This window comes from Telluria sp. LT1R51-2 (genome assembly GCF_059685775.1).
In genome coordinates, this window is the sequence record NZ_JCASIM010000001.1 from 2061689 (window position 1) to 2119359 (window position 57671).

Below are 57671 nucleotides of genomic sequence, written 5' to 3' on the forward strand. Positions count from 1 at the left end.
CGAGCAGTGCTTCATGGATGCGGGACTTGAGCTGGTGGTAGGCGCGGTTGTCGATCGGCCCGCCGCGCACGGCGCCAACGCGCGGCGCCGGTGCGCCGGTGGTCACGCGCGTCGGTGCGCCCGCGATCGTGCTGGTGCTGCTGGCCAATGCCGCGCTGCCGAGGCGTTCGCGCAGCGAAGCGGATGGGATCATGTTCATGTCGTTGGACTCCTTAAGCAATTCGCGGGTCATACGTCAGTCTTGCGGCGCTTGAACAGGCGCGCCATCACGCCGGCTGCCGCTTGCGGCGCCGCCTCGCCCGTCTGGCTGCGCGCCATCGTCATCAAGGCTGCACTGAGCGGGCTTTCGGGCGCCAGGCGCGTGATCGGCACGCCCTGATTGACCGATTTGGCGGCCGCATCGTAGTGGTTCGGCATCGTGCGCAGGTGCGTCGTGTCGAACGCCTGCTCGAGGTCCTTGAGCTTGATGTCGCTGTTGTTGTCGTGGCGGTTCACGACGATTTCGACCTTGTCGCTGCCGTACTCCAGATTGCGGAACACGTCGAGCAGGCGCTTGCCGTCGCGGATGTACGGCAGCGTCGTTTGCAGCACCGGGTAGATCGTGTCGGCATGGTCGAGCGCGCGGATCGTCACCGGATCCAGGCTGCGCGCCACGTCGAGCACGATGAAATCGTACTGGCGGCGCGCCAGCTTGATGATTGCGTCGATGTGTTCGGGCTTGACGTCGCTGGCGTGCGCCGGGTCGGACGGCGCGGCCAGCACGCTGAAGTTGGGCGTGACGGCGACCATGCTCGACGACAGGAACGACGGATCGAGCCGGTGGATCTGGGTGGCGACATCCGACAACGTGGCCAGCGGCTTGCTGTCCGAGACGAACAGCGACGCGTCGCCGAACTGCAGATTCATGTCGATCATCGCCACGCGCTTCGTGCCACCCGCCGACAACGCGTAAGCCAGGTTGGTGGCCAGGAAGGTCGCGCCGCTGCCGCCCTTGCACGAGATGAAAGCCAGCACCTTGCCCTGCACGGCGCCCTGGCTGCCGAACTTCTCGGCGATGTGATCGACGGCCTTGATCAGGTCGGTGGCAGCGGGCGCGGCCGGCAGCACTTCGCGCACGCCGGCGCGTATCGCGCGCAGCAGAAAATCCTGCGACAGGTCGGCCGACAGCACGATGAAGGCCATGCGCGGGAACAGGTGACCGAGCCGCTCGAGCTGGTCGAGGTCACCCTCGTCGGCGCGCGGCTGGTCGATCACCAGCAGGTCGGGGATGGCGTCGTCGCTCATCGTCGACAGGCGCGCCGGCGTACCGGCGATCATGTCGACTTCGTCGCTGCCCGGGCGCGCGCGCAATTGGCGCGACAGCTCGATCAGGTGGCGCTCGTCGCGCGAAAGGATTGCGATTTTCATGATGGCCTCTACTTCTTCCCGCCGAACACCGTGATCTCGACCTGCGGTGCGGGCGCAGCAAACGAGCCCTGGTAATTCTTGTAGGCGAGGATCGCGGTGCGCGCATCGCTGCCCGGCACCGAGCGCTTGCCCTGCGGCGCGATGATCTGGCTGGCCATGATGTTGCGTACGGTATGGCCGGTGCCGGCGGGCGTGTCGGTCGCGCAGCCGCTCAGCAGGAGCATGCAGGATGCGGCGAGGATGGCGGTGATGGTCGTCTTCATGATCAATTCTCTTGTGCGACAGGAGCGGCGCGGCCTTCGAGCTGGCCGCCGAGCAGGAATTCGGCGCGGGTCGGCTGCACGTACTCGTCGGTTGGCAATGCGGGCTGCGACTGCATCGGCTTGGCCAGGCGTGGCGTCACGATGAACACCAGTTCGGTGCGGTCATTCTGGAAGTCGCTGCTGCGAAACAGCGCGCCGAGTACCGGGACGTCGCCCAGGAGCGGAAAGCGCTTGATGGTGCTGGTCACGTTATTGCGGATCAGGCCACCGATCGCGAAGCTCTGGCCATCCTGCAGCTGCACCGTGGTCGCCGCGCGCCGCGTGGTAAACGATGGCAGGATCGCGGTCGCGCTGTTGTTGGTCGCACCGGGCGTGGTGATGCCGATGCCTTCGCGATTGAGTTCCGACACTTCCGGCGCCACGCGCAGGTTGATGCGGCCACCCGCCAGCACGGTCGGCGTGAATTTCACCGCCACGCCATACTCTTTTTCTTCGAGCGTGATCAGGCCCGCGCCACTGGAGGAATTCTGCGCAACGGGAATGAAAATCTTGCCACCGGCAAGAAAACTCGCCTCCTGCCCGCTGATGGCCATGACGTTCGGCTCGGCCAGGATCTTGATCAGGCCATCGCGCTTTTCGCCGTCGATGGTCAATTCCTTGATGCCGGTGCCCACGGCAGTCACGGCGCCGGCGCCGCCACTGAGCAGGCTCGATACGGCAGCATAGGTCCAGTTGCCGTTGGTCTTGGAGAAGCCCGCCTTGGCGCCCAGCTGGTCGACAAGCGACTTCGAGATTTCGGCGATCTTCACTTCCAGCATGACCTGCTGCGGCGCGGCGATCGACAGCATGTTGAGCACCTTCGCGGCGCTCGCCGAGCCTGCGGCCGGCGCCGCCGGGGCGCCGACCGACAGCGGCGACGGGCTGCCGGCGCCGCTGTCGGCCTGGCCACCAGCGGCAGGCGCAGCGCTTTCCTGGAACGCCGTGGCCAGATCCACCAGCTGGCTGGCCACGCCGACATCGCTGACCATCCCCGACAGCACCACGGCGTTGCCGCTGGCGCCGATGCGGATACCGCGCTCGCGCGGGAACAGCGCATCGAACTGCGCGCGCAGCGCCGATGTGTCGATCGCCACGTCCAGGTCGATCACGGTGGAACGCTTGTCGCGCCCGGACACGATCAGATTCGTGCTGCCGACGCTGCGCGCGACGATCACGACTTCGCTGGCGCCCGGGACCACGACGTTGGCCACTTTCGGGTCGCCCACCATGACGGCGCCGGCCGGCGTGCAGAACCGCTTGAGGACGGATTTGCCGCGCATCAGCTGGAGCCGTCCATTGGCGCCGCCGCGCAGGTCGATGCAGTCAGCCGCTGCGGCAGCCGGGACGGCGGCGTCCACCTTGCCGGCGGGGGCAGCAGGGGCAGCATGAGCGTCGAGCGTCAACGCGACGGCGCAGGCCAGCAGGGTCTTGTGAGTCAATGTGGTCATGACGGATTCTTCAATCAAAAGCTTTGCGAAGCGGCGTCCAGGCCGCGGATCACCAGAACACCGTCGCGCGGCGCGCTGGGCTGACGTGGGGTAACAGGAGCAATGCGTGGCGCCGGGTCACGTACCGGCGCCGGGGCCTGCGCCGACAGTGCCGGCAGGCCGAGCACCGATTCACGCGTCGCACCGGTGGTGTTGGCCGGCTGCGCTTCGATCTGGTTGCGCAGCACCAGCGACAGTGAACCGATCGAGCGGGCCAGATCGAGCTTTTCGACCTCGTTTGGTGTGAGCTCGAGCGTCACGGCATTGACGACGCGCGGCTTGGTGTCGTCCACGGCCGATTCCTGCGCCACGGCCAGCACCAGGATGCGCTCGAGGACGATCTTCGAGATCGAGCCGGCGTTCTGCGCCAGGTCGCTGTTGGTCGGCGCCAGGTTCACGAGGATGTCGACGTAGTTGCCTGGCAGCGCAAAACCGGCGACACCGACGACATCGTTGACACGCACGGTCATCGCGCGCTTGCCGCTGGCCACCACCGCCGACAGGCCACCCAGCGTGCCGGCCGGCGCCAGCTTCGATTCGAGCACCGGCTCGCCGCGGGCGATGTCGCCACGGGCGATGCGTCCTTCGAGCAGCTTCATGTCGGTGATGGCGCCAGGCGGCATCGAGCCGGCGGGCCAGTCGGTCAGTTGCAGGCTGGCCGGCAGGATGCGCGCGCCCTGCCCGATTTCGGTGGCGGCAACCACCACGCGGGTGCCCGCCGGGCCCTGCTCGCCCATCCACTTGGCCGCCAGGACCACGGCGCCCAGCGCCAGCAGCAGCGCCACGCCGATGATCAGGATCGCTCTCGAATTACGCATGTTCATACTCCGTCGTGCCGCGTTCGCGGCGTTCTTGTGATGCGGGCCGGCCCGGGGAGCCCGCGGCAAAATAGTTGTCCCAGGCCCAGTCCAGGGTGCGGCGCGACAGTTCGGGCGCGCAGTCTTCATAGCGCGCGAGGTCGCGCAACTGGCGCATCAGGTCGCGCGGGTAGCAGGCCAGCAGCGGCACGCCGCGCTCGCGGTGGCAGGCCAGCAGGTAATCGAACGACGCTGCGTCGAACGCCACGCCGACGGACTCGCACGCCTGGCGGAACAGGCGCGTGTATTCATCGGTCGATGCTGCCGGCACCTCGATCTTGTAGCCGAGGCGGCGCAGGAAGGCGCCATCGGACAGCCGCTGCGGCACGAAATTCGACGAGAACACAACGATCACGTCGAACGGCACCTGGAACGTGTGGCCGGTATGCAGCGTCAGGTAGTCGACATTGCGGTCCATCGGCACGATCCAGCGGTTCATCAATGCTTCCGGCGTGCAGCGCTGGCGCCCCAGGTCGTCGATGATGAAGATGCCGTTGTTCGACCTGAGATGCGGCGGCGCCTGGTACAGGCGGGTGTGCGGGTCGAACCGCAGGTCGAGCATGTCGAGCGTCAGTTCGCCGCCGGCCAGCGCGGCCGGGCGGCGCACGCCGCGGATCCAGCGCAGGTCGGGCGCGCTGCCGCGGTCCAGGCCCGGTGCTTCGGTGAGCGCCGCGTCGGTCACCGCCGCTTCGGTCACGCAGTGCTGCACATTGTCGAAGAACGGAATCACTTCGCCGTCGACCATCAGCGCGTGCGGTACGGCAATTGTGCCAACCAGCAGATCGCGCAGGCGCTCGGCCAGATAGGTCTTGCCGCTGCCGGCCACACCGTGCAGGAACAGTGCGCGGCCCGAATTCATGCCGGCGCCGATCTGGTCGAGCACGACCGGATTGACGACGACGCCATCGAACACGGCGGCCATTGCGCTGCGCGTGACCTGCATGTTCGCCACGCTCTGCGCGTTGACCTGGGCGACATAGGCGGCCAGCGTGACGGGCGCCGGGCCAGCGTAGGCATTGCGGCCCAGCGCGGCCTGGGCACGCGCGCGGCCAGCCTCGGTGAGGATGTAGCACAGGTCGGCATCAGTGCCGCTGCTGCCGATGCGCGCGACTTCACACAGTTTTTCGCTGCGCAGGAATGCGATCAAGGGATCGATGACGCTGACATTGAGCTTGGTGTGCGCGGCCAGTTCGGCCAGCCTCATCTGGCCGCGCTGGAACAGGATCTTGCCCAGCAATTCGGCCAGGAACAGGAATGGCAGGCCGGTCTCGTCGACCGTGCGCGGCGCCCTGGCGTCGGCTGGCGCGTTCGCGGGAGAAAGCGGGGCAAGGCTCACAGCGGCATCTCCCCGTGCACGCGCAGCCACAGCACGCAGCCCACGGTGGCGGTGGCAATCGCGATCGCGTACGGCAGGCGACCGCTGGCGGCTTCGGGTGGCACCGTCGGCGCGGCAACCGCGCCGGCCAGTGCCGAGTAGGTCGTGTGCAGCGCCATGTGATACGCGTTGGCGACCAGGCGGCGCAGATTGCGCTGCCAGGCCGCAAACACCAGCGCCAGCACACCGCCGGCCACCAGCGTGACGAGGCCAACGACGAGGATCTGCCCGGCGCCGACAAAGGCGCCCACCATCGCCAGCAGCTTGACGTCGCCCGCGCCCATCAGGCGCAGTGCGTACATCGGCAGCAGCAGGGCCAGGCCCAGGGCGAAGCCGCCGAGCGCCGAGAGCAGGCCAAGCCCGCCGACCGGCGTGCTGAACAACCCTGCCCCTGCCGGCAGCAGCGCATGCAGCGCGAACGCAGCGAGCATGCCCGGAAACACGACGGCATTCGGGATGCGGCGCGCGCGCACATCGGTGATGACGGCGGCGCCAAGCAAAACGAACAGCAGCAGGAGTGGCAGAGTTGACAATGAATTCTCCGGGTAAAAAAAATCCGGCCGCGGGACAGCCCGTGCCGGATCGGGTCCACCAAGTGGCGGACGGAACGTCAATTACTTTGGCGTCTGGTTGATCTTGCCTGCCAGGTTCGTGAACATGGTGCTGATGTTGCCGCCCAGCAGACTCACGGCGGTGATGATGACGCCGGCGATCAGCGATGCGATCAGTGCGTATTCGATGGCGGTAACGCCGTCTTCTTCTTTGATCAGGTTTTTGATGAAGTTCATGGTGGATCCTTTCAAGGGTCGGTAATTAAGCATTAGAAGGTTGGCTTTTATGCGCTCGTCCATGCAGCCATTGCCGCGATGAAGCAGACAACTGCGAGCAGAACCGAGAGAACGACATACGACATGGCCGGGTTGTTGCTGCTTTCATACTGCTGTTCCGGATTGTCTTCTCTGTCGTGCACCGTTCGCTCCTGTTCGCCTGCCGTCGTACCGCATGTCACGATACGCAGCGCATGAGTTGAATCATACGGAGCACGAACTTTGTTGCCATCCGTCAAAACTACCTTTTTAAAAGGTACGTTGCGCCACGGCAACCCGGTACATTTGTCCCAGGTTGCCCAGCGGTGCATTCCCACCAGAGAAAAAGGTGCGGCGCAGTCAACGTTAAATAGAGCCGGGCTTTGAACTGATGAGCGGCCCCACCGTCCAACGCCTGCCCCCAACGCCATGAGCCGAACTTGCTGCCCAGGCTCGATCCGCAGGCACTGCTGGTCACTGATAGCCATGCTGGCTATCGGGCGTTCGCACGCAAGTGCGGGATTGCCCACGATGTAGTCAATCTGCGTGCCGGCGTGCGCACCAGGCACCGGGGCGGCCGCGCCATTCACGTTCAGAACGTGAACGCGTACCACGGGCGTTTCAAGTCCTGGCTACCGGGCTTTCGCGGGGTGCCGTCACGCTATCTGCGCAATGATCCGGGTTGGCGCTGGGCCCTGGATGGCGGGCGGGTCAGTTATGCAGAACAATTGTTCTGCATCGCAATCGGCGTCATCAATAGACAACGCTGACTGCGCCAAAGGTTAGGCCTCAGGTGAGGCCTCAGGCGAGGCCGTGCTTGATGGCGTAGACGTACAACTCGAGGCGGTTGGCCACGTCCAGCTTCTGGTAGATGGTGGTGAGGTGATTGCGCAGCGTGCGCTCCGAGATGAACGCGCGTTCGGCCAGTTCCTTGTTCAGCGCGCCCTTGCCCTGCACGATCATGCCGATCACGTCGCGCTCGCGCGCCGTCAGTGTGCCGATGCGTTCAGCCTCCGGATCGGCCTTGGGCGCGGGCGCCACCAGCTGGCCCAGCAGCGCCTGCATCAGCGACTGGTCGAGCCACAGTTCGCCGCCATGCACCTTGCGCACGGCCAGCAACACGTCGTCGGTCGGCGCTTCCTTGCTGACCACGCCGCGCGCCCCGGCTTTCACGGCAGCCGCCAGCGTGCCCTGGTCGCGGTTCGCGCTCAGGATCACGACGCGCGTGCTGCCATTGGCCACCAGCGCCGGTAAAAAGTCGATCGAACTGCTGCCCTTCAGGTCGAGGTCGAGCAGCACGATGTCCGGGCGCAGCGCGGCGCACAGGGCCGTGGCTTCGGCGCCATCGCTGGCGCTGCCCACCAGTGTGAACGACGGGCCCTCGGCCTGGATCAAACGTTCCAGGCCCCACAGCATGGTCTTGTGGTCATCCACGAGCAGGATGCGGATGGTCATGGTTTCTCCATTACGTTGTATCGGTGCCAATCAGACCGGAATGCGGATGCGCAGCAGCGTCTGGCGCGCGTCGGCTTCGACGCCCAGCGTGCCGCCCACCGCCGCCACCCGCTCGGCGATCGAGCGCGGCACGAACGGTTTCGGCGCCACAGCACCATCGGTCACCGGGTTGAAGATGTCGATCGCGAGCTGGCCGGCGTCGTCCTCGATCACGACGCCCGCCGTGCGCGCACGCGTGTGCTTGCAGATATTGCTGATGCCTTCGGTGACGATCTGGAACACCTCGGCCGCCATACGGTCATTGGCCACGCCCTCACCCTGCACCTCGAGCATCACGTCCACGCCATAGAAATTCTGCACCTGGCGCAACTGGCGACGCAGCGCCACCAGCAGTTCGGGCTCTTCCTGGCGTCCGCTGCGAAAACGCTGCGCGAAGTCGCGCATGTCACCGATCACGTCCGAGCACATGGCCAGCAGGCGGTCGAGTTCGGGCGCAATCGGACTGTCCTCACCGGCGCCGTTGCGGATCGCCGCCACCGCGTGGCGCAGGCCGATATACGGCTGAATGGTGCTGTCGTGCAGATCGCGCGCGATGGTCTGGCGTTCACGGAACGCCGCCTCGGACGCCAGCCGGTCGAGCAGATCGATGGTCTCGATGACGGGAAACGCCTGCTGCACGATGTGCTTCAGGAACGTCGCATCACCACGGCGCAGGCGGCTGCCGGTCACGAAAATACGCCCGCTGCCCTTGCGCAGCGGCAGCGACGCGCTGACGAAACCATCGGTATCGAGCAGATCCGCCACGTGGCCGCAGGCATCCATGTCCGTTTTGGACCACTCTTTTTCACCGGTGGCCAGGCGCACCGCGCACACCCCGCCCGGCAGCAGGCGCAGCAGTCCGGCGCCGGGGCCGCGGTATAGGGTGGCGCCCGATGCCAGCGCAAGCAACGGCTGTACGTCCGCCGCATCGGGCCGGCTGCGGCTGATCGGGCGCCCTGCCCTCGGGTGGTGGGCCGTATTCAGGATCCAGCGCTGGTGGCTGTCCTGCATCAGCAAGGTACAGGTGCTGGCGCCGTAGTAGCGCAGGATCTTGTCCATCAGCGAATCGAGCGTGTGCTGCACGCCAAAGCGCGGGTTGGACAGCCGGCTGACGTCACGCAGCAGCGCCAGCCGGCGCCGCTGGTCAACGGACAGGCCGCCCCAGAACGCAATCATGTAGCCCAGTGCAAGCAGGAAGGTCGCGCGCAGCAGCAGGATGTGAAACGACTGGAACCCCTGCACCAGCACGACGGACAGGCTCACGATGCCCACCGCGCCCAGCGTCAGCTTGGCGCCGGCGTCGAAGCCGTGGCGGAACGACGTGGCCAGGATCGCAAACAGGAAGAACGAAAAGAACGGGCTGGTGCCTCCGCCGGTGGCAAGGACGATCAGCCCGTACCAGAAAATGTCGATCCAGTAGATATTGGGACCGTGCCAGAAACCCGCGCGATAGCTCGCGATCACGAGCAAGGTCAGGCTGTGCAGCACGTAAGCGCCGAGCACCGGCCAGGTCCAGGCGCTGGAAGCGACCACGCCACCGGGGCCGATATACAGGGTCAGCAGCGCTGACACCGACAGCAGCACGCGCATGCCGAACACCATCCAGGCTTCAGCTTCAGGCGCGGCGGCCGATGGCGCCGTGGCGCCGGGCGTGCGCCGTGCGGCGGCGATCAAACGACGGATATCAGGGTACCAACTCATGTTGTTGCGCGCCGACAAACGCGTGGACTCCTCGCTAAAACGGTTACAGGGCGTGATTATTGCCCTGTAGAATCCCTGCAGTTTATCGCATACAACCAACGCACACGCTCACAGTTGCCCGAATATGTTGTTTAAGAGACTCCACCGTCAATCTGGCGCCACACTCGTCGAGATGGCCATCATCGCGCCTGTGCTCATGCTGGTCCTCGTGGGGATCATCGAAATGAGCATGATGTTCTTCGCCACGCTGACCATGCAGTACGCGGTGCGTGAAGGCGCGCGCTTTGCCATTACGGGCCGCGCCAACGAAGGCGGGACCAGCAATCAGCAGCGCTACGCCACCGTGATTGCGAAGATCCGCGACAACTCGCTGGGCATGTACGAGCGCATGAATTGCGTCGTGTCGGTCAATGGCAAGAGCTACGCAAGCACCAGCTACAGCAACGCCATGTTTGGCGGCGCGGGCGAGATGGTGGTGCTGCAGCTCGACTGCGCCTGGCCGGTGACGACGCCGCTGCTCTCGGCCTTCTTTACGGGCGGCCAGAACAATTTCGCCGTCGGCGCCACCATGCGAAACGAGTATTTCTGATGCTGCCCATGCCATCTGCGCACATTCATCCTGCGCGCCGCCAGCGTGGCGTCGCCGCGGTCGAGCTTGCACTGCTGATGCCGATGCTGGTCGTGCTGCTGCTGTGCGCCATCGACGGCGCACGCGCGTTGCAAGCCAATATCATCATCACCAATATCGCGCGTGAAGGCGCGAACATCCTCTCGCGCAGCGGGAGCGATCTGGACGACAGCAGCCAGGACACGATCAATGCGCTGATGGCCAGCGCCCCGCCGCTGAACGTCAACCAGCTGGGCATGATGTATATCACCCGCGTGATGGGCGAGGTGACCAATGGCGTCTCGCGCAGCGTCGTGCTGGACCAGTACCGCTGGGATGATGCCGAGCGCGTGCAGGGGTTTCGCCGCAATGGCTATGCACCCCAGAGCAAGGTGTACGGCTGCAGCGCCTGGAGCAACGCCGGCAAATGCTCGAGTGTCAACAGCGCGTCACGCCCGGCCACAACGGTCATGACCGGCAAGCTCGACCCTGGCGAAGTCGTCTTCGTGGTCGAGACGTTCTATCGCTTCGACATGCTGGTCGGCGGTTTCACCACCGGCAACAACACCCTGCCCACGTTCGGGCCCGACCTGTATTCGATGAGTGTGTTCTGAGATGAATCCGAAACTGTCCCGTCAGCGCGGTGCGGTCGCCATCATGGTGGCCGTATCGATGTTCGTGCTGCTTGCCGTGGTGGGTCTGTGTGTCGACGCCGGGCTCGCGTATCTGGTCAAGGCGCGTCTGAATGCAGCGGTGGATTCGGCCGCGCTGGCCGGTGCGCGCGCCGTCACGAACGGTAATAATCAGACCGAGCAGATCGCCAGCGCGCGCGCTGCTGCAGCTGACTTCTTCGCTGCCAATATCCCGAACAATTATCTGTTGTCGTCGCCACGGATCACCAGCACCAGCGTGACCTTCAACGGCGGACAGGCCACCATCGATGTCGTTGCCGAAGCGCCGATGCCGGTGTCGATCATGCAGATCATGAATTTCACGACGCTGACGCCCATCGCGGCGGCGCAGACGATTCGCAATGACCTGGATATGGCGCTGGTGATCGATACGTCCGGGTCGCTGTTGCAATCGGGAGCGACCGTGAGAACATCGGCGAAAAGCTTCCTCAACAAGTTCAACATCACGCAGGACCGCGTCGCGCTCATCCATTTTGCATCGGGCGCCGAAACCGATGTGGCCATCAACCCGACGACGCGCGGTTTTAACCGCACGACGATGACAAGCAAGATAAACAGCTATGTGTTCACCGGCGGAACGGCTTCCGTGGAAGGTATATGGAACGCTCGCGATCAACTCAATCAGGTTCCCCTCGCCAGCCGGTCAACGACGCGTGTGATCGTGTTCTTCTCCGACGGCGCGCCGACGGCCTTCGGTTCGTACATGTCATTCACCAACAGTAACGATTGCAAGGACTTGCTCGGGCGAGACATTGCAGGCACGCTCGATTCTCTTGATGCGACCTTTGGTCTGAGCAAGATGGACGACAGCGACAACGTCATCATCAAGGAAAGCTGCCGCATATACCGCAATAGCACCTACACTGCCCGCCGCCTGCCCGATTGGTACAACGCGCACAATGATGCGCGAACCCCGAATGACACGTCGAAACGCGAATTTCCCATCGTGGGTAGCTGGCCACGCACAGTGACCGCGGACATCGGCAGCGGAGCCGGCAGCAGGAACGACATTTATCGACGCAATATCGAACGCGCGTCACGTAACCTCGCGGAGGCCATCGCCAGCAGCGCGCGTGATCAGGGCATCGTCGTATTCACACTCGGTCTGGGCGCTGCACTGAAAACCCGGGGTGACTATGACAGTGACACGGGCGAAATGATCCTGAAGTGCATGGCCAACACCGCCGATGCGCCGCAGCGCTGCCAAACCCCGAATCAGCCGGTCGGCATGTACTGCTACGCCGCAACCGACAACGACTTGACGCCCTGCTTCTCACGGCTGGCCTCGGCAATCTTGCGCATCACCAAATAAACCTCTGTTACAAGAGCCGCGTTAACGGCGATTTTCCGGCATTCATCCGGGGGCAGGCGCAGCCATGCGCTAGAATCGCCCCCTTCGGTGCCGCGCGCACCAGCACTTGTAAGGTGGATTCACGTGTTTGCCGTTCTTGCCCTCGACATGGGAACTGCCATGAAAACGCTGGTGCTCACGCTCGACCTGGTGGGCACCTTTGTGTTTGCGCTGTCCGGCGCCACCGCCGGCGTGCGGCGCCATCTCGACCTGTTCGGGGTGCTCGTGCTCTCGTTCGTGGCCGCCACCTCGGGCGGCATCGTGCGCGACCTCTTGATCGGCGCCACGCCGCCGGCGGCGTTTTCGGACTGGCGCTACCTTGGCGTGTCGCTGCTGGCAGGGGTGACGATCTTCTTCTGGCATCCGTTCATCCACCGCGCGCGCAATCCGGTGCTGCTGTTCGACGGTGCGGGGCTCGCGCTGTTTTGCGTGGCCGGCGCGCAAAAGGCGCTGGTGTTCGGGCTGGAACCCGTGATGGCAGCGCTGCTGGGCATGCTGACCGGCATCGGTGGCGGCGTCGCGCGCGACGTCCTGCTGTCGAACGTGCCGGCCGTGTTCCGTTCGGATATCTACGCGGTCGCAGCGCTGGCCGGTGCGTCGGTGGTGGTGATCGGCGACGCCCTGCAGTGGCCCACGACGCCGACTGCCTGCGTCGGCGCGGCCCTCTGCTTCGGCCTGCGCCTGGCCGCGATCCGCTATGGCTGGCACCTGCCGACGGCGCGCGGGATCGAGCCGCCGGACGCCAGTGACCACAATCGCGACGGCCGCTGAACGCGACACGGCAAATGCATGCACTACAATGGGGGCCAGCCACGCCCCCCATTGAATCGACATGAGCGCCACCGACCTGCCCTACCGTGCCACCCTGCTTGAAGCCTGCACCTGGCTCGGGCAACAGACTGCATCGCCCTGGACCCTGGCGCGCCTGCTCGAACACGGGGTCACGCCGTATGTCTGGCTCGATTACGACCCGGCCCATGCCGACTTGTTCGGCGACGCCAATGGCGGTTATGCCGCGCCGATCTTCTTCCAGGACGACATCGCGCGCCTGATTGCCGGCAGCGACGACGTGTTGATGACGATGACCAAGGACGCCTACAAGATCGTCGCACACTTGCCGGCGCCCGGCTTCCGGCTCCCGCTCGATGCGCTGCGGTTCCAGAAGAAGGACCTGTCGCAGCTGGTCGCCAGGCTGGAACGCGAGGCGCAGGCAGCCATCGCTGCAGCGACCGCGCCGCCACCGGAACCGAAGGCACCGACCGAATCGGCCTTTGGCATCAACAAGGCGCAGGTGCTGGAAGCCTTTGCTGCCAATGCGCGCATCGACCTGGGCGCGGCGCTCGACAATGCCATCGGCATCTTCGGCGACGATGGCGCGCGCGTAAAGGCCAGCGTGCGCAAGTCGAAACGCAACGCGGTGTGGAACCCGGTGACGCTGGCGCTTGGCCTGCATGACCTCCACCGTGTACCACTGGGCGCGCTACGACGCGCGTTCAAGACCCACGATTTTCTGCTGGACTGGGAAGACGACTGGGAGCAATCGCTGCGCCTGCTGGGCAAATAACACGGGTCAGCGCGCGAGCAGGCGGCGCAGCTGCGCCGCCTGGTAGGCGCCGAAGGTATCGCTGAACAGGCAGCGGATCAGCGGGTCGTCGACGACGTCGACGTCCAGCAGCTCACGCTCGGCATCGGCGTCGAAGCGGGCATCGTTGATGCGCATGTACATCGTGGTCAGCGACTCGCCCTGCTCCAGCGCCCCATACAGTCTGGCAGCCGGAATTTCCGTCGTCCAGCCAAGCGGGCCGGCCTCGGTCACGGGCGTGGCCACGTCACCCTCGAGCAGGTAATCGAAGACGCTCGCCTGACCCAGATGGTCATACACCGATAACCGCCAGTAGCGCGGCCCGTCGAAATAGCTGGACGCCGCTTCCACAACGGCGTACTTGGCGGGCAGACCCACGCGGCAGTAGTCCAGCACGCGCGCCATCTGCGCATCGCTCAGGGCCGCAAAATGCAATGCGATCGATGCGGTCGAAGGCGGCGCCGCATTGCCTTCATAGACGTAATCGACATCCTGCGGACCCACGGGCACGAGCCACGCCAATGGCGGCGCCGGCTGCAGCGCCGCGCCGTCCAGCCGCACGGCCGTGCCGGGATCGAGCCGTACGATCGATGCCGCCGGCAGCGCCGCGCCCACCTCGCGCGTAAATTGCGCATAGGTAATCGGGAAGAACGCGCGGTTGTACCACGACCACGGCTCCTGCACGAACTGGCACGAACTGGGTACCACGTAGCGCGGCTGCAGCGCCTGCAACTGCGCGATCCATTCGGCCGGCAGCGCAGGCGGCGCGGCCACGGCGCGCGATGGCGTGAGCACCTCGATTTCGCGCATCGTCTGGAACGGCCACAGCACCATGTCCCACGGGCCCAGTCCGACCAACTGGGCCAGCGTGTCGTCGTCGATCCACGAGTCGACGACATTGAGCACGTTCTGCCCGGCCGCCTGCACCTGGAACATCGAGTCGACATCGACATCCATCGCCTCGCGCGGGGTGACGGTGAACGGGCCGACCGTGACCGGCGCGTTCAGACGCAGCGGGTGCACGTGCGTGAAGCCAAGCTGGCGCACCATGTCGAACAACGCGTCGAAGATGCAGTAGATGTACAAGGGCGTCGCGCGGTCCAGCAGATCGAGGCTGTCGAGCGAGCAGTGATCGTCGTGGAAGTGCGAGATGAAGACGGCGTCGAAACGCTGGCGGCGGATTGCCGCGACATCGAAGCGCACGTCCGGAAACGCATGGCAGTTGCGGCTGAACGGGTTCTCGAAGATGGTATCGAACGCGATGGTCGCACCCTCGCACCAGAATACGTAACCCGCATGCAGGATGCGCGAAATGGTCAAGCCTGGCGTTGTCATTGGTCCCCCTAGGAGGCCGCATTTTACAGGGCGCGCTCCGGGACGGCGCTTGTTGTCGCCAAACCGAACGGCTACACTGCACCACCCCAGCGTTCCCGAAAGTACTCGATGATCATGAGCCGCCCCATTCCCCGCGCCCTCCTTGCCGTGTGCGCGTTGCTGGTCACCGCATGGGGCGCGCTGGCGCTGTGGTTCCAGTTATCGCAGCCTGGCGGCTATGCTGCGGTCGCACTCTGGTCGCTGGCCGGACTGGCCGCCACCGTCGCCATCGCGCGCGGGCCCGGCAAGTGGCCCGGGACGAAAGCGCTGATTACCGGCGCCGTGGCGCTGGCGGTGCTGCTGGGGTGGTGGTTGTCGCTGGCGCCATCGCACGAGCGCGTGTGGGCCGCCGACGTGTCACGCATGCTCGTCTCGCGCGTCGACGGCAATCGCCTCGTGCTGCAGAACGTGCGCAACTTCGACTGGCGCACCGAAACCGACTACACGCCGCGCTGGGAGACGCGCGAGTATGACCTGGCCGGCATCGTCTCGGCCGACCTGATCCTGTCGTACTGGATGGGGCCACACATCGCCCACACGCTGGTGACGTTCGGCTTCAGGGATGGCAAACAGCTGGTGTTCTCGCTCGAAATCCGCAAGGAGCGCAGCGAGACCTTCTCGGCGATCGGCGGCTTCTTTCGCCAGTTCGAACAGGTGATCATCGCGTCGGACGAGCGTGACCTGATCCGCACGCGCAGCAATGCGCGCGGCGAGCAGGTGTATCTGTACCGCCTGCGCGCCACGCCGGACCAGCTGCGCGCCGTGCTGCTGGCGTACCTGGAACGCGCCGAAGCATTGCGCCGCCAGCCCGAGTTCTACAACACGCTCACCAGCAACTGCACGACGATCCTGTACGAACTGGCGCACCGCATCGCACCCGACCTGCCGCTCGACTACCGGCTGCTGGCATCGGGCCACTTTGCCGAATACGCGTATGACCAGGACGCACTCACGCCGGGCGTGCCGTACGCGGTGCTGCAGCAGCGCGGCCACATCAACGCGCGGGCGCGCCAGGCCGATCTCGATGGCGCCGATTTCTCGCGCGCCATCCGCGCCGGCGTGCCCGGAATTCCCTGAGCCGGCGTGCCGGTCATGCGTCGCCGGGCAGTTCGGCCTCGGCCCGCCGGATCGCCACTTTCGCGATGCGGCGCTCCTCCACTGCGACGACCTCATAACGCCAGCCATCGAGTTCGACGCTCTGGCCAGGCACGGGCATCGACGCGAAACGCGCCAGCAGGAAGCCGGCCAGTGACGTGTAGTCATCGTCCCCCACCAGCGCATCGGTCTCGAGTACCTGTTGCAGCTGATGCAGATCGGCCGCGCCATCGGCTTCCCACACATCCGACCCCTGCGGCCGGATCGCCAGTTGCTCGTCCTCGTCCGGGAATTCGCCGGCGATTGCCTCCAGGATATCCACGGGGGTGAGCAGACCCTGCACGATCCCGAATTCGTCGGTGACCAGCACGGGCTGGCCGTGCGCGCGCTTGAGCGTCTCCATCGCGCCCAGCACACCAGCGGTATCTGGCAGCAGGATCGGCGCGCGCACGATGCCGCCGTCGAGCGACGCATCGATGCGCCCGTGCAGCATCAGTGCACTGACCAGATCCTTGGTGCGCGCAATGCCCACCAGCTGGTCCAGCTGGCCACGGGCGACCGGCATGCCGCTGTGGGGTGACGCCTGCAACTGGCGCAGGATGATGTCGGCATCGTCGTCCAGATCGACCCACGTGAGTTCCGAGCGTGGTGTCATGATCGAGCGGATCGAGCGGTCGGCCAGCGCCAGCACGCCGCTGACCATATTGCGTTCTTCGGCGCCGAACGCTTCCGGCTCCGTGACCGGTTCATCCTGCGGTTCGGCATCGGCATCGACGTGCATCCGCTTCTTGCCGCCCATCAGGCGCAGCACCGAATCGGCGGTGCGGTCGCGCAGTGGCACGCGCGCTTCCTGCTTCAAAAAATTGCGGCGTGCGAACTGGTTCAGCGCCTCGATCAGGATCGAGAAACCGATGGCGGCGTACAGATAGCCTTTCGGGATATGAAAGCCCAGGCCTTCGGCAACCAGCGACAGGCCGATCATCAACAGGAAGCTCAGGCACAGCACGACGACGGTCGGATGCGCATTGACGAAACGCGTCAGTGGCTTGGACGCCAGGATCATGACGCCGATCGAGATGATCACCGCGGCCATCATCACGTACAGGTTGTCGACCATGCCGACGGCGGTGATGACCGCATCGAGCGAGAACACGGCGTCGAGCACGACAATCTGCGCGACCACGGCGCCGAAGCCCGCGTACACCCGCGACCTGGTCTGCACATGCGTGACGCCTTCCATGCGTTCATGCAGTTCGACGGTGGCCTTGAACAGCAGGAACACGCCGCCCAGCAGCAGGATCAGGTCGCGGCCGGAAAACGCCATCGACCCGAGGGAGAACAGCGGCGCCGTCAGCGTGACGAGCCACGAGACGATCGTGAGCAGGCCAAGGCGCATCAGCATGGCCAGGGACAGGCCAATGAGGCGCGCCTTGTCGCGCTGGTGCGGCGGCAGTTTGTCCGCCAGGATGGCGATGAAAATCAGGTTGTCGATGCCCAGAACGATTTCCAGGACAACGAGCGTGAGCAGACCCGCCCAGATGGTGGGGTCGAAGAGCCATTCCATGTGTTACCTCTTGTTTGAATCAGTGTGAACGTGCAGCTGCATCACGCCGCAAAAGCGCGCAGCAGGGACATGCCGCAACAGCGGCACAGGCAGGCGTCACACCGCGCGCGGGGGCTTCAACAAGGGATGCCAGGACTGACTGGGATGAGACAGGGATGGGGATGCGGGTACGCCGCCGCGCACATTGGCCAGGCGCAGCGACAGGTCTTCGTTGACGGCGTCGTGCACGTCGGCCCCGGCAGGCGGTTCATCGGGATCGATGTCGCAGCTGGCCTGGCAGTCGTAATTATCGGGCAGGTACGCGTCGGCAAAGACGGGGGCGGACGTCAGCCCAACGAGCGGTTCGGAGGTGACGGCACTCTGCATTGGCTCGGGCGGCAGCATCGCGGATGCGGCCATGGCCAGGGCAAACATGTTCAGGGGGAGAAGCAGGATCAGGCAGATGACGAATACTCGTCTCATAGACAACAAAATAGTCGGTGACCCGCTCATTCTAGCATGGCCCCGCGCACGCCATTCGTGCGCGCCGCACGCACGGCAGCCCTCTTGTACAATGGCCGCCACCTTACCCACCGGCCCTGCCGGGAAGCACCCGATGCACACATCTGCCCAGCGCATGAGCGCGCTGCTCGATTATCTCGTCGAGCAGGCCAAAGACATAGATCCTTCCGCGTTCACGCTCGCGAAAGTCACCGAATTCAAGAAAACCTTTACCGACCTGGCGACGCTGCCGTGGATCGAGTTCAACGTCGAGACCGAGCAGGATGACCTGTGGCTGCGCGTACACCGGCTCGAGTCCACATCGCCGCCGTTGCTCGCCGATCCGGCGCTGGCGCCCTACCTGACGATCGGCACCGACCCGTCCGGCAATCCGCCGGCGCTCAATGACGCCACGCTGGCCGATGCCCGCCATGACGATGCGGCCCATGCAACCGATGACCAGGCGAAGCAGCGCGTCGAGGAACGCGATGCAGAGCGCCGCGCCCGTGTCGCACAGGGTCTGGCTGCCTACCTGCCGCCGTGGCAGGAGTGGGCTGCGCGCGAACGTCCGCGCCGCCAGGTGATCACACTGTACGCAGACCTGTTCGCACTGAAGGCCCGGCTCGAATCCGAAGAAGCGGCGCGCCCGCTGGAACTGGTCTGGGGCATGGGCCTGTCGTCGTGGCAGATGCGCACACCGGCACCGGTCGACTTCCATTACCCGCTCATCACGCAGGCGCTGGAAATCGACATCGACCCGGCCTCGCACGCCATCGGCCTGCGGCCCCGCCAGCTCGACGCGCACCTGGAACTGGATGCGTTTGCGGCCTGCGGCGTGCCCGGGATCGGCGACGTCGAACGCGCTGCCCGCAGCCTGCTGGCCGCGCGCGGCGACAGCACGCTCTCGCCGTTCGCACCCGAGATGATCGAGCCGATCCTCAAGCTGATCGCCGGCCAGGTCAGCGCCGACGCCCGCTACGACATGGCTGCCACGCAGGCGCCGCCACCGGGCGAGCGCCTCGTCGTCACGCATGGCTGGGTGATCTTCGCCCGGCCACGCGCGACGCACTTCCTGATCGACGACATCGCGCGCCTGAAAGACCGCGTGGACGACGCCGAAGGGTTGCCGGACGGGCCGCTGAGCCTTGTCACGCCGCCCGGCAGCGCGGTGCTCGAGCATGAGCCGATCGCTTTTCGCGGGCTGTCCGGCGGCGCCGTCAATGCCGGCGAGCCGCGCGAGCTGTACTTCCCGCTGCCGTACAACCGCGAGCAGGAAACCATCGTCCAGCAACTGGAACGTTCGCCCGGCGTCACGGTCCAGGGTCCGCCCGGCACCGGCAAGACGCACACGATCGCCAATATCATCAGCCACTACCTGGCCTCGGGTAAACGCATCCTGGTCACGTCCAAGGGCGAGCCGGCGCTGAAGGTGCTGCAGGAGAAGATTCCGGAATCGATCCGGCCGCTCACCGTCGCCCTGCTGTCGGGCGACAAGGAAGGCATGCGCCAGTTCCAGGCGTCGATCGAAGCGATCATCCACACGCTGTCGCACCTGAACCCGCAGGTGGAGACCGAGGCGATTGCCGCGTGCCGCGTCGCGCTCGACCGGGCGCACGCCGAAACCGCCGCCATCGACACCCGCATCGACGAGATCGCGCATGCCCAGCTGGCCGCCGTCAGCGTCGACGGGGTCGAGATGCGCGCGCAAAAGATGGCCGAACTGGTCATCGACGGCAAGGACCGTTTCGGCTGGTTTGACGATGACTTGTCGCTGGCCCCGCAGCACGCGCCGCCATTCGGCGATGAACAGGCGATGGGCCTGCGCGAGGCGCGGCGCCGGCTCGGCGCGGACCTGGTCTACTGCAATGCGTCGCTGCCAGCGGCCGACGCCTTGCCATCGGCGCAGGCCATCGGCCGTCTGCACGACACGCTGCTCGCGATGCGCGACATCGAGCGCGACGAAGCCAGTGGCGCGCTGCCGCCGCTGCGCGCCACGACGCCCGACGTGTTTGCCGCCGCACAGACCTTGCAAACGGCGCTGGCCGGCGCGATTGCCACGGCCGCCGAGGTCGAGGCGTCGGGCGTCGACTGGGCGCATGCCGTGCGCCTGAAATCGCGCCAGTCGCAGTTCGTCACTGAGCGCCGCGCGTTCGAGGCGCTGCTGCCCGAAATGGATGCGCTGCTGCGCGCACGCGCCGAATTCATGCAGCGCCCCGTCACGGCGCCAACCGAAGCGCTCGGGCATCCGAAAGCCATCGAAGCGATCAACCGCGCCGTCGAGACGGGCAAGCCATTCGGCCTGCTGTCATTTGGCGGCGGCGACGTCAAGGTGCAGATCGCCGCGATCCGCGTGGCGGGCCTGGCGCCAGCCTCCAGCGACGACTGGGCCCACGTGCAGCGTTACGCCGCGCTGCAGAACCGCCTGCACTCGTTCGCCGTGCGCTGGAATGCGTTTGCGCCCGATCTGTCGCTGCCGGTCCTGGTGGCGGACGTGGCGCAACTGCGCGCCATCGAGCAGATCCTGACCACGGCCCGCGCCGCGCATCTGCAGGCCACAAGCCACGACCTGCAGTTGCCGGGACTGGCCCAGGCGGTATTCAGCCAGCCGCCGACGAACGACCTGCTGGGCCGCGAGGCCGACCTGCTGCGTGTGCGCGACTACCTGACGCGCCACCTGGCGCGCGCCAATCTCGAACAGGCCCGCACCGCCATGGCCGCGCTGCGTGGCCTGCTGGCCGGCACCGATGGCCCTGTCGGCGTGCGCCTGCGCGACCTCGCCGGGCAGACACTGGGCACACCTGGCCTGGCGGCCGACACGGTCAGCGCCGACTATGCGGCGCTGCTCGCGGAACTGCGCCGCATCGCTGCGCTGGCGCCGGACCTGGCCACCGTGCGCGACGTTGCGGAACAAGTCGCGCAGCATGGCGCCCCGCGGCTGGCGACACGCTTGACCACCATCCCGGTCGACGCCCACGGCGACGACGCCGTGTTCCCGGTGCGCTGGCGCGATGCCTGGACCTGGGCGCGCCTGAAAACCTACCTCGACGATATCGATGCGCGCGACGAGATGCTGCGTCTGGCCGCACGCCGGCGCGAACTCGAACGGGGCCTGGCGCGACTGTACGAACAACTGGTGTCGAAATCGTCCTGGCTGGCCACGCGCCGCCTGGCCGGCCAGAACGTGCTGAGCGCGCTGGAAACCTACCGCACGTCGATGCGCAAACTGGGCAAGGGCACGGGCGTGAACGCGGGCCGCTACCGGCGCGATGCGCAGGAAGCGATGGTCAATGCGCAGGCCGCCGTCCCGTGCTGGATCATGAGCCATGCACGCGTGTCCGAAACGCTGCCCGCCACGCTCGGTGCGTTCGACCTTGTCATCGTCGACGAGGCCAGCCAGTCCGACCTGTGGGCGCTGCCGGCGGTCCTGCGCGGCAAGCAGCTCCTCGTGGTCGGCGACGACCGCCAGGTCTCGCCCGAAGCGGGTTTTGTCTCGGCCGCCAAGATCACCGACCTGCGCCGGCGCTTTCTGGCGGGCCAGCCGTTCGAAGCGGTGCTCACGGCCGACATGTCGCTGTACGACATCGCCTCGACCGTGTTTGCTGCCTCGAAGGTCATGCTGCGCGAGCACTTCCGCAGTGTTGCGCCGATCATCGCCTACAGCAACCGCGTGTTCTACAAGGGGTTCATCCAGCCGCTGCGCATCCCGACGGCGTCCGAACGGCTCGACCCGCCGCTGATCGACGTGTTCGTGGCCAATGGTTACCGCGAGAACAAGGGACTGAATCGCCCCGAGGCCGAATTCATCGTGGCGGAAATCGACGCCATCCTGCGCGACCCGGCCTATGCCGGGCGCACGCTGGGCGTGGTATCGCTGCTGGGGCCCGAACAGGCGCAGCTCATCGACAAGATGGTGCGCTCGCGCTGCGACATGGCCGAACTGGTCAAACGCAACTTTGCCTGCGGCGACGCGCGCCTGTTCCAGGGCAGCGAGCGCGATATCATGTTCCTGTCGATGGTCGCCGACAGCAAGCAGCATCACGCGCTGTCCGGTGTGCAGTTCGACCAGCGTTTCAACGTGGCCGCCTCGCGCGCGCGCGACCGCATGTACCTCGTGCGCTCGGTGAAGCTCGAAGAGCTGTCCACGCTCGATCTGCGCCGCACGCTGGTCGAGCACTTCGCCAAGCCGCTCGAGTCCAATGAAGAAGCCACGAGCCTGATCGAGCTGTGCGAATCCGGTTTCGAGCGCGACGTGTACACCGAGCTGTTCGAGCGCGGCTACCGCGTCATTCCGCAAGTGCCGGCGGCCGGCTACCGCATCGATATGGTGGTGGAAGGCGCGCACGACCGGCGCCTGGCGATCGAGCTCGATGGCGACGACTTCCATGGGCCGGACCGGTGGCAGGCCGACATGGGCCGCCAGCGCGTGCTCGAACGGGCTGGCTGGACCTTCTGGCGCTGCTTCGCGTCGACCTGGTCGCTGCAGCGCGCGACGATCCTGGCCGAGCTGCTGGCGCGCCTGGCGGCAATGGGCATCGAGCCGCTCGGGGCCATGGCGCGCACGCCGCTGCTGGTCGAGTACCGCGAATGGGGACGTGACGCGCTTACCGAGGAAACGCCACCGTCACCACACAGCCTTGAGCATCAGCCTTCCGGCCAATCGTGACCGCAGCCCCGTGCTGGTCGGCGATCTGGCGCACGATGCTCAGGCCCAGGCCGGCGCCCGACTTGCCGCCGGGCCGCAGCCTGTAATACGGACGGAACACGTTTTCGGTCTCTTCGTCCGGCACCGGTTCGCCATCGTTCGACACGCGCAGCAGGCATTGGCCGTCGGTGCAGTCGATGGCCACGTCGATGTCGCCACGTGCCAAACCGTGCCGCGACGCGTTCTCGATCAGGTTGCGCAGTAGCTGCTGCAGCCGGTACGGGTCGCCCTGCACGCTGCAATCGTGCGGCGCCGACAAGCCGAGCGACTGGCCACGCCGGTCGAGCAAGGGCTCCTGCAGCGCCATCACGTCGCTGCAGACGTCGGCCAGCGAGACCTGGCGCTGCAGCTGCATGTCGGTGCCGGACGCGAGACGGCTGAAGGTCAGCAGCTGTTCTGCCAGTTGCGTCGTGCGTTCGAGCGCGCCGACCGCCTCGCCAAGCGACGTGTCGCACTCGGCCTGATTGGCCGCGCGCAGCGCGTTCTGCACGTGCAGCTGCACCGCAGCGATCGGCGTGCGGATCTCGTGCGCGGCGGCGTCGATGAATTGCTGCTCACGCTCGAATGCGGCGGACACGCGCTGCAACAGGCTGTTGAGCTCATCCACCACCGGCGCCAGTTCGCGCGGCAGGTCGGGCAATTCGACGGGTGCGAGCGACTCCGGCTCGCGCCGGGCAATCGCATCGGCCAGCGTGCGCAGCGGCGCCAGGTTGGTCGCCAGGACCAGGTTGACCGCCAGCACCAGCAGGATGCCGCCGATGATAACGGGCGCCAGCACCGACGCGCCGAGCTGCTCGACCATCTCTTCGCGCACCTCGTCTTTCTCCGCCACGACCACCCACACATGGCCTGATTGCAGCGCGAACACCTGCCACAGCGTCTCGCCCAGCAGCTTGCTGGTATAGCCGGCCGCCAGGGGGCCGAGCGGCGCTTCCGGCGCTGATGCCGAGCGGGCCAGCAGGCGCCCGTCGGCATTGAAGACCTGGAACGCGATCTTGTGTTCGTACGGGTGACCAAACGGCGTCGCACCGCCCGAATACCCGAGCCCCTGTGGTATCGGAATCACGATCGGGTCCCCGATGGTGGCCGTCTCGAGCTGATGGGCGGCCAGCGTTTCGAGCACGCGCGCCGAACTGGCCAGGCGCGCGCTGAAGAATTCCTCGGACTCGTGACCGGCGAACCAGTGGGCAGCCAGCGAGATGCCCCCCAGGATCAGGAGCATGCACACCATCGTGCGCGTGATCAGGCGCCGGCGGATCGAATAGCGGCGCACGCTCATGTGCCCACTCATGTGGCCACTCATGCTGCCAAATTCCCGATGCGATAGCCAAGCCCGCGCACCGTCTTGATCAGGTCAGGATCGGTCTTGCGCCGCACATGGTGCACGTAGACGTCGATCGCATTGCTGGCGACGCCCTCGCCCCAGCCGTACAGCGACGCTTCGAGTTCACTGCGGGTAAACACCTTGTTGGGCTGCTCGACAAGCCGCCGGAGCAGCATGAATTCGCGGTGCTGCAGATCGATCGGCTGGTTTTTCCAGCTGACCGCCATCCCCGCGAGATCCAGCGCCAGGTCGCCAAAGCGCAACTGGTTGACCGACAGGCCGGCGCGGCGCCGCTCGAGCACCCGCACCCGCGCCAGCAACTCGTCGACATCGAACGGCTTGATCAGGTAATCGTCGGCGCCCAGGTCGAGCGCGACGATCCGGTCGCGCACCGCATCGCGCGCCGACAGCACCAGCACCGGCACGGCGTTGCCAGCACGCCGCACCCGGGCCAGCACGTCGATGCCGTCCAGGCGCGGCAGGCCGAGGTCGAGGATGGCCAGGTCGAACGCGTTGTGTTCCAGCGCCGCGACCGCGGCCAGGCCGTCACCCACGTGTTCGACCGTGTAGCAGGCCCGCCCGAGCGCCAGCTTCAGGCCCGATGCCAGCGATTCGTCATCTTCGACTAGTAGTATTCGCATCCTGCGCGTCTCCTGCTGATTGCATCACTTGCGCTTGGCCGCGACTTGCGCGAGCAGGGCTTCGACTTCGGCCCGCCGACCCGCATCGGCCAGCTTGCGGCCGGGGCGCGCCGGTGCCTGCAGCGCCTTGCGCAGGCAGCGTTCGGCGCCAGCCATATCACCTTGACGATACAGAAAGTCGCCAAGGAAGAAGTTGGCATCAATTCCGTCCGGGTTCAGCGCCAGACCCTGCTGCAGGTTCTCGCGCGCCTTGTCCTTGTCGCCAAATCCGATCGGCCAGCCCGGCACCTGATAATACAGGCTCCCGAGGCTCGTGTAAGCCGAACCGGCCAACGCCTTCGGGTCGCTCTGCAGCGCGGCTTCGAAGTCCTTCTTCGCCGTCTTGGCCAGACCCAGGGCGCCCAGACCACCCTTGGCGCCGGCATGGCTGGCGACGATGATGCCGTGCCAGATCTGCACACCGGCGCTGTCGGGATAGCGAGCCAGCATCGCGTCCGCGTCAGCACTCAGTGCCTCGAATCCGCGCTCCTGTCCACCGGCGGGTGTACCGTACTTGACCTGTTCCCAGCGCTGTTGCAGGGCCCCGACGGCGTCATCGGCGGGTGCGGCCAGCGCGACATTGAAAGCAGCCATGCTGAGGACGAAGGTGGTGAGTGAGTGTTGCAATCTTTTCATGATGACCTCGGTTGTGCGTGCCGGACAGGCGCCGGCATGTGTTTGCGGATGACGGGTAACTGGCCCCGGATGGCCCGGTCGGGCAAGGCTGGCAGCAGGTGATTGACCAGGGCCAGCAGCGCTTCTTTCAGCCCTGGCTTGTACTCCCAAGCCGACCCTTCGATGAATTTGCATAACTGGCGCGCCACATCGGCCGGCTCGTCGAGCGCCACGCCCATCTCGGCGTTCATGGTCTCGACCGCGCCGGCGTTGATGGGCGTGCGGGTTGCGCGCGGGATGAAGTGCCGTACCGCGACGCTGGTATCGGCCAGCTCACGCCGCAGCGCCTGGGTAAAGCCGCGCAGACCCGATTTGCTGGCGCAATAGCCGGCAAAACCGGGATAGCCCAGGTAGCCGAATAATGAGCCGACATTGATGACCTGCGCGCTCGGCGCCTGGCGCAGCTGCGGCAGCAGGCGCTGCGTGAGCAGCATCGGCGCCAGCAGGTTGACCTCGAGCAGGCTGCGCAGCGCCGCCGGCGCCTGGCTCTGGAACGCATGGAAGGCGTTGATCCCGGCATTGTTGATCAGCAGATCGACGCCGCCAAGCTCGCCTGCTGCTGTAGCAATGGCGTCGAGCGTGGCGTCCTGCGTTGCATCGCCGACGACGATCCGCACGAGGTGCGGCCCAAGCCGTTCACGCAGCGCCCCGAGCACCGCGCCATTGCGGCCGACCAGCACCATCGACGCGCAGTACGGCGCCAGGGCGATTGCCAGCGCCTGGCCGATGCCCCCGCTCGCGCCGGTCAGTACCAGCCGCCATGTCGTGTGCGCCATGCTAGACCCCGGCCAGGCTGGGGGCGCGCTGTGGCAGGCTGCGGAAGATGTCGCCGTACAGGCGGTACATCATGCGCGCGCCATGGATCACGGCTTCGCGGTCGGCTTCGTTCCCGAGCTGGTTCATCAGGTTCACGAAGAACGCCACATGTTCCAGGTCGAGGCTGCCGTGCGAGGTCAGGTAGCTGAACGCTGCATCCGGCAGGTCAAGGCGCAACTGGATAGTCTGCGCAGCCTGGGTCGCCAGCGCGGTGCTGGTCCCTTCCAGCACGTGCACCATGCCGAAAAAGCCCACCGGATTGCCACGGTCGATCCCGTGGTAGGCGTACGCCACCATCAGTTCAGTTGCCGGCAGCGGCTGCGAGCGGCGCGCCAGGTCCGGATCGCCGCCACAGGCGGCGATGTCGGAAAGAATCCATGCCTCGTGGCCGATTTCTTCCTGGACGTATTCGGCGATCGCCTGACGCAACCAGGCTTGCTTGTCATTCAGCCGGCTGCCGCACGCCATCATGAGCGGCACCGTGTGCTTGACGTGGTGGTACGCCTGCGTCAGGAACGCCACGTACTGGTCGAGGTCGATATCGCCCGTGAGCGCCTGCTGGATCAGCGGTGTGCCCAGCAGTTGCTGGCGCTGGGGTTCGGTTTGCTGGCACAGGATGTCGTAGAACTGCATACATTGCTCCTTCAGGACTGGTAAATTTGTTCGATGCGCGCCGCGCAGCGCGTGCGCGCCGTGTCGCGCCGCAAGCGGCCGTTGGCAGTGACGGTGCCGTCGGCCTCGGAAAACGGCGTGGTGCGGAACCAGGCGCCGATGCGCGCGTAGTCGGGCAATTGCTCATTGGCCCGGGCCACGGCGGCATCGATCACGGCGTCCGGCGCATCCGCCTGCAGCGGCACGACCGCCGCGGCCAGATAGGCGCGGGCATCGCCCACCACCATGGCCTGGGCCAGTACACCGGTGCCGAGCAACAGCGACTCGGGCCACTCGGGCGACACGTTGCGTCCGTACGCGGTGACCAGCACATTGTTCTTGCGCCCGTCGATGTGCAGGTAGCCGTCGGCGTCGAGATGGCCGATGTCGCCCGTACCCAGCCAGGTGTCCTGGCCTGGCGCATGATCGGCTGGCGCCTGGCCCAGGTAGCCCGCCATGACGCCGCCGCCGACTTCGATCTCGCCGTCCGGCGCGATGCGCACGCTGCGGTTGGGCAGCGGTTTGCCGGCGCTGCCGATCCGCGCCTGCCCCGGCAGGTTCAGCGACACGACCGAGCCGCACTCCGACAGGCCGTAGCCTTCGTACACGGGAAATCCCATGGCCTGCGCCGCCTCGAGCAGCGCTTTCGGGGTTCTCGCCCCGCCGACCGCGATGAACTTGAGGCTGGCAAGGCGCGGATCGTCCGGCCGTACGGCGCCGACCAGCGCCTGCAGCATCTGCGGCAACAGGATCACGCTTTCGGCGCGCGTGGCGGCGATGGCGGCAAGACAGACGCCCGGGTCGAATGAGGCCGCACCGCGCAGGCCCGTCATGGCCAGCGGCAAGCTGATATTGAGCGCGCCCGACAGCAAGGCCGTGTAGGTGCCGGCGATATTTTCAAGCAGGACCGACAGCGGCAGCAGATTCAGATGGCGCCGGATGTTCAGGCCGGCCAGCGCGTCTGCCAGCACCTGGGCCAGTTCCCACTGCTGGCTGGAACCCAGGCACACGCCCTTTGGCTGCGCGGTCGTGCCCGACGTGAACGTCACTTTCTGCACGCCGGGCGGCACGCTGGCCGGCACGCTGGCGCCGGCATACAGCGACAAGGCGCCGGGCGTGGCAACCGCCGTGGGGTAGCCCAGCGCCCCGGCCAGCGCCGCATCGACGCAGAACAGGCCTTCGACCGCTGCCAGCGTCAGCGCGTGTTGCCACTGGGGCGGCGTGAAGAACGACGGCAGCGGCACCAGCGTCATGCCGGCTTCGTGCACGGCGAGGTCGATGGCGATCCATTCGGGACCGTTGTCGGCCAGGATCGCCAGCGCAGCGCCGGGACGGAACGTGGCGCGCAACATCCGCGCCAGCGCCTCGACACGCTCGATGAGCACGCTGGCGCTCCAGGTGCCGTGCGCGCCTTCCAGCACGGCGCCGCTCGCGGGGAGATTAGCGCGCCAGTTGATCATGACCGAATCCAATATTGCCGAACATGACTTGCGGATGGGTCGCGTAATAGCTACCCCATGCCCCCTGCGCCTGCCCCAGACGCGCCGGATCGGCGTCCGCCAGCACCGACGGTGCCAGCCGCAGCCGGGCGAACGAATTGAGCAGTGCGCGCGTGGCGGTGAACGTGACCCAGACCAGGCCCTGGCAATGCAGCTGGTGCGTCATGGCCACGATCAGGGCGCGCGCAGCGCCCGCATCGGTACTGGCCAGGTTGCCCACTTCGACGATGCTGCCGCGTGCGACCGGCCGGCCGGTGCGCGCGCCGATTTCGGTCTCGACCGGGCCGTCCAGATAATGTTCGAGAAACAGCCGGCCTTCGCCCGCCAGCGAATAACCGAGTGCAGCGACCCAGCGCCCGGCGCTGTCGCGGCAGCCGGCGAGCGTATGGCAGAAATGCTGCAGGGTAGCGCCGTAGACGCGGGCAAACTCGACAGCGATGAAGGCTTCGAGCGATGCGCGTTCCGGATGGTCCGGCGCCACGAGTTCAAGAGCGCGCCCGACCCCGGCTGCGGCGGGTGGCGTGGCGCTGGCGCGGGTAGCGCATGGCGTGGTGGTCGACACTGGTCACTCCTTTTGTTGTTCCCATGGCGAAACTTATGGGGGCAACATTAAGGCCAGATTAATCGACGCTCGCAGTGCGGAGAGTCAGCGGGACAGTGCCCTTGGGCGGTGTTCAGCGCCAGGCGCTGTCGGCCCCGGCATCGAAGACGAGGAAGCGCGAGGGGCCGTCCCTGAAATTATTATCGGAGACAATCACCAGCGAACGGTGGCCATTGGCCAGCCTGGGACCCCACGCCATCGCTTCATAGTTATCGGACCACCCAGCCGGCAGCTGCGCGTTGTCCAGCAGCTGGCGCTTGACGGCCGGCCGCACGCCGGCGGCGATCGGCGCGTCCGGATCGAGCGCAGTGGCGCCTTGCAGATCGACGTCATACAAACGCGCGTCGAATGTGAAATCGTGCGCCGTCTGGCGGCCGGCGCGCTCGATGACCAGCAGGCGGCGCGGTCCGATGGCCAGGATCTCGGCAATGCCGTTTTCGCTGTAGCCGCCCGGGCGGCCCGGCGGCAACACCGGCGCGAGCCGGTACGCGTACTGCACCAGGATGCGGCCCTGCCGGTCCAGCAAACTGAGTCGCGTGAACGCGCCCTCGCCCGGTGCCGACGCCTGCCCGTCCTGGATCAGCGCACCTTCCATCGCCAGCCACAGGTGCTGGCCATCGACACTGAAGCTCAGGCCCTCCGGCCCCGCATTGCTGCGCCCACCGGCTTCTTCATCGGGCTGGATCTGCAGCGCTGCGGGAAACGGCGGCGCGGCCAGGGGCGTACCATCCATGCCGGCGCGCGCCAGCAGCATTGGCGAGCGTGCGGCGCGATCGCCTTCGCCGGCGAACCAGAGACTGCGCCCGAGTGGATCGATGCGCAGCGCCTCCAGGTCGGCCACCTGCCCGGGTTCGCCGCGCCGCGCATACGGCGCGCCGCCAGCCTGCACCAGCGGCTGCATGCCGGTGATCTGTACGCCCGCGACGCGTTGCGCGTCGTAGTCGATGCGGGCGCGATAGAAACGCGTCGGGCCATGCACGCGACGATCGTCGCTGATGATGAGCCATTCCCTGGTCACGCTGTCGTAATCGATGCCGGACAAGCCACCCACGCGCGTCCCGTCGATGCGCATGTCACCCGCCAGTTGCGTGGTGCCGATCAGGCGCAGGTTGGGCGAAGGCGTGCTGCAGGCAGTGAGCAGCAGCGCAGCAGAAATGGCGAAAAGCCGGCGAATGAAGGTCATGGCGGTCTGAAAAAATTCCGGCGCACCCGCCGGCAAACGGCCATTATCCATCAAGCGACGGCCCTGCCGCCAGCCTGCCCTGCCTTACATCCTCAAGCGCAGGCTCACGCCATACGTCGTCGGGTTGTAGCGGATATCGCGCGGCTGGTACTGACCGAGCGAGCTTTCATACTTGGTGCGCGTCAGGTTGATGGCGTCAAACTGCAGCGACACGTTGTCGTTGATTTCGTAGCCGATGCTCAGGTCGACGAAGGTCGCGGCCTTGACCACGCGGTCCTGGCCGAACGGTGCTTCGGCGATCTGCTCGACATAGTCGCCCCGGCGCGTGGCGGCCAGGCGGCCGGTGAAGCCGCTGCCTTCGTACAGCAGCGCGAAGTTGTAGCTCTGGCGCGAGACGCCGGTGAGCGCCGTCGTCGTGAACTGGTCGCTGTCGAACGCCGTGCGTGACTGGTTGTCGGCATCAATATAGGTGGCGTTGAACTGCGCACCCAGGCCGCTCCAGGCGCCCGGCAAAAAGTCAGCGAATTTCTGGATGCCGAATTCAGCGCCGCGCAGGCGGCCCTTGCCCGAATTTCGCGGGCGCGTCACGCGGTATAGCTGGCCGTCGATCGTTTCATCCTGCGTGAAGGTTTGCTGGTAGCCATGGATATCGCGGTGGAACAGCGCGATCTGCGCGTAGCCATTTTGCTTGAAGTAGTACTCCAGTGTGGCGTCGAGATTGGTGGATTTGGTCGGCTCCAGCAAGGGATTGCCAGCCCCGCCGCTACCCGCCACGTTGACCGTCGGCGCAATCAGGGACAGCGACGGGTTGAGCGCACCGAACTCGGGCCGCGTGATCGTCTTGCCGACCGACAGGTGCGACTGCAGGTTCTCGCGCCAGCCGATCGTCGCCGTGGCGCTTGGCAGCACATTGGTTTCCGACGTCGACTGGTCAATGTCGGTGATCGCATCGCCAATGCGACTCTGGCCGCGCAGGTCGCGGTTCACGCGCACGACGCGCAGCCCGGCTTCGCTCTTGATGCCCACGCCGGCGATCTCATGGTCCCAGCGCCCCGCCGCGTACAGCGTGACATTCTGCTCTTTCTGGTCGAACGCGCGCGCCGGGTCTTCGGCAATGCGCCCGCTCGCCAGGCCGTAGCCATTGCGCACGGCGTCGGCCTGGTCGATCAGGAAGTCAGCCGACGGGGCGCTCCAGGCACCACCCAGGCGGTCCAGCCCCGGCACCAGCTGCTGGAACGCCGGTCCGAACGCGCCGATCGGGGTCGGCCGCGCCCCCCTGAAGTCGGCGTTGCCTTCGGCGCCGTGATAGCTCGCCTTGCGCGACGACAGGCGCACGCCGCCCAGTAAAGCCCGGAAGGCACCATCGCCCGGCATCCGGTAGACGGCGTCGGTGCGCCACTGCAACTGGGTGCCGGCCTGCTCGTTCCAGTTCTGCACCATCCCGCGCAGCACATAGGCATTTGGGTCTTGCAGTACGTTGGCGTTGCCGTTCTTGGTGATGGCATTGAAGCCGCCATGACCGTCGGCGCCATACGCGTACACATTGGCGCTCACGCCAGGTGCCTGCTGGTCGACGATCAGCGTGTCGTTGACGAATTTCGAACGCGTGTAGCCCACCTGCGACTCGACCGACAGCGGGCCCTCGAGGTACTTCAGGCCCAGGTTCAGGTAGTGCGTGGCGGTGCGTTCGTTCTGGCCCCAGGTGCTGGTGGCGGTGTATGGCTCCCAGTCGTTGGCGCCGCCGAACTGCGCGGCGGGCGCGCTCGCCGACAGGATCGGGCAGATGACGCCCAGCGACGTCACGCAGCCATTGGACTGCTGGCCCAGCGTCACGCCGGTCAGGCGCGGCGCCGAACCGACATTCGAGAACGCGTAGTTGACGGCGTTGCGCCCCTGGTAACCCATGCCCAGGTATTGCGCGGTGGCCGTCGTGCGCGGGTTGATCTTCCACTGGAAGGCGCCGTGCACGCTCTGGCGTTCGCGCGCGCCCTGGTTGTAGGTGCCGCCGATATGCGGCAACTGGCCCAGCACCTCGCCAGGGGCAAGCGGTGCGAATGGCGCCGATTCGCCCAGGCGCGTGGCGCTGCCGTCAGGCCGCACCGAGAACACGTTCGATGGCCGGTCGTTGTACTGCACCGGATAGGCCCAGTTGTCGCGGTTGACGGCAACGTCGAACAGCGCGCCCATCTCGCCGAAGTCGGTGTCCCAGCGGTTGCTGACCAAAAAGCCACCGCCCGGGCTGTGCTTGTCGGCCGTGTTGCCGCTGCCGTTGATCTGGTTGACGCGGTCTTCGACGTAGCCGGTGGCCACGAAGCCCTTGGCGTCGAACGGTGCGCGCAGGCGGATATTCACGGCGCCGGCGATGCCGCCTTCGAACTGGTTCGCGGTGGCCGATTTGTAGACTTCCATGCCGCCGATCGACTGCACCGGCAAATCCTGGTACGCCAGACGACGCCCGGCAGCGGTGAAAATCTCGTTGCCGTCCAAGGTGGTGGCGACGTCGGGCAAGCCGCGGATGGTGACGTTGCTGGTTTCGCCGCGATCGCGCCCGACCTGTACGCCCGCCACGCGCTGCAGCGCATCGCCCGCATGGCGGTCGGGGAACTTGCCGATATCGTCGGCATTGATCGCATCGACCACCTGCGCCGCATCGCGCTTGATGTCCTCGGCCGAGCGCAGGCTCTGGCGCAGGCCCGTGACCTTGATGACGGTGGGCGCGGCCGGGGTTGCCGGAGCGGCATCCACTGGCGCCGCCGGCGCCGGCGGAACTGGCGCGTCGGCGACGGCCTGTGCGAAGGCTGGTGCGCCATATGAGGACAGCAGCATGATGGCCGCGCATACCGGCGTGAGGTTCAAACGGCGCATTCGTTCTCCTGGAGTCTGCGTGAATCGGACGCGCCGCGACTGGCATCGCCCCAAATGTGTCTTCATAACGCAGTGCTACGCTAACCAGTTGACATAAATACACGAAAATAATTGCGTGGCCGCAGGAAAACGTGCGAGGTTCAGGCACAAACCTTCGCCGCATCCAACGTGGCCAGCACCTGCGGACCGATCTCGCGCACCGAGCGCACGCCGGTGAGCACCATCGTGGTCCGCAGCTCCTTGTCGATGATCTGCAGCAGCCGCTCGACGCCGGCCTGGCCGTGCGTGGCCAGCGCATACACGAAGGCGCGTCCCAGCAGTACGCCATCGGCGCCCAGCGCCAGCATGCGAAACACGTCGGTGCCGGTGCGCACGCCGCCATCGGCAAAGATGGTCAGCCTGCCGCCCACAGCCGCGGCGATGCCCGGCAGCGCCTGCGCGCTCGACGGCGCCCCGTCCAGCTGGCGCCCGCCGTGGTTCGACACGACGATGCCGTCGGCGCCGAAGGCCAGCGCGGCGCGCGCATCCTCGGGGTCGAGAATGCCCTTGATGACGAGCCGGCCCTGCCACTCGTCACGAATCCATTGCAGGTCGTTCCAGGCGATGCCGGGGTCGAAGTTCGCACCCAGCCAGCCGATGTAGTCGGCCAGGCCGGTGCTGCTGCCCAGGTAAGCGGTGATGTTGCCCAGGTCGTGCGGCCGGCCGAACAGGCCGACGTCCCAGGCCCAGCGCGGATGCGTCAGTGCCTGCAGCACGCGCCGCAGCGGGCCGTGCGCGCCGCTCATGCCGCTGTGCGCATCGCGGTAGCGCGCGCCCGGCACCGGCATGTCGACAGTGAACACGAGCGTGCGCGAGCCAAGCTCCCAGGCACGGCGCATCATGTCGCGCATGAAGCCGCGGTCCTTCAGCACGTACAGCTGGAACCAGACCGGCGTGGCAGCATGCGCTGCTACCTCGGCCAGCGGGCATACCGACACGGTCGACCCGATGAACGGGATTTTGCAACGGCTGGCGGCGCGCACGGCCTGCACCTCGCCGCGCCGCGCATACATGCCGGTCAGGCCGACAGGCGCCAGCGCAATCGGCAGCGCGTAATCGTCGCCGAACCAGTTCACGCCCAGGTCGAGATGCTCGCTGCCCCTGAGCACGCGCTGGCGCAGCCTGACCGCCTGCAGGTCGTCGACGTTGCTGCGCAAGGTCTGCTCGGCGCCGGCGCCGCCATCGAGGTAGTGAAACAGGAACGGTGGCAGACGGCGCTGCGCGGCGGCGCGAAAATCGAGGGCGGACGAAATGATCATGGCGGGGACGGAAGCGGATCGAAGGGGCAGTCTACGTCGCTGGGTGCGCTGCTGTCCATGGGCCGGTGCGGCAATGGCCAGCACGGCGGGTTCACCAGCACTGTGAGAATGTGCGAACAATTGGCGCGCGGCGGCCCCTATACTTGTCCGATATGCACACACGGTCGCGATCGATGTCAGCCTCCTGGAACCGCTCGCTGGGCGTCGGCGGCGCCATGCTGCTGCACGTCGCCATGCTGACCGCATGGCAGGCGAGCCGCCAGCAAGCGCCCGACGATGACCGACAGGTGGTCTTCACCCAGTGGGTGCAGGTGCCTGACAGCAGGCCGCGGCCTGCCATACGCGAAGTACACGTGCCGGTGGCGCGCAGGCGTGCCACTGTACCTGCCCCAGTCGTCAGGACGGGCCATGCGGTGGCGCCGGGCAGCGGGCAGCTCACTGCCGGGGCGGATGTTGCCCTGCCTGGCGATGGTCTTGACGTGCCTTCAGTTCAAGGGAACGCACGACTGAACGTGGAACAGGCGTTGCGCGACGCCGGCGCCATCGATCGCACGCTGCGCAAGAGCAGCAAGGCGTATATCGTCGCGCCACCGGACAGCCCGCAGATCCGCATGGCCAGGGGCTTTGCGGAGGCGGCGGCGGTCGCACCGGGCCGCTGGTGGGAAGCGCCCAAGATCGTTGAACTCGTCAATGACGGCGGCGACGGCGCGCGACGCACACGCGTCGTCACGGCTGCCGGCATTTACTGCATCACCGAGCGCTCCCCGGCAACGAGCATCGACATGATCGAAAAATTCGGCAAACAAAGGATCACGAACTGCGGGCATGAACACGAACAACCTGTCAATGCCCAGGAATGGCGGACCGCGCGCGATTGACGATGGCCTCGCCGCGGGTCAAGCCGACGTCTTGGCGTCCTCGAGCGACTTGCCGGCGGCAAGCCACGCCTTGACCCAGGCCGGTTGACGGCCACGACCGCTCCATTGCTGGGCAGGATCGTCGGGGTTCGTGTAGCCGATGGTGGCGGTGCCTGGTTTTGCTGGCGCTGGCGCTTTGATCGCCAGCACCTGTTTCTCGGTCAGGCCGGCATTGCGGGCAATGTGGAGGATCTGTTCGCGCGCCTTGCTGATGCTGAGGTAATGGTGGGTTTTGAGTGCATCGTTGACTTCGGCTTCAAGTGCGCGAAGTTTGGCCAGCGAATATTTGGAGAGGTCTTGCATGGTTGCCTGGTGCTTTGTAGTGAATGAAACCAGCACCCTATCATGGCAGGCCCCTGTTGGCGAACCGATCGGATACGGTTTCTCCGTTTTTACTGCAGGCGAACCGCCACATCGAACAGCCAGGTCCGGCGAATTTCCACCACATCGTACTGGCGCGCCAGCGCCGGCGGGAACGGTCCATACGGCGCGTGACTGGCAATGATCTGGCGGATCGCCTCATCGACCGCAGGCACGCCACTCGAGGTCACGAACGTCACCCGTTCCACCGAACCGTCGCTGCGCACGGCCACCGTCACGAGCGGCTGCCGGTGAGGCTGTTTGACGACATCGCGCACGGCATCCAGGCTCATGTTCAGCTCGATCTTGCGGCCCATGGCTTCGGCGTACGCCACGAGGTCGGCATTGGCATCGGCGCGGCCCAGCAGCCAGCCGCGCCGCTGCCCGCCAGCGGCGTCACGCTGCGCGGCTTCCTGATTCAACTGCCGGCCGATCGCGCGCAGGCGCTCTTCACGCTGCGCTTCCTGCGGGGTTTGCACGGGCGCGGGTGCCACCTGCGGCAACTGCGCCAGGCGTGCTGCTTCCTGCCTGATCGCGTCCTGGCGGGATGCTTCCTGGCGTGCTGCTTCCTGCCTGATCGCGTCCTGGCGGGATGCCTCCTGGCGTGCTGCTTCCTGCCTGATCGCGTCCTGGCGGGATGCTTCCTGTTGCGCCAGTCTCGCTTGCTCTTGCCGGGTCGCTTCAGCACGCGCGGCCTCAAGCCGTGCCTTATCCTGGCGGGCCACTTCACGTTTGGCCTGTTCCTGCCGGGCGATTTCTGCACGGGCAGCCTCACGCTGGGCCGCCGCCGCGCGGTTCGCTTCCTCCAGACGCTGCGCATCTGCACGCTCGGCATCACGTTGGGCCGCTTCGGCGCTGGCAAGCGTCTCGCGGGCGGCTTGCTCACGTGCCTGTGCCTGTGCCTGTGCCTGTGCCTGTGCCTGTGCCTGTGCCTGTGCCTGTGCCTGTGCCTGTGCCTGTGCCTGTGCCGTCAACTCGGCCAGCCGCTGCTGTTCTGCCGCTGCCGTCGCGGCGCGCGCAGTCTCGCGCTGGACAACCTGCTGGCGCACGCGCTCTTCTGCGATCGCCGTGTCCCGTTTTTCGTCATCGAGCGCGATGATGCGTGCGCCGGCTGCGTCGTCGCTCTGCAGCGTCGGCGCTGGCTGGATCCTGGCAACCGGTGCCGGTTGCATCGCGAGCGCGGGTGCAGGCGCACTCGGTGCCGGTGCGACGGGCGGCGTCGGTTGACTCATGGCGACCGGCGCCGGCGCCGGTGCTGGTGCTGGTGCTGGTGCTGCCATGTCGGGCACGGGTGGCAGTGCTGCTGGTGCTGTGGCCGGTGCCGGTGCTGTGGCCGGTGCCGGCCACAGCCTGACATTCAGTTCCGTCGCCGCCAATCGTCGCTCTTCCCACGGCATGCGCAATCCCGGAAGCCCGAACACATCGCCCTCGAGTGGAATGCTCAGCAGCAGAGCGTGGATCGCCAGGGATAGCAGCAGAGCCAGGCGCATTCGCCAGGAAAAGGTCGGGGTGTCGGAAGGGGTTCTCACATTGTCGGATCGGTCGGCGTCGGTGTGATGGTGGCAAGTTGCCAATGGTGCAAGATCAGCGGCGATGCTATCACACCGCTGGCGCCGTCGCCATGCGCGCTGAACACGACCGACCTGTGGCACTATCGCTTGCAAGGCCCCCCCCGTGCAGCGCGGTGGGGGATTTACTGAACCACGCGAAGGACCGCCGTCCATGCCACAGATTTCCCACCTCGTTGGCACCAAGACCTATCAGTTTGCCGATCTGCGCGACCTGCTGGCCAAGGCCACGCCCGCGCGCTCGGGCGACCACCTGGCCGGTATTGCCGCCGGCAGCGCCGAAGAGCGCGTCGCCGCGCAGATGGCGCTGGCCGACCTGCCCCTGAGCATTTTCCTGAACGACGTCGTCGTGCCGTACGAAGCCGACGAAATCACGCGCCTGATCATCGACAGCCACGACAGCGCCGCGTTTGCGCCGATCCGCCACCTCACGGTCGGGAGTTTGCGCGAATGGCTGCTGGGCGATGCTGTCGACGGGACCATGCTGGCGCGCGTCGCACCGGGCATCACGCCCGAAATGGCGGCGGCGGTATCGAAGATCATGCGCATCCAGGACCTGGTGCTGGTGGCGCGCAAATGCCGCGTGGTCACGCGCTTTCGCAATACGATCGGCCTCGCCGGCACGCTGTCGACGCGCCTGCAGCCGAACCACCCGCTGGACGACCTGTCGGGCATCGCAGCCAGCCTGTTCGACGGCCTGATGTACGGCAGCGGCGATGCGGTTATCGGCATCAATCCGGCCACCGACAATGTCGCGCAGGTGGTCAAGCTCGTCACGATGCTGGACGAGATCATCAGCCGCTATGAGACTCCCACCCAGTCATGCGTGCTGACGCACGTGACCAACACCATCGAGGCGATCGGACGCGGCGCACCGGTCGACCTGGTCTTCCAGTCGATCGCCGGCACGCAGGCAGCCAACGCCAGTTTCGGCATCGACCTGGCGCTGCTCGGCGAAGCCCGCGCCGCTGCGCTGTCGCTGGGCCGCAGCACGGTCGGCAACAACGTCATGTATTTCGAGACCGGCCAGGGCAGCGCGCTGTCGGCCAATGCCAACCATGGCGTCGACCAGCAAACCTGCGAGGCCCGCGCGTATGCGGTGGCGCGCGCATTCGAGCCGCTGCTGGTGAACACCGTGGTGGGGTTCATGGGACCGGAATACCTGTACGACGGCAAACAGATCATCCGCGCCGGCCTCGAAGACCACTTTTGCGCCAAACTGCTCGGCCTGCCGATGGGGTGCGACGTCTGCTATACCAACCACGCCGAAGCCGACCAGGACGACATGGACGTGCTGCTGACGATGCTGGGCACGGCCGGCTGCACCTTCGTGATGGGCATTCCCGGCGGGGACGACATCATGCTCAATTATCAGACGACGTCGTTCCACGATGCGCTGTATGCGCGCCGTGCGCTGGGCCTGCGACCGGCGCCGGAGTTCGACGCATGGTTGCGCGCAATGGGTATCTTCAAAGGCGGTGATCGGTTCGATCTTGGGCGTAACGTGCCCCCGGCATTCCAGCGCGCGCTGCTGCAGTCATCCTGAGGTTGCCTTCATGTCCAATTCGACCGACGACCCCATTGCCGCCGCCGCACCCTGGCAGAGCCTGCGCCAGTTCACCGATGCCCGCATTGCGCTGGGCGCCGCCGGCATCAGCCAGCCAACAGGCGCGCAGCTCGACTTTCAGCTCGCACATGCACGGGCGCGCGATGCCGTGCACCTCCCGCTCGACGTTGATGCGCTCAAGCCAGTATTGCAGGCAGCGTGGCCGCACGCTGGCCAGCCCCTGCTGCTGCACAGCGCGGCTGCGAACCGTAACGTCTATCTGCAGCGGCCGGATCTGGGGCGGCGGCTCGATGCGCCATCACGCGCGCTTCTGACCGATAGTGACGTTGGCAACCATTCCTGCGATCTGGCGATCGTCGTGGCGGATGGCTTGTCGTCACACGCGATCGCGCAGAATGCTGCGTCCTTCCTGTCAGCGCTACATCTGCAGCTGGCCGCCGAGGCGTGGACGCTTGCGCCAGTTGCGCTCGTCCAGCAAGGCCGCGTCGCCGTGGGCGATGAAGTCGGTGAATTGCTGGGGGCGAAGATCGTCGTCGTACTGATTGGTGAACGGCCGGGCCTGAGCGCACCGGACAGCATGGGCATCTACATGACGTGGGCGCCACGCGCCGGCCTGACGGACCAGCGTCGCAACTGCATTTCGAACGTCAGGCCGGCGGGTTTGGGTTACGTCCAGGCCGCCGCCCGGCTGCATTATCTGCTCGGGCAAGCGCAGCTACGGCAGTTGAGCGGCGTCACGCTGAAAGATGAGACGAGGCAGGATGACGTGCTGCCGGGCGGCGGCGGGCCGGCGTTCCTGCTGTGACTTTCCGAAACAGATATCGCGTTTTGAAAATTGCTGCAACCACTGACTGTGAATGGCGGAGGCAACTAATCCTTGCTGAATTAAACCAGCTGGATGAACTTCCGCTTTCTGCCAGAAGCGAACTTACATAATCCTCGTGTTTACCAAGATGAAAATTCGTACGGCTGCGACTGAAGACCTAGAGCGTATCGTTCATTTGTTTGGGCAGCTCGGATATTCAACTGAACCAGAGAAAGTAGAAAAACAGCTCAATGCGCTGCGCTGCGGTGCTTCGGGACAGGCGTTTGTCTCGGAGGACCGCGGCAATACTGTCGGCGTGGCGATAGTGCACATCATGAAGCCATTACACGTCGAAGGTTCATGGGCTCTGCTGTCTGCGTTAGTAGTGGATGACAAATGCAGGAGTTCGGGCATAGGAGCACACTTACTGGCCGCTGCAGAGCAATTTGCGATGCAGCACGACTGTTCACACCTCGAATTGTCCAGCAGCACTGCGCGCACTCGAGCGCACATGTTCTTCTAGGCGTTACGGACCATCTTCAGTGGAAAGACGAGCATCTGCTCGTTTTGCAGGGCAAGATCAACTCCTACGTGTAGTTTGTCGAAAGCGGTGAAGTCTTCGATATGCTTTCCGGATCCAAAGGCAAGAAAATACAGATTGATGTGATTACGAAATACAAGCCAACCGAAGATGCTCTTCAATTCTTTGGACATGCTGAGGCGTTTCTTAGACAGGAAGGCATTGGATTCGCGCATAGAGCCGGGCCTGACGGATACGAGGCCGCTGAGCTATAAGGTCCGCGATGGGTTGGAACCAGCCGGTCGCGACAGGCAGAATCCGGCCAAAAGCGGACAGCATCATTCAATGCTTGGCCGACTCTACTTCACCTTCACAGCAGGAATGCTGGAACGTCGATATCTCATAAAAAATCTGTTCACTTATGCTGGATTGATCCCTGCCAGCAAATTTACTAAAAGATTCGGATTGGCAGGCTTAACGAAGTAGTAATCAAAGCCTGCGGCGATGGAACTTTCCTTGTCATATTCTTGGCCATAGCCTGTAACAGCAATGAGCGTGGCATGGGCGGATTACGAGCTCATACGAAGGCGCCGCGCCAGCTCGTTCCCGTCCATATCTGGAAGCCCGATATCAAGCAGGAAAACGTCGTATTTCTCGACTGCGGCAGTCTCCAGCGCATCTGCTGAACTGTATTGCACGACCACCTTGTGCCCTGATGTTTCCAGGAACATGGCCAACAGGTCGGCCGCATCGACATTGTCATCTACTACTAGCATCTTCAACTGCTTTGGAACCGCTGAGGGGCTATGCATTTCCGCTGCTATTTCGTGCGGTAGCGCTTCAATCAGCGGGAGCGAAACGGTAAAAGTCGAGCCGCGTTCCCGCCCGTCGCTGCGCGCTTGCACCTGCCCAGCATGCAGAGTGACCAGGCTTTTTACGAGGGCCAGACCAAGACCAAGACCGCCTTGGGCGCGATCCGACGAGCGCCGCTCCTGGGTGAACAAGTCGAAGACGAAAGGCAGTAGTTCGGCATCCATTCCTATTCCGTTATCCCGAATGGATATGTCGAGCCGTTCTGCATTGGCATCTATCGCCACCGAGATTTCGCTTCCGTCAGGCGTATATTTTGCGGCATTCTGCATCAGGTTCGTGACGACTTGTACCAAGCGCTTTCGGTCACCCATGACGAGTGCCGATTTCATGGGTGACGAAAGCGTTAACTTGTGCCGTTTCGCGTCCATGAACGGCATGACCTGTTCGATCGATTCGTCAACGACTTGCCGGATATCAACGCGCTCTCGTACCAGCTTGACCAAGCCGCTGGTGACACGTGACACGTCGAGCAGGTCGGTCACCAGGTTACTCATATGTTCGGCCTGGCGCGTGACTATCTGGCCCAAATGCCGGACCTTTCCGGCGTCATCGGCAACTGCTGCAAGCATCCGCGCCGCCGAAACGATTGGGGCGAGCGGATTGCGAAGCTCGTGGGCCAACATCGCAAGGAACTCGTCCTTACGCCGGCCCGCTTCCTGTAAGGCCAGATTCGCCTCTTTGCGGCTAGTGATGTCAGTGGCAATTCCGGCAAAGCGGCGCTTGCCGGTTTGAGCGTCCGTGAACATGCGGCCCTTGGCACTTACCCAGACTGTATTCCCCGTGCCAGGCAAGGTGCGGTAGTCGATATCGTAAGAGGTGCCGTCCTGCATCGCCTGCGTCACAGCGGCAATGACTTTGTCACGATCTTCAGGATGGATGATACGGGTGAAGTACTCCAGGCTGGCACCTCGTTCAGCGACCTCGGGCGGCACGCCGTACAGGCTGGCGAAGCGCTTGTCCATGATTGTCACACCGGTGTCGGGATCGATCGACCAGGTACCCATATTTCCCGATTCCAGCGACAATCGAAAGCGCTCTTCCGCGTCCTGGTGCCGAGCCAGTGCCGAGACTTTGTCGGTTGTCTCGATGACTGTGCCGATCACGCCGACAATAACGCCCTGCTCGTCGCGGACAGGACTGACCGAGAAGGTGAAAACTCTTTGTCCAGCACGTTCGCCCTGTGTAATTGGCAGCGCCATATCCTGAAAAAACATGGTCTGCCCTGCCAATGCCTGGGAACAGATCGACACAACGGTATCAGCAACTTCTGGCCACAATGCTTCCATGGTCATGCCTTGCCGCGTAGCAGGCCGTCCAGTCATCAGTTCCCGGTAAGGTTCGTTGAACATGGTATGCAATTGACTCGACCATGCAACATAGGATGGAAATCCGGAGTTGAGTATGATGCTGAATGACGTGCGCAGTGCGGCGGGCCAGTATTCAATGGGGCCAAGGGGATGGGCGGCCCAGTCGGATTGAGCAATGTCCCAGCCGACGTCGTTGGTATCGTCGAGAAATGAAAAGTTTGCGGATAACATGGCGCACCAGATGTAGAGTTCAAGGAATTTACCTGTCAGACGCTCATTGTGCAGTGTCAGGTCGTGTCACGGTCATACCAGTGTCGCGAAAATAGCCACTACAAATTAGTTGATCGGGACTCTGCATCGGTCGAAAGCTGCCGGACACAGATCGGCCAGCAGCAGTCGCTTGCAACCGCCTTCGTTGCAAGTTGTAGAACTAGAAAGGAATAGTGGAGAATGCACATGCACGGCCCAAGCCCAGACACGATGTATCCAATGGATGGTTTTCCTCAGATCTGCTTCCTGAAAAACGCCGTTACCCGTCCGAACATCGAAATCGGCGACTTTACGTATTACGATGATCCCAATGGCGTAGAAAACTTCGAAAATAACGTGTTGTATCACTTCCCTTTCATTGGGGACCGCCTGATCATCGGTAGATTTTGCGCAATCGCGCGTGGCGTCAAATTCATCATGAATGGTGCCAATCACCAGATGAATGGAATCTCAACCTTCCCGTTCTTCATTTTCGGCAACGGTTGGGAAGTTGCTCGCCCAGCTCCGGGCGAACTTCCGTACAAAGGCGATACCATTATCGGCAACGATGTATGGATTGGTTACGATGTATTGATCATGCCAGGCGTGACGATTGGCGATGGCGCCATCATCGCTGCGCGCTCGGTGGTCACGACCGATGTCCCTCCTTACACGGTCGTTGGCGGAAACCCCGCTCAGGTCGTGCGACGGCGCTTCGATGCTGACAGCGTTCGGCGCCTGCAATCGGTTGCGTGGTGGAATCGTTCTCCAGCGTGGATCACGGAGCATCTCAATAAGATTCGAGCCGGCGACATTGATGCTCTTGAAAGCGCGGCCATTGCCGATCCGTTCGAGTAGGCCGTTCCGCTTGATCACGTTTCGACTGATTTCGGCGTCAGCTTCCCGGAAAGGGGCTGCCGTGCACCGCGAGGCAGAGACTGGCCAACAGCGGCCGGTAAGGTCGACAGCGGCGTGTCGAGGCGGTAGCTGTCAGCAGAATCAACCGGGCCCAGCCCGGCACCGCAGCACCTCGCGTCACGTCTACTTCGGCAAGTTACACTTGCTGTAGACAGCGACGCGAACCACCCTGTCACCAGCTCAGCGAACTGCTGCCTTCGCCCGCGCTGCGTGCAGTTTCTTGTAGCTGTCGATCAGGCGGTGATGGCGATCGAGCCCCTCCAGCGCCATGCTGGTCGGGGTCAAGCCGTAGAAGCGCACGCTGCCGTCCACCGAGCCGAGCACCGAGTCCATGCGCTCGTCGCCATACATGCGGCGGAAGTTGGCGACATAATCGTCCAGTTCCAGATCGTCATCGAGCGAGACTTCCAGCACCACGTTCATCGCCTGATAGAACAGGCGGCGTTCGACGGTGTTGTCGTTGTACTGCAGGAATGCACCGACCAGTTCATGCGCATCCTCGAGCTGTCCGAGCGCCAGGTGAATCAGCAGCTTGAGTTCGAGCACGGTCAGCTGACCCCACTCGGTATTCTCGTCGAACTCGATGCCGATCAGCGTGGCGATATCCGAGTACTCGTCGAGCTCACTGTTTTCCAGGCGATCGATCAGCGCTTCGAGGCTGGCGTCGTCCAGGCGGTGCAGGTTCAGGACATCGCTGCGGAACAGCAGCGACTTGTTCGTGTTATCCCAGATCAGGTCTTCGACCGGATAAATCTCGGAGTAACCCGGCACCAGGATGCGGCAAGCAGTCGCGCCAAGCTGGTCATACACCGCTGTATAGACTTCCTTGCCCATATCGGCGAGGATCGCCAGCAACGTTGCCGCCTCTTCGGCATTCGCGTGTTCGCCCTGGCTCGAGAAATCCCATTCCACGAAATCGAAATCGGCTTTGGCGCTGAAGAAGCGCCACGACACAATGCCGCTCGAATCGATGAAGTGTTCGACGAAGTTGTTTGGCTCGGTGACGGCATTGCTGGCGAACGTCGGCTGCGGCAGATCGTTCAAGCCTTCGAAGCTGCGGCCCTGCAGGAGCTCGGTCAGGCTGCGCTCCAGCGCCACCTCGAAACTCGGATGCGCGCCGAACGAGGCGAACACGCCGCCGGTCTTGCGGTTCATCAGCGTCACGCACATGACGGGATACGTGCCGCCCATCGACGCGTCCTTCACCAGCACCGGGAAGCCCTGCTCTTCCAGCGCCGCGATGCCAGCCACGATGCCCGGATATTTTGCCAGCACTTCTTGCGGCACGTCCGGCAGCGACAATTCGCCTTCCAGGATCTCGCGCTTGACGGCGCGTTCGAAAATCTCGGACAGGCACTGCACCTGCGCTTCGGCCAGCGTATTACCGGCGCTCATGCCATTGCTGACGTACAGGTTCTCGATCAAGTTGGTCGGGAAATACACGACTTCGCCGTCCGACTGGCGCACGTATGGCAGCGCGCAAATGCCGCGCGCGGCATTGCCCGAATTGGTGTCGATCAGGTGGGAGCCACGCAATTCGTCGTCCGGGTTATAGATATCGAGGCTGTACGCGTCAAGGATCTCCGCCGGCAACGCGTCGTTAGGGCCCGGCTTGAACCAGCGCTCGTTCGGGTAATGGACGAACGGCGCATTGGCGAGGTCTTCGCCCCAGAACGCGCCGGCGTAGAAGTGGTTGCAATTGAGGCGCTCGATATATTCGCCCAGGGCCGACGCCAGTGCGCTTTCCTTGGTCGCGCCCTTGCCGTTGGTGAAGCACATCGGCGAATGGGCGTCGCGGATATGCAGCGACCAGACGTTCGGCACGATATTGCGCCACGAGGCGATCTCGATCTTGATGCCCCAGTCAGCCAGCATGCCGGACATATTGGCGATGGTCTGTTCGAGCGGCAGGTCCTTGCCGGTGATGTAGGTGCGCGAGTCGGTCGATGGCTGCAGGGTCAGCAGCGCCTGCGCATCGGCGTCGAGATTCTCGACTTCTTCGATGACGAACTCGGGGCCGGCCTGCACCACCTTTTTGACCGTGCACCGGTCGATCGAGCGCAGGATGCCCTGGCGGTCCTTGTCCGAAATATCGGCAGGCAGTTCGACCTGGATCTTGAAGATCTGCTGGTAACGGTTTTCCGGGTCGACGATATTATTCTGCGACAGGCGGATATGTTCGGTCGGGATGTTGCGCGTATCGCAGTACAGCTTGACGAAATACGCCGCGCACAGGGCCGACGAAGCCAGGAAATAATCGAATGGACCCGGCGCCGAACCGTCACCCTTGTAACGGATGGGTTGGTCGGCAATCACCGTGAAGTCATCGAACTTCGCCTCGAGACGCAGTTTGTCGAGAAAGTTGACCTTGATTTCCATCGCAGATTCCAGTTAAGACGTAAAAATTCAGATATACAGCACCCCGGGAGGGGGCGCCCGTTGGGAACGAACACAACACTAGGATTGTCGTCTTGCCGACAAAGAGGACGCGTGGTGAGCAGAGCAACGCCAGGGTGGACAGTATACTCACTCTGCCCTGTGTTGTGGGGAAACCGGGACGTGTGCGATGCGCGGCGTTATCGCGGGAAGGACCGCACGAAAGACCGGGCGTTAGGGCGCCGCATCATTCACATGCGGACGCCCCTGGCCGGTTTCCCAGGGTCTGGGCCGGGACGATTGTCGTCGCGCGCGGCAATGTCACCATCGACAGATCGATGAACGGGAAGACCGACTGGTACGGCACGGCGGCGCATTCAGCCCCGTCGGTGGGCTGGCAAATCCTGACCTGGACCAGACGGATGCAACTGGCGCCATAGGGATCGGTCAGGCAATTCGTCGCATTTTCGGCGGGACATGACGGCAACGCAGAGATGATTTGCATGCCGAGCGTGCTGCTACTTGCACCGCCGGTCACCGCCAGATAATCGATTTTCAGATGGGCTGGCGTGACAGGAAATCCGAGAATGAGATTGCCATTGGCATCGCTGAACATGGCCCGTCTGCGTACCGCTTCCGTGGAGGCCGGGTCGAATGCAGAATTGGCTGCATCCGTGGCAGCGCGGCGCGTAATCTCTTGTAGCGTGTTAAACAGATAAACTGCGCGCGTGACTTCGAGCATTGAAAAGACAAACATGAAAAACACGATCGCCAGGAGCGCGAATTCGACAGCGGCAATACCCAGCTGACGTCTTATCGATCTGGGCCGTTGACCGTGGCGATGTTGTTTAGTTTCCGACATAGGTGACCTGCGAATACGCCCAGAGATCAACGCGTTTTCCCGAACCAGCATGGCTGGATAACAGCGAAAAGAACGGATGCGTGATCTTCAGTTCAATTGCAGCCTGGACCGAAACCGGGGTCAGCGAGCTACTGCACGGCGTCCAGATAATCATGGACGTACCGCCGAACTTGTATCCACAAGACACTGATGGCGTCATGCTCGTATCCTGATCGAAGTCCGATGTCTCTTTCGCGATGATGTCGAGTGCCAGATTGCCCGAACCGCCGCTTCGAATTTCCGACAGTCGGGCCCCCGCCATATACAAAGCGGCATGATGAACAGATTTCTGCGCCGCAGTGTATTGCCAGAGGAATTTCCCCAGAAGCGTTATCCAGAACAGCAGTGGCACCAGGATGAAGCTCATGCAAAGCGCCAGTTCCACCGCCGCCGCCCCGCCTTGCTGAGTCCGCGCAGAGAAAATAACAGGATGGTTCATGGATATAACCTCACTTGTCCGACAAGGGCTGTCGGCGGCACCAGACCGGCAAATTCGGCGTACAGAGCATCCTTCGTTGCCGGAACAGTCATGAAGAACTTGGCAATCGCCCGCACTTCGGTTGTTCCGGAAGCGCTCATTCCTGCAGTACAGCGCAGTAACGGGATATACAACAACCGGCGCAGGGCCACGCCCGGCACACCAACCGGTGCTTCGATGCTCGAGGTATACGGGGTGGAAGGATACGTCTTGCCCGATGCCACTTTCTGATCGGGGCCATATAAAGTTTGCCACTGCGTGGTAGAAAATTTCGTGTACCCGCCTGCTGGCTCCGGTGAGCCGCTCACATATTTGCTATCGCTGATGACTGCACGCGCGTAAATCCACAGTGGGCCATACATGCCGCCCGCCGTCGCAGGCGATATCTTGCCCAACTGGTCCAGTGGCACATCCCCGACCGTGATCATTTTGCCATCAAACTTCCTCGTCTCTGCGGATTGCGTCGTGGGCGCCTTGTCCATCGCCGCAAACTGGGTCAGGTAGTCGAATTGCTTGATATTCGTGTCGGGCGGCGCCGAGCTTGCCAGGCAAGGGGCGGTGTAACTGCCGAAGCGGGAATTGAACTGCTCGTACAGTGACGGCAAGGGAAAACCTTCTGTGTATTTCACGTGACTACCTGCAGACACGGGAATCCCAACCGTTCCCGTGCAAACGAACGGCTTCATGACAGCCGTCATTGCAGCCATGGATGAACTGGCTTGTCCTGGCAACGCTAACGGATCGATCAGATAATGCGCGCCGCCCGTATCGCCATGCGGATTGAGTTGCATGACGTCATAGCTGACGCCGCGGCGGAACCCGTATTCCACCAGCTCGTTGATCGTGCCACGGGCCGCACCTGCGTCGTCCGACATGGCGCAGATCGCCATTGGCAGGACATTGGTGGAGGCACGACCAGCAATTGCCGCACTGGCGATGTGGGATGTGTCGCCGATTGCAGGAACCATCCGAAGCAGATACATCTGCACGTCGCCGTGCATCGCGTCGAGCAGATTCGTGTTGACCCGCGCATAGAACATGGTACTGGCATTCGCCGCGAGACCTGCACTTGCGGCGTCCAGCCAGCTGGCGCCGTCGGGAAGCGCACTGAACTGAATCGCGTTCTCGGACCACCCGATCAATTGCAGGTAATTGTAAGACCGGCCGGCGGCAGCCTGCATGGCCGCATTACGGGCACGGGTCACGCCCGCAACAGTGCCATCCAGTTCTTTCGCGGCGGCAATCGCAATGGCCTCGGCTGCAGACTGCAACTCAATCTTGCGGTGAAACATGCGTCCAAGATCGAGCGCCAGACCGAACATGCCGATCACCACCAGTAACAACACCGCTGTCATCAGGGCAAACGCACCCCGCTGGCGACCATGGCATGGCAATGCCGCGTGCCGCCGGCTTGCGTGGCCTGGTAACACAGGCAATCGGTTGGCAATGCTTTCCATTGTTGATCTCGCATCGGGAGCCAGCAGACGAATATTGCTTTTGAAAAATTCTACGCATCCGTGTCATGGAAAGCTTGAGGCAACACAATTTGTACAAGTTCCGTGCATTTCAAACCGGTATTTCGCGCGCGATCAATGTGATGAGCCAACCTGCCACCGGGGATGTCTCTGCCGTCATCTTGATGTCCAGTGCGTCATTAACACCTTGATCAATCAATCTCTGAATCAGACGATCACCCGATTACCATATAAACAATGTAAATGGGATAAACCATGCACCGCGCATGACAGCAATGCCGCTGGTTATATGCCGGGCAATTAAAATGGTCATATTAATAAAAACAAATTAGATTTGTCGTGACTTAAAATATCTTTATGGCTAGTATTGATTTGCGCCAATAGTGGCGCGACCAAAACAGGAGATTCAAATGATCGACGCAATGAGCCAAGATTTTGATTTCGAAATTCTGGAAACAAATGAAGCAACTGCAATGGAAGAAATGGGCGCATCGTCGACCATTTGCGCCGGCTCCACCTGCAATTCTTTGCCTTGCACCCTGTTCGATAGTCAAGGGTGCAAGGCATCGACCGGTTGGCGTACACCCCCGATGAATCGCCCAGGGTTTCACAGAGTTCTTTTCTCGCGATCTGATGACCGCCTTATATTCCGCACTCGAAAACTTCAGCGTGATTCAATGGAAATCCAATTAAACGATATCTATAATATTCGCCCAGATATTTTCGTAAAGGGCTCGGAAGACAGACTGCATATTCAGCACGGCGGCAAAAACTTCATTCTTCGCCTTCAGCGAGAACTGATCGGCTCATTATACGAGTGCCTCGGCCGCATGGATGGCATCCGCAGCATTGGCGATATTCTCGGCCTGCTGCCGGAAGCTCACCGGGCACCAGTCTTGAAATTCGTGGGTTTTCTGATCGAGAAGCGCGCCGCTTTCCGTGTTGCTGATCCCGAAGGCGAACTGGCACTGGCGCCGGTCAGCGATACCCTGGGTTATCTGCGACTGTATGCCGATAACAGCGCCGCCACCTTCACGCGTTTCGTCGAAGCGCGCATTCTGATCGTGGCAGGCGGTTATGCCCTTGCCAGCACCGTCAAGACCTGTGCGCGACTCGGTATCAGGCAATTGCATCTCGTGAACACCGATCCGGTCGACACCGGCGCCTGGAGCGACACGATGCTGCACGCCTGTTTCGATGAACTGAAGCGCTGGCCCGATGCCGCGCTGACCATCCTGCCGCCGTCGACGAGCGACTTGCCACGTTTCGACCATGTTCTGCACATGGTCGACGACGGCCAGGCCAGCATGGCGCATCAACGTATCATCGCGGCCTGCGCCGATGCCGAGCAACTGGTCGGAGCTTCTACGGGCCGCCATCTCTGCCTTATGCGCGCCGAGGATTACGTGCAGGTGGATCAGACCCGTTTCCACGGCCGCGGCGTCGAGCCGGGCAAGCTCATCGCAGGCGCGGCAACCGCCCTGTTCTTCTTCGATCATCTGTGCAACATCCGGCGGCTGCGGCCCGGACGCTACCACTACTACAGCCTGCATGGCGAATCCACGCTGCGTTTTGCCGGACTCGACAGGCTGATTCGGGTGGACGACATTGCGCCGGGAAATACGGCATCCGCACCGTCGTCGGGTGCGCCTCTGCACACACTGCTTGCAGAACCACTTTTTCCACTCCAAAACATGGTGGAACACACTGACCCGAGCTGCTATATCAAGTTGTACACACTGGACTTTGCCACCGCCCATGGCGTCGGCACGCTCGTTGCGGCAGGTCTGGACACGCAGGGATGCGAAGCCAGCCTCCTGGCACAGCTGGTCACCCACCACGGCGTGTGGTTCGGGCAAAGCGATGCGGCTGAACTGGCGTTGATCCGCCAGCTGCGCGCACGGCAAGCCGATGCCGACCAGGTCGCGCGGGGCATACGCGACCGGGGCGTGTCGCACGACAAGCCGCTGTTTCCCGAGCTCACGGCGCCCGAGCAGTACATCGCGTTCTGCATCAATGCCGGGTTTGGCCAGCGCTTGCACTGGCGCGACGTGGTCAGCGGCGATGGCGCCCTGCCCATGTGCACGCTGTTGTCTGCCGGGGATATCGTCCTGTACATCCCGCATCGCGGCGTGCTGGCGATGGCGGAAAGGCAGGCGGCACTGCTGGCGCTGTACGCCGCACTCTGGAACAAGCGCGTGAACGCCAGCACGCAACAGCACGTGATCATCGCGCCTGGCGAGATCCTGCCGCACTTGCAGACGGCAGCAGCATGACGTCGGTCCGCCATCTCGGCCACTTTCTGGAACACCGTGCGTCAGGGCCGCGCGTGACGCTGGTGGATAATCCCGCCGACCTCGCCGCGGTGCGGCGGAATGGACCGCAACTCGTGGTGATCGCCACCGCCGAGACGCTTGCCGTGATCGGCTTGCAGACGGGCGGTGCGCCCGAGGTACAGGAGGTGCTGGATTTCTCCGACAATTTCACGACCTTTTCACTGTTCCAGCGGCGCTGGGCCTGGACCGCAGTGCTCGAGGTGCAGCTCGACAGCCTGCTCGACAGTGCAAGCGCCGACCTTGCAGACGGCCGCGGCGATGGGGTGTATCTGTACCTCCAGACTGATTTTGTGCGCAAGCATTTTCTCTTCGCGCAAAGAACAGGGACCGACGATGGCGCGTCGCCCCAGGTGCCGGGCGATGTCCATCCCGAATCATGCCGCCGCTCGAACCACCGGATTGACGAGATCCTTGCCACCTTCGGCGCCGCATCACTGCAGGCAACGCGCCTGCATCCCACGGCGGAGCGCGACAGCTATCACTGTTACGCACCCCACAACCGGCTGCTGGGAATCGGGCGTGGTGCCAGCGAGCGCCAGATGATGTGTGGCGCTGTATTCGAATACTGCGAACGCTGGATTGGTCAGGCACGGCCGCGCGAATGCCATACCGCGTCGTACGCCATGCTGGGCGACGGCGCACGCCATCCCGGGCAGCTGCTGGGCCTGGACGATGCGCAGTGCGCACTTGCCGTCCAGGGCTTTCGGCGCGACGCTTCCATCGACTGGCTGCCGGCACGTCTGGAAAGCACGGGTGCGCGCACCTGGGTGCCGCTGTCGATGGTCCACTACCTGCTCGATGACGGCGCGTTGTCGAGTCGGTTCCGCAACAGCAATGGCTGCGCCCTCGGCAACTCTTTCGAGGAAGCGGCGCTGTTTGGTGCACTCGAAATCATCGAACGCGATGCCTTGCTGGCGGTGTGGTACAGCGCATCGCCGCCACCACGCATCGAGGCAGCGACCATTACCTGCGACCGCACATCCGGCCTGCTGTTGCTGCTCGCCAGCAGGGGCTACGAGACCCTTTGCTTCGATATCACCCTTGACCTCGAGGTGCCGAGTGTACTGGTGCTGCTGCTGGGAAGCGGACCGGGCAAGCTGGCCGGATTCGTCACGGCGGCCAGCCACCCGAACCCCGCCGTCGCGCTGCGTTCCGCCCTGGCCGAGGCCCAGTCGCTGATCGGCTCCGCCGAGCAGAACCTGGCCCGTTACCAGCTGCAGGCCCGGCACGACGCGACGCGGATGACACGCCTGCGCAACGATAACCAGGCGCTGTATTACGGTCAGGCAGGGCAGCGTCACCACTTCACCGGGCTGTGCGAAGGTCAGCTCAGGCTGTCTTACGCCGCCTTCCTTGCACGCCATCCCGGCGCCGAGCGCGAACCGGCGCGGGCGTACCGCCAGCTCTGCGAGCGTGTGGCCAGCGCCGGCTACGAGCTGGTCTCTGTTGACAATACGCCGCCGGTGTTACAGCCCCTCGGCCTGGCCAGCGCCCGCGTCTTTATTCCTGGAACGATTCCGCTTGCCTTCGGCGACCATGCGCCGGTCGTACCGCGCCGGCGCCTCGAGCGTGCCGCACGGCGCGCCGACTGGATTCGCGCCGACGCCGACTTGGCCAACGCTCCACTTCATCCACTAGGGTAACCACGATGATGCCGACAAGCCGCCTGGCGGAAGAAGAATTTGCCTTCCGCTATCTGTCCCCCGCGCCGGCGACCAGCCAGCCACGTCCGCTGGACATGGTCGAGCGTCGCTTCCAGTTCGAACCGGGCGACGACGACAGCGGGCGCAGCATCGACCTCGAACCCCTGTTTCGCAAGCTGGTGGCAGGGCAGCCGGTCGAGGGCGACATGCGCGAGCGCCTGCTGGCCACCCTGATGCAGGTGCACCTGCCTGGCTGCGTGACACCCCTGACCGGGTATGGACTGCACGCAAGCTACCCCTCCCCGCGCGCCTATTATCCGATGCAGTTCCTGCTGCGCGATGGCGCTGCTGAATGCCTGTGGCACGTCGACATGCGGCAACTGCGGCTGCGGTGGCTGCGCAGCATCCCCGCGTGCGCAACCCCGTCGTCAGGCTACGCGCTGCGCATCATGACCGATTTCGGCGTGTACGCACCTTTGTACAACCTGTTTCGCAAGTCGCTGTTTGCCCTGGAATGTGGCCATTTTTTTTCGGAATTCATGCGCGTCGGGGCCCACGCCGGCATCGGTGCGGAGGTGGGCATCGCGACCGATGCCGTGGAACTGGGGCTGCGCGACGTGGCGCCCGAGCACGGGGTTGCCGGCCACGAAGCACACCGCAGGTTTGCCCGCGAGCGCAATAGCGGCCGCTTCTTCCAGGGCTTTTTCCCGGCCCCGTCGCGCTTTTGCGCAGACCATCTCGACCGTCTCCTTGCCGCGATTGCCGACGCCACCAGCCGCGCCGCCAGCCTGTTTCCCGGCGCCGCGCGCTTGAAGCTGACAGCCAAACTGTGCCTGCGTCAAAGTCCGGGCGTCGCACCAGGAATTTATCGGGTCGTGCCTGGCGGCCTGGAGCAGCTCAGCGCGCAGGATCCGGTCGACACCTGCGAGCGCTTGTATAACTACATGGCATTCAACTTTCGCTTCGTACCGGCCATCCTGTTCTGGTGCGTGGACGAGCTCGCCTATGCCGGGGATGACAAGGACTTCCTCGAACTGAATGTCTTGCTGGGTTATGTCAACCAGCAACTCATTCACGCGATGTTCGATGGCGAGCTGCTGGGCCGGCCCTTCCGCAGCTATGACCAGCTCGGCATCGACCAGCTCCTGCACAACGCCGGCGGTGGCATGCGGACCTATTACGGCCTGATGCTGGTACGCAACCGGTGCAACGACGCTCTGGGCACGCTGCGATGACGGCCATTGCGTCAGTGGTTCCCTATGTTGTCGTGCGGGCCAACAATCTGCCGCTGGCCAGCCTGGCAGACCTGATGGCGTCGGATGACATGGCGCGCAGTCTGGCGGCGCTGCACGGCGCGCGTGCAACCCTCGCCGGGCTGCGTGACCACGTCTGCACGCTGCTGTACGGTGTGGCCGCGCAGGGTGGGGCAGACTACCGGCGGCTGATCGACGCCAGGCGCGCGCTGTTGAAGGCCGACGCGCTGGCAGGCGTGCTCGCACGCCATGGCGAGCTGCTCGGACGCCATGCTGCCGGACGCGACTGGATCGGGCAGGCCAGGCTGGTACTGGACCGCGAAGCGGCGGTGCTGGCGCTGTTTGCCCCCGCCACCGCCGCTGCCCGCCGCGCGGCCCGTGCCCTGGTCGCCCAGCCGGTCTTTCTGCAAGCGCTTGGCATGGCGCGTGGCGACATGCACCGGCTCGCAACCGGCTATGCGCAGCGGCCGGACGCAGCCGGCAAGAAGGCGCTCAACGATGAAGAGACGCTGTTTCGCTACCTGACGCGCGCCATCACCAAGGTCAGCCCGTTTTCCTCGTTCACCTCGGTCGGGTTCGCAGCGCTGCGCGAAGGCGCCGCGGCCGCGCCGGTGCTGGCGCCGGACCGCCAGCGCGAAGACCGTTTCAGCCTCGACCGTTCGGCCTTGTTGAAACTGTTCGAATGCTTTCTATTGCGTCATCCGGCGCACTGGTCGTTCCGCCTGACATCGAATCACCGCGACATCAACGGTGAGCGGCACTACTACCTGTTTGCCGACCGGCCCGAGCTCTATCCCTACCGCACCTCATTGCTGACCACGCGCTTTCCGGCCGCCGCCGTGCTGGCCGGTCCCAATGGCGCCCACGACTGGGTCACGTGGGCAACGATCGAACGCCGGTTGCCCCCAGGCGCGGCTGGCCGGGCCACCCTGAAAAAATGGCTCGCCGCCGGCATGGTCAACTACCATCCCCGCCTGGATGACGAGAGCGCCGACCTGCTGGGCGACTTCCTGGCGATCGCCCGCGCCGTTACGGTCGCAGACGTCACGGCGCGACCAGTCGCGGTCATCCTCGAGCACGCCCGGGCATCGCTGCGGGCACTTCCCGAGGCCGGCCCCGAAGCGGCCCGCAGCCTTGTTGCCGACCTCAATGCGGCACTTCAGGCATTGTCCGGCCTACTCGACTGGCAGCTCGTCAAACGCGATGGCCTCGTGTACCACGACAGCTACCTGCCCGACCTTCCACCGCTGTCGGCAGCGCGCGTGACCGCCTGCGCGGGCCAGCTGGGCGAATTCATCGACCACTATCTTGGCGTGAATTTCAACAGCGGCTATCCGGACGCGGTCCTGGCCGCGCTGCGCACGGCAATGCGCGACGGCGCGGCCATGTCGGTCTTCGATTTCCACGAACTCGTCCAGCAGACAATGGCCAGCCATGCGGGCGAAGCAGCGCGGCCGGAACAACGCACGATGCCGCTGATCGCGCTATACGAGCAGATCTGGGCGCGGCGGGACGAAGCCGAGATCGTGCTGGCCCCGGTGCCGGCCCACCAGGGGGCGCGTGCCGGCTCGTTTGCAGCCTACGGGCACCTGACCCCGGCGGGATTCGTCGTCAACAACATCGACAGCGGTTACCTTCGCTGCTATTCGCGCTTTCTCACCTTTCCCCGCTCGCAGGTCGTGCTCGACGCGTGCCGCGCCGCCTATGGCACGGCGCTCAGCGACGCCCACGACATCTACGATACCTTCGGCTTCAACACGGCCCACCGGCCGCGCCTGTGCAGCCACCGGCTCTGGCTGGACACGCCGCACACGGCCGGCAATGGCGACCTGCCGCTGTCCGCGCTGCGCGTGCGCTGGCCCGGGAACGCGCCGTATCCCGTGCTCAGCGGCGGGCCAGATGACGCGCCGGTGCGCCTGCGCCAGACCGGTCTGTTCGTGAAGGAACTGTATCCACGGCTGCTGGAGACCCTGATGCGCTTCGCGATGGCCGGGGAACCGTGCTATTTCGCCTTCCGCTTCGGCCTGCACAAGCTGGTGGCCGAACGCGCAGCCACCGGCCCGATCCGCTTCCCCCGCATCCGCTATCGCGACCTGGTGTTATCCCGCGAGCAGTGGTGGATTGCGCGAGCCGCCCTGCCCCAGCGGGCGTTGACCGAAGACGCACCCGCGTATTTTCTGCGCCTGAACACCTGGCGCCACGAGACCGGCTTGCCGCAGCGGGTGTTCATGCGCCGCCACCATGCGGGCAAGGTGCTCGACCGCGATATCTCGAACACCAAGAAACCGGTCCTGCTCGATTTCGCGTCGCCACTCATGGCGCGCATGATCGGACGCATGTTCGGTGTTGCCTTCGACCTGGTGTCGTTCGAGGAAGCGCTGGCCGATGTCACGGCGGTCGACCCCGATCAGTACGCAAGCGAAATCATTCTTGAAACCACCCCTGGCCCGGAAATGGACACGCCATGACCAATATCGACTTCACCTCCGACGACGTCCGCCAATCCCTGCTGCGCTTTTCGCTGCCGATGATGGCGTTCGCCCTGCTCGATTTCGCGGCGATGTTCATTAACCTTGGCTGGTTGCTGGCGCTGACCGACGAAGGCCAGCTTCCCGCCACGTTTCGTATTTCGATCGCGGTCGTGTCCCTGCTCGAGGCGCTCCTGGGCGGCATTCTCGCCGCGATCTACATCTACGCGAACCAGGCCTTCGGCCGCAAGGATTTCGTCACCGCGCGCTACCTGATCAACTTCGGCTTCGGCTGCAGCATCCTCATTGCACTGCTGATTGCCGTCACCGGCGAGGCAACCGCATCGACACTGATCGCCTGGTTCGGCGTGGATGTCGACGTCAAACAGCAGGTCTTGCGCTATCTCGAGGTGTACTGGCTTGGCTACTTCGCCGTCACCCTGCACCTGTACACCGGCCTGCTGGCGCGCATGGCCGGCGCCGTCCTGGTCATCCGCCGTTTCAAGCTGACGACCTTCGGCAGTGCGATGGTGCTCAGTCCCTGCCTGATCTTCGGGGCGCTGCGCTACGGTGTCGATCCTCTGCATGCGGCCGCAGCCGCCCTGATCGGATCGCGCCTGTGCGGACTGGCCGTGCTGACGTACGACCTGGCCAGGCGCAAGGTGTTTCCGTTTCGCCTGGGCGTGGAATTCCGGATCCTGCCCTTGTTTGCCGAATGGAAGGCCATGGTGCGCCTGGGCGGGGCCGAGACCATGAATGCGTTTTCGCTGAACCTGTCCTTCTATCTGCTGTACATGCTGCTCTCGTACTTCGAAGCCGGAACGCTCGAAGCGGTCACGATCTCGCAGTACTTCAGTGGCTTCGTCCAGGCCGTGCTGATGGGCGCAATCACGTCGATCATTCCTTTCGCGGCGCAGAACGCCGGCTGCGGCAAGATCGACAATATTGCCACCGGGGTCCGCTGGATGAGCAAGCGCGTCTTTATCCTGTGCGTGCTGGCGATGGCGCCGTTCATGGTGCTCGTGCCGTATTTCATCCAGGTCTTCATTCCCGACCCGCATGTCGCGGCCAAGGCGATCCTGTATATCCGCATCACCGCCCTGCCATGGGCGTTCCTGATGGCGTCCTTCCCCTTCCTGTTCGCCATCATCGGACTGGGCGACACGCGCGGCACCCTGCTGCTGACCAT

At 64.5% G+C, this 57671-nt stretch carries 47 protein-coding genes and 2 pseudogenes (2 of these 49 running past the window's edge); 19 read left to right on the forward strand and 30 right to left on the reverse strand.

Annotation, left to right across the window (positions count from 1 at the left end; genetic code table 11):
* From AC56LH_RS09030 to AC56LH_RS09065, 8 genes are all read right to left on the reverse strand, one after another.
* Positions 1-199, reverse strand: the beginning of a protein-coding gene (locus AC56LH_RS09030; protein WP_499645632.1) for a TadA family conjugal transfer-associated ATPase. It extends 1214 nt beyond the left edge of the window; only the first 199 of its 1413 coding nucleotides appear in the window; the start codon lies at positions 197-199; its stop codon lies beyond the left edge, outside the window.
* 29 nt (positions 200-228) lie between these two features.
* Complete coding sequence (locus tag AC56LH_RS09035) at positions 229-1407, reverse strand: CpaE/TadZ family protein (RefSeq protein WP_499645633.1); 1179 nt, start codon at positions 1405-1407, stop codon at positions 229-231.
* An 8-nt stretch (positions 1408-1415) separates the two neighbouring features.
* Positions 1416-1670: a hypothetical protein gene (locus tag AC56LH_RS09040; protein ID WP_499645634.1), complete on the reverse strand. Its 255-nt coding sequence runs from the start codon at positions 1668-1670 to the stop codon at positions 1416-1418.
* Positions 1671-1672: 2 nt separating this feature from the next.
* A complete protein-coding gene (locus AC56LH_RS09045) occupies positions 1673-3157 on the reverse strand; it encodes a type II and III secretion system protein family protein (protein WP_499645635.1) in 1485 nt (494 codons plus the stop codon).
* Positions 3158-3171: 14 nt separating this feature from the next.
* The gene (gene cpaB / locus AC56LH_RS09050) at positions 3172-4014 is read right to left on the reverse strand and encodes a Flp pilus assembly protein CpaB (protein ID WP_499645636.1); all 843 of its coding nucleotides are present in this window, start codon (positions 4012-4014) and stop codon (positions 3172-3174) included.
* Positions 4007-5389, reverse strand: a complete 1383-nt coding sequence (locus AC56LH_RS09055; protein ID WP_499645637.1) for a DUF8689 domain-containing protein — start codon at positions 5387-5389, stop codon at positions 4007-4009. Before AC56LH_RS09055 ends, cpaB begins: the two co-directional genes overlap by 8 nt.
* Positions 5386-5961 carry an A24 family peptidase gene (locus AC56LH_RS09060; RefSeq protein ID WP_499645638.1) on the reverse strand — a complete coding sequence of 192 codons (576 nt, stop codon included), beginning with the start codon at positions 5959-5961 and terminating at the stop codon, positions 5386-5388. The genes AC56LH_RS09055 and AC56LH_RS09060 overlap by 4 nt, the downstream gene beginning before the upstream one ends.
* 81 nt (positions 5962-6042) lie before the next feature.
* Positions 6043-6216 carry a Flp family type IVb pilin gene (locus tag AC56LH_RS09065; protein WP_499572274.1) on the reverse strand — a complete coding sequence of 58 codons (174 nt, stop codon included), beginning with the start codon at positions 6214-6216 and terminating at the stop codon, positions 6043-6045.
* A gap of 455 nt (positions 6217-6671) precedes the next feature.
* On the opposite strand from AC56LH_RS09065, the pseudogene AC56LH_RS09070 reads away from it, so the two are divergent.
* Positions 6672-7004, forward strand: a pseudogene (locus tag AC56LH_RS09070) (IS1595 family transposase); the annotation flags it as partial.
* A 31-nt stretch (positions 7005-7035) separates the two neighbouring features.
* Here the strand turns inward: AC56LH_RS09070 and AC56LH_RS09075 are convergent.
* Positions 7036-7689, reverse strand: coding sequence for a response regulator (locus AC56LH_RS09075; RefSeq protein WP_499645639.1), 654 nt, complete (start codon positions 7687-7689; stop codon positions 7036-7038).
* A gap of 30 nt (positions 7690-7719) precedes the next feature.
* On the reverse strand, positions 7720-9429 hold the full coding sequence (locus AC56LH_RS09080) for a sensor histidine kinase (protein WP_499645640.1): 1710 nt from the start codon (positions 9427-9429) through the stop codon (positions 7720-7722).
* A gap of 124 nt (positions 9430-9553) precedes the next feature.
* On the opposite strand from AC56LH_RS09080, the gene AC56LH_RS09085 reads away from it, so the two are divergent.
* The 5 genes from AC56LH_RS09085 to AC56LH_RS09105 all read left to right on the forward strand — a co-directional run bounded on the left by AC56LH_RS09085 (position 9554) and on the right by AC56LH_RS09105 (position 13643).
* Entirely contained in the window at positions 9554-10018 is a 465-nt protein-coding gene (locus tag AC56LH_RS09085) for a TadE/TadG family type IV pilus assembly protein (RefSeq protein WP_499645641.1), read from the forward strand.
* The gene (locus tag AC56LH_RS09090) at positions 10018-10650 is read left to right on the forward strand and encodes a TadE/TadG family type IV pilus assembly protein (RefSeq protein WP_499645642.1); all 633 of its coding nucleotides are present in this window, start codon (positions 10018-10020) and stop codon (positions 10648-10650) included. Before AC56LH_RS09085 ends, AC56LH_RS09090 begins: the two co-directional genes overlap by 1 nt.
* Before the next feature lies 1 nt (position 10651).
* Entirely contained in the window at positions 10652-12040 is a 1389-nt protein-coding gene (locus AC56LH_RS09095) for a VWA domain-containing protein (protein ID WP_499645643.1), read from the forward strand.
* 159 nt (positions 12041-12199) lie between these two features.
* The gene (locus tag AC56LH_RS09100) at positions 12200-12850 is read left to right on the forward strand and encodes a trimeric intracellular cation channel family protein (RefSeq protein WP_499645644.1); all 651 of its coding nucleotides are present in this window, start codon (positions 12200-12202) and stop codon (positions 12848-12850) included.
* A 61-nt stretch (positions 12851-12911) separates the two neighbouring features.
* Entirely contained in the window at positions 12912-13643 is a 732-nt protein-coding gene (locus AC56LH_RS09105) for a hypothetical protein (protein WP_499645645.1), read from the forward strand.
* 6 nt (positions 13644-13649) lie between these two features.
* Here the strand turns inward: AC56LH_RS09105 and AC56LH_RS09110 are convergent, their stop codons facing one another.
* Positions 13650-14996 carry an MBL fold metallo-hydrolase gene (locus AC56LH_RS09110; protein ID WP_499645646.1) on the reverse strand — a complete coding sequence of 449 codons (1347 nt, stop codon included), beginning with the start codon at positions 14994-14996 and terminating at the stop codon, positions 13650-13652.
* A gap of 114 nt (positions 14997-15110) precedes the next feature.
* Here AC56LH_RS09110 and AC56LH_RS09115 point away from each other — a divergent pair, with 114 nt between their 5' ends.
* Positions 15111-16112 carry an Lnb N-terminal periplasmic domain-containing protein gene (locus tag AC56LH_RS09115; RefSeq protein ID WP_499645647.1) on the forward strand — a complete coding sequence of 334 codons (1002 nt, stop codon included), beginning with the start codon at positions 15111-15113 and terminating at the stop codon, positions 16110-16112.
* A 13-nt stretch (positions 16113-16125) separates the two neighbouring features.
* On the opposite strand, the gene AC56LH_RS09120 is transcribed toward AC56LH_RS09115, so the two are convergent.
* Both AC56LH_RS09120 and AC56LH_RS09125 read right to left on the reverse strand, forming a co-directional pair.
* Positions 16126-17694, reverse strand: coding sequence for a TerC family protein (locus AC56LH_RS09120; protein WP_499645648.1), 1569 nt, complete (start codon positions 17692-17694; stop codon positions 16126-16128).
* 96 nt (positions 17695-17790) lie between these two features.
* On the reverse strand, positions 17791-18156 hold the full coding sequence (locus AC56LH_RS09125; RefSeq protein WP_499645649.1) for a hypothetical protein: 366 nt from the start codon (positions 18154-18156) through the stop codon (positions 17791-17793).
* 133 nt (positions 18157-18289) lie between these two features.
* Between AC56LH_RS09125 and AC56LH_RS09130 the strand changes: the two genes are divergently transcribed.
* Positions 18290-22837: a PDDEXK-like endonuclease domain-containing protein gene (locus AC56LH_RS09130; RefSeq protein WP_499645650.1), complete on the forward strand. Its 4548-nt coding sequence runs from the start codon at positions 18290-18292 to the stop codon at positions 22835-22837.
* Here AC56LH_RS09130 and AC56LH_RS09135 read toward each other — a convergent pair.
* From AC56LH_RS09135 to lldD, 10 genes are all read right to left on the reverse strand, one after another.
* Entirely contained in the window at positions 22776-24155 is a 1380-nt protein-coding gene (locus tag AC56LH_RS09135) for a sensor histidine kinase (RefSeq protein WP_499645651.1), read from the reverse strand. The genes AC56LH_RS09130 and AC56LH_RS09135 overlap by 62 nt on opposite strands.
* Positions 24156-24175: 20 nt before the next feature.
* Complete coding sequence (locus tag AC56LH_RS09140) at positions 24176-24841, reverse strand: response regulator transcription factor (protein WP_499645652.1); 666 nt, start codon at positions 24839-24841, stop codon at positions 24176-24178.
* A gap of 24 nt (positions 24842-24865) precedes the next feature.
* A complete protein-coding gene (locus AC56LH_RS09145) occupies positions 24866-25516 on the reverse strand; it encodes a tetratricopeptide repeat protein (protein WP_499645653.1) in 651 nt (216 codons plus the stop codon).
* A complete protein-coding gene (locus tag AC56LH_RS09150; protein WP_499645655.1) occupies positions 25513-26331 on the reverse strand; it encodes an SDR family oxidoreductase in 819 nt (272 codons plus the stop codon). The genes AC56LH_RS09145 and AC56LH_RS09150 overlap by 4 nt, the downstream gene beginning before the upstream one ends.
* A 1-nt stretch (position 26332) precedes the next feature.
* Positions 26333-27004: an iron-containing redox enzyme family protein gene (locus AC56LH_RS09155; RefSeq protein ID WP_499645656.1), complete on the reverse strand. Its 672-nt coding sequence runs from the start codon at positions 27002-27004 to the stop codon at positions 26333-26335.
* Positions 27005-27015: 11 nt separating this feature from the next.
* Complete coding sequence (locus AC56LH_RS09160; RefSeq protein ID WP_499645657.1) at positions 27016-28482, reverse strand: AMP-binding protein; 1467 nt, start codon at positions 28480-28482, stop codon at positions 27016-27018.
* On the reverse strand, positions 28463-29083 hold the full coding sequence (locus AC56LH_RS09165; protein ID WP_499645658.1) for a thermostable hemolysin: 621 nt from the start codon (positions 29081-29083) through the stop codon (positions 28463-28465). The genes AC56LH_RS09160 and AC56LH_RS09165 overlap by 20 nt, the downstream gene beginning before the upstream one ends.
* A gap of 112 nt (positions 29084-29195) precedes the next feature.
* A complete protein-coding gene (locus AC56LH_RS09170; RefSeq protein ID WP_499645659.1) occupies positions 29196-30305 on the reverse strand; it encodes an esterase-like activity of phytase family protein in 1110 nt (369 codons plus the stop codon).
* A gap of 84 nt (positions 30306-30389) precedes the next feature.
* Complete coding sequence (locus AC56LH_RS09175) at positions 30390-33170, reverse strand: TonB-dependent receptor (RefSeq protein WP_499645660.1); 2781 nt, start codon at positions 33168-33170, stop codon at positions 30390-30392.
* Between the two features lie 140 nt (positions 33171-33310).
* Complete coding sequence (lldD, locus tag AC56LH_RS09180; RefSeq protein WP_499645661.1) at positions 33311-34468, reverse strand: FMN-dependent L-lactate dehydrogenase LldD; 1158 nt, start codon at positions 34466-34468, stop codon at positions 33311-33313.
* 173 nt (positions 34469-34641) lie between these two features.
* Between lldD and AC56LH_RS09185 the strand changes: the two genes are divergently transcribed.
* On the forward strand, positions 34642-35346 hold the full coding sequence (locus AC56LH_RS09185; protein WP_499645662.1) for a hypothetical protein: 705 nt from the start codon (positions 34642-34644) through the stop codon (positions 35344-35346).
* 18 nt (positions 35347-35364) lie between these two features.
* On the opposite strand, the gene AC56LH_RS09190 is transcribed toward AC56LH_RS09185, so the two are convergent.
* On the reverse strand, positions 35365-35688 hold the full coding sequence (locus AC56LH_RS09190) for an H-NS histone family protein (protein WP_499645663.1): 324 nt from the start codon (positions 35686-35688) through the stop codon (positions 35365-35367).
* A gap of 89 nt (positions 35689-35777) precedes the next feature.
* Positions 35778-37235 (reverse strand): TonB C-terminal domain-containing protein, encoded by a 1458-nt coding sequence (locus tag AC56LH_RS09195; RefSeq protein WP_499645664.1) that lies wholly within the window; start codon positions 37233-37235, stop codon positions 35778-35780.
* Between the two features lie 232 nt (positions 37236-37467).
* Here AC56LH_RS09195 and AC56LH_RS09200 point away from each other — a divergent pair, with 232 nt between their 5' ends.
* The 4 genes and pseudogenes from AC56LH_RS09200 (at position 37468) to AC56LH_RS09215 (ending at position 40480) form a co-directional block, all read left to right on the forward strand.
* Complete coding sequence (locus AC56LH_RS09200; RefSeq protein WP_499645665.1) at positions 37468-38859, forward strand: ethanolamine ammonia-lyase subunit EutB; 1392 nt, start codon at positions 37468-37470, stop codon at positions 38857-38859.
* A gap of 10 nt (positions 38860-38869) precedes the next feature.
* Entirely contained in the window at positions 38870-39685 is an 816-nt protein-coding gene (gene eutC, locus AC56LH_RS09205) for an ethanolamine ammonia-lyase subunit EutC (protein WP_499645666.1), read from the forward strand.
* Positions 39686-39833: 148 nt separating this feature from the next.
* On the forward strand, positions 39834-40208 hold the full coding sequence (locus AC56LH_RS09210) for a GNAT family N-acetyltransferase (RefSeq protein WP_499645667.1): 375 nt from the start codon (positions 39834-39836) through the stop codon (positions 40206-40208).
* Positions 40209-40243: 35 nt separating this feature from the next.
* A pseudogene (locus AC56LH_RS09215) lies at positions 40244-40480 on the forward strand (DUF6572 domain-containing protein).
* Between the two features lie 294 nt (positions 40481-40774).
* On the opposite strand, the gene AC56LH_RS09220 reads toward AC56LH_RS09215, so the two are convergent.
* Positions 40775-42616, reverse strand: coding sequence for a PAS domain-containing hybrid sensor histidine kinase/response regulator (locus AC56LH_RS09220; RefSeq protein WP_499645668.1), 1842 nt, complete (start codon positions 42614-42616; stop codon positions 40775-40777).
* 219 nt (positions 42617-42835) lie between these two features.
* On the opposite strand from AC56LH_RS09220, the gene AC56LH_RS09225 reads away from it, so the two are divergent.
* Positions 42836-43492: a Vat family streptogramin A O-acetyltransferase gene (locus AC56LH_RS09225; protein ID WP_499645669.1), complete on the forward strand. Its 657-nt coding sequence runs from the start codon at positions 42836-42838 to the stop codon at positions 43490-43492.
* A gap of 240 nt (positions 43493-43732) precedes the next feature.
* Here AC56LH_RS09225 and AC56LH_RS09230 read toward each other — a convergent pair whose 3' ends face one another.
* The 4 genes from AC56LH_RS09230 to AC56LH_RS09245 all read right to left on the reverse strand — a co-directional run bounded on the left by AC56LH_RS09230 (position 43733) and on the right by AC56LH_RS09245 (position 48764).
* Entirely contained in the window at positions 43733-45931 is a 2199-nt protein-coding gene (locus tag AC56LH_RS09230) for an OsmC domain/YcaO domain-containing protein (protein WP_499645670.1), read from the reverse strand.
* Positions 45932-46175: 244 nt separating this feature from the next.
* Positions 46176-46790: a TadE/TadG family type IV pilus assembly protein gene (locus AC56LH_RS09235; protein WP_499645671.1), complete on the reverse strand. Its 615-nt coding sequence runs from the start codon at positions 46788-46790 to the stop codon at positions 46176-46178.
* Positions 46777-47268 carry a TadE/TadG family type IV pilus assembly protein gene (locus AC56LH_RS09240; protein WP_499645672.1) on the reverse strand — a complete coding sequence of 164 codons (492 nt, stop codon included), beginning with the start codon at positions 47266-47268 and terminating at the stop codon, positions 46777-46779. The genes AC56LH_RS09235 and AC56LH_RS09240 overlap by 14 nt, the downstream gene beginning before the upstream one ends.
* Positions 47265-48764 carry a pilus assembly protein TadG-related protein gene (locus tag AC56LH_RS09245; RefSeq protein ID WP_499645673.1) on the reverse strand — a complete coding sequence of 500 codons (1500 nt, stop codon included), beginning with the start codon at positions 48762-48764 and terminating at the stop codon, positions 47265-47267. Before AC56LH_RS09245 ends, AC56LH_RS09240 begins: the two co-directional genes overlap by 4 nt.
* Before the next feature lie 428 nt (positions 48765-49192).
* Between AC56LH_RS09245 and AC56LH_RS09250 the strand changes: the two genes are divergently transcribed.
* The 5 genes in view from AC56LH_RS09250 to AC56LH_RS09270 are tightly spaced (at most 5 nt apart) and all read left to right on the forward strand, a layout consistent with a single transcriptional unit that may run on beyond the window.
* Positions 49193-51058, forward strand: a complete 1866-nt coding sequence (locus AC56LH_RS09250) for a thiopeptide-type bacteriocin (protein WP_499645674.1) — start codon at positions 49193-49195, stop codon at positions 51056-51058.
* Positions 51055-52761 (forward strand): YcaO-like family protein, encoded by a 1707-nt coding sequence (locus AC56LH_RS09255; RefSeq protein WP_499645675.1) that lies wholly within the window; start codon positions 51055-51057, stop codon positions 52759-52761. The genes AC56LH_RS09250 and AC56LH_RS09255 overlap by 4 nt, the downstream gene beginning before the upstream one ends.
* A gap of 5 nt (positions 52762-52766) precedes the next feature.
* Entirely contained in the window at positions 52767-53996 is a 1230-nt protein-coding gene (locus tag AC56LH_RS09260) for a hypothetical protein (protein WP_499645676.1), read from the forward strand.
* Positions 53993-56482: a lantibiotic dehydratase gene (locus tag AC56LH_RS09265; RefSeq protein ID WP_499645677.1), complete on the forward strand. Its 2490-nt coding sequence runs from the start codon at positions 53993-53995 to the stop codon at positions 56480-56482. Before AC56LH_RS09260 ends, AC56LH_RS09265 begins: the two co-directional genes overlap by 4 nt.
* Positions 56479-57671, forward strand: the 5' portion of a protein-coding gene (locus tag AC56LH_RS09270; RefSeq protein WP_499645678.1) for an MATE family efflux transporter. 250 nt of this gene lie beyond the right edge of the window; 1193 of the gene's 1443 nt are visible here — the first part of the coding sequence; it begins with the start codon at positions 56479-56481; the stop codon falls past the right edge of the window. Before AC56LH_RS09265 ends, AC56LH_RS09270 begins: the two co-directional genes overlap by 4 nt.

Excerpts from the sequence above, each read along its gene's own strand:
- AC56LH_RS09035 (WP_499645633.1), bottom strand. The coding sequence starts at position 1,407 with ATGAAAATCGCAATCCTTTCGCGCGACGAGCGCCACCTGATCGAGCTG.
- AC56LH_RS09040 (WP_499645634.1), bottom strand. The coding sequence starts at position 1,670 with ATGAAGACGACCATCACCGCCATCCTCGCCGCATCCTGCATGCTCCTG.
- AC56LH_RS09045 (WP_499645635.1), bottom strand. The coding sequence starts at position 3,157 with ATGACCACATTGACTCACAAGACCCTGCTGGCCTGCGCCGTCGCGTTG.
- cpaB (WP_499645636.1), bottom strand. The coding sequence starts at position 4,014 with ATGCGTAATTCGAGAGCGATCCTGATCATCGGCGTGGCGCTGCTGCTG.
- AC56LH_RS09065 (WP_499572274.1), bottom strand. The coding sequence starts at position 6,216 with ATGAACTTCATCAAAAACCTGATCAAAGAAGAAGACGGCGTTACCGCC.
- AC56LH_RS09075 (WP_499645639.1), bottom strand. The coding sequence starts at position 7,689 with ATGACCATCCGCATCCTGCTCGTGGATGACCACAAGACCATGCTGTGG.
- AC56LH_RS09080 (WP_499645640.1), bottom strand. The coding sequence starts at position 9,429 with ATGAGTTGGTACCCTGATATCCGTCGTTTGATCGCCGCCGCACGGCGC.
- AC56LH_RS09085 (WP_499645641.1), top strand. The coding sequence starts at position 9,554 with ATGTTGTTTAAGAGACTCCACCGTCAATCTGGCGCCACACTCGTCGAG.
- AC56LH_RS09090 (WP_499645642.1), top strand. The coding sequence starts at position 10,018 with ATGCTGCCCATGCCATCTGCGCACATTCATCCTGCGCGCCGCCAGCGT.
- AC56LH_RS09095 (WP_499645643.1), top strand. The coding sequence starts at position 10,652 with ATGAATCCGAAACTGTCCCGTCAGCGCGGTGCGGTCGCCATCATGGTG.
- AC56LH_RS09100 (WP_499645644.1), top strand. The coding sequence starts at position 12,200 with ATGAAAACGCTGGTGCTCACGCTCGACCTGGTGGGCACCTTTGTGTTT.
- AC56LH_RS09105 (WP_499645645.1), top strand. The coding sequence starts at position 12,912 with ATGAGCGCCACCGACCTGCCCTACCGTGCCACCCTGCTTGAAGCCTGC.
- AC56LH_RS09110 (WP_499645646.1), bottom strand. The coding sequence starts at position 14,996 with ATGACAACGCCAGGCTTGACCATTTCGCGCATCCTGCATGCGGGTTAC.
- AC56LH_RS09115 (WP_499645647.1), top strand. The coding sequence starts at position 15,111 with ATGAGCCGCCCCATTCCCCGCGCCCTCCTTGCCGTGTGCGCGTTGCTG.
- AC56LH_RS09120 (WP_499645648.1), bottom strand. The coding sequence starts at position 17,694 with ATGGAATGGCTCTTCGACCCCACCATCTGGGCGGGTCTGCTCACGCTC.
- AC56LH_RS09125 (WP_499645649.1), bottom strand. The coding sequence starts at position 18,156 with ATGAGACGAGTATTCGTCATCTGCCTGATCCTGCTTCTCCCCCTGAAC.
- AC56LH_RS09130 (WP_499645650.1), top strand. The coding sequence starts at position 18,290 with ATGCACACATCTGCCCAGCGCATGAGCGCGCTGCTCGATTATCTCGTC.
- AC56LH_RS09135 (WP_499645651.1), bottom strand. The coding sequence starts at position 24,155 with ATGAGCGTGCGCCGCTATTCGATCCGCCGGCGCCTGATCACGCGCACG.
- AC56LH_RS09140 (WP_499645652.1), bottom strand. The coding sequence starts at position 24,841 with ATGCGAATACTACTAGTCGAAGATGACGAATCGCTGGCATCGGGCCTG.
- AC56LH_RS09145 (WP_499645653.1), bottom strand. The coding sequence starts at position 25,516 with ATGAAAAGATTGCAACACTCACTCACCACCTTCGTCCTCAGCATGGCT.
- AC56LH_RS09150 (WP_499645655.1), bottom strand. The coding sequence starts at position 26,331 with ATGGCGCACACGACATGGCGGCTGGTACTGACCGGCGCGAGCGGGGGC.
- AC56LH_RS09155 (WP_499645656.1), bottom strand. The coding sequence starts at position 27,004 with ATGCAGTTCTACGACATCCTGTGCCAGCAAACCGAACCCCAGCGCCAG.
- AC56LH_RS09160 (WP_499645657.1), bottom strand. The coding sequence starts at position 28,482 with ATGATCAACTGGCGCGCTAATCTCCCCGCGAGCGGCGCCGTGCTGGAA.
- AC56LH_RS09170 (WP_499645659.1), bottom strand. The coding sequence starts at position 30,305 with ATGACCTTCATTCGCCGGCTTTTCGCCATTTCTGCTGCGCTGCTGCTC.
- AC56LH_RS09175 (WP_499645660.1), bottom strand. The coding sequence starts at position 33,170 with ATGCGCCGTTTGAACCTCACGCCGGTATGCGCGGCCATCATGCTGCTG.
- lldD (WP_499645661.1), bottom strand. The coding sequence starts at position 34,468 with ATGATCATTTCGTCCGCCCTCGATTTTCGCGCCGCCGCGCAGCGCCGT.
- AC56LH_RS09185 (WP_499645662.1), top strand. The coding sequence starts at position 34,642 with ATGTCAGCCTCCTGGAACCGCTCGCTGGGCGTCGGCGGCGCCATGCTG.
- AC56LH_RS09190 (WP_499645663.1), bottom strand. The coding sequence starts at position 35,688 with ATGCAAGACCTCTCCAAATATTCGCTGGCCAAACTTCGCGCACTTGAA.
- AC56LH_RS09195 (WP_499645664.1), bottom strand. The coding sequence starts at position 37,235 with ATGCGCCTGGCTCTGCTGCTATCCCTGGCGATCCACGCTCTGCTGCTG.
- AC56LH_RS09200 (WP_499645665.1), top strand. The coding sequence starts at position 37,468 with ATGCCACAGATTTCCCACCTCGTTGGCACCAAGACCTATCAGTTTGCC.
- eutC (WP_499645666.1), top strand. The coding sequence starts at position 38,870 with ATGTCCAATTCGACCGACGACCCCATTGCCGCCGCCGCACCCTGGCAG.
- AC56LH_RS09210 (WP_499645667.1), top strand. The coding sequence starts at position 39,834 with ATGAAAATTCGTACGGCTGCGACTGAAGACCTAGAGCGTATCGTTCAT.
- AC56LH_RS09220 (WP_499645668.1), bottom strand. The coding sequence starts at position 42,616 with ATGTTATCCGCAAACTTTTCATTTCTCGACGATACCAACGACGTCGGC.
- AC56LH_RS09225 (WP_499645669.1), top strand. The coding sequence starts at position 42,836 with ATGCACATGCACGGCCCAAGCCCAGACACGATGTATCCAATGGATGGT.
- AC56LH_RS09230 (WP_499645670.1), bottom strand. The coding sequence starts at position 45,931 with ATGGAAATCAAGGTCAACTTTCTCGACAAACTGCGTCTCGAGGCGAAG.
- AC56LH_RS09235 (WP_499645671.1), bottom strand. The coding sequence starts at position 46,790 with ATGTCGGAAACTAAACAACATCGCCACGGTCAACGGCCCAGATCGATA.
- AC56LH_RS09240 (WP_499645672.1), bottom strand. The coding sequence starts at position 47,268 with ATGAACCATCCTGTTATTTTCTCTGCGCGGACTCAGCAAGGCGGGGCG.
- AC56LH_RS09245 (WP_499645673.1), bottom strand. The coding sequence starts at position 48,764 with ATGGAAAGCATTGCCAACCGATTGCCTGTGTTACCAGGCCACGCAAGC.
- AC56LH_RS09250 (WP_499645674.1), top strand. The coding sequence starts at position 49,193 with ATGATCGACGCAATGAGCCAAGATTTTGATTTCGAAATTCTGGAAACA.
- AC56LH_RS09255 (WP_499645675.1), top strand. The coding sequence starts at position 51,055 with ATGACGTCGGTCCGCCATCTCGGCCACTTTCTGGAACACCGTGCGTCA.
- AC56LH_RS09260 (WP_499645676.1), top strand. The coding sequence starts at position 52,767 with ATGATGCCGACAAGCCGCCTGGCGGAAGAAGAATTTGCCTTCCGCTAT.
- AC56LH_RS09265 (WP_499645677.1), top strand. The coding sequence starts at position 53,993 with ATGACGGCCATTGCGTCAGTGGTTCCCTATGTTGTCGTGCGGGCCAAC.